This window comes from Burkholderia pseudomultivorans (assembly GCF_001718415.1).
Taxonomy (GTDB): Bacteria; Pseudomonadota; Gammaproteobacteria; order Burkholderiales; family Burkholderiaceae; genus Burkholderia; species Burkholderia pseudomultivorans_A.
Window position 1 is genome coordinate 1 of record NZ_CP013379.1, and the last position, 57671, is coordinate 57671.

The window sequence follows — 57671 nt, forward strand, 5'->3', positions numbered from 1 at the left end:
ATGGCAGTCGAATTGACGGTGGGCAGCGTGGTGGGGATCGTGATGTCGAGTACCGTGTTGAGCGCGGTGGTGAACGGCTGGGTGACGTGGAGGCTCAAACGCGGCGACCGCAAGCGCGAGGACGCGGCGAACGCGAAACGCCGCGTGCTTGCGTACCGCGATGCGGCGTACTCGCTCGAGGCATTCGCGAAACAGTGCGATGACTACTGTGATGGCATCGACCAGGCGTTGCCCGAGTACCGCGCGCACGATATGCAGGCGTTCGACCTGTTGGATCCAATCCATCTGCGATTCGAATTGCCTTCGGAATCAGTGGCGTCGGAGTTGAATGCTGAACGTATCGACCAGCTAAGGCATTTTCGCGAGGGGCTGGGCCTAAGCACGGCATGGGTTGCTGGCCAGCACCATTGGACGGGCAAGGACGACGAGTACGAGTTCGAAGTCCAACGCGCGATCTATTTCGGCTCGGAGGCCTGTCGCTTGGCGAACGCCATTCGGGCTGAGGTCGGTATCGAGCCGTATCGGATGACCGCAACGTATCTCGCTGCTTTCGAGGCTCGGTTCGACGAGCTGGCGCTGCGCTATGCGAAAAGGAAGGGTCGTCTCGCTCTGATTCCCGAACTCGAACCGCGAATGACAGGCCGGCATCCTGATCTGCCAGCTGCCGAGTCCGAGGGCGACCTGTGAAGGCTTTGGCTCAACGACGCGACGCCACCCAGGTAGCGAATTCATCGCGGCCACTGCGACGCCTGACGCCCGCCCACTTCGCGCTGTACCGCGCATACCTCGAGGGGCTCGACGAGGCGACGCTGCATGCCCACTACGGCATACCCGGGACCGACGTGCGCGTCACGCGCCGCACGCTGGCGACGTTGCGCGATACGCTGACGATTGCCGCGCGTCGCGCGCGCGACGTCGACGCCGCGCACCTGCTCCGCCTGAAGCCGGGCAGTCTGCCGCGCGACGCGCACGCCGGCGCCGTGGCCGCCCGGGAAGTGCCGACGCTCGAGGTGTTCCGGGCCGAGGTGGATCCCGATGCGTTCTACAGCGAGCGTGAGCTCGTCGCGCTGTACGTCGAAACCTATCCGCCGGCGACGTCGCCGGCGCTCGATCGCAAGGTCGCGCGCAATCGCCGCCTGCGCGATCGCCAGGACGCCGCGCTCTCGCGCATGGAGGCGAGTCTCGTCGAGGCGCCGCAGCCCGAGCACACGCTCGACGGCTGGTTCGACGCGCGCGTTGTCGCGCGGCTCACGGCCGCCGGCGTCACGACCTTCACCGAACTGCTCGCGCTGATGCGGGCGCGGCGTCAGCGCTGGTACCGCGCGGTGCCGCGCCTGGGCAAGATCGGCGCGCAGCGCATCAGCGACTTCATCGCGCAGCACCCGGACACCTTGGGCTACCTGTCGCCGCTTGCCGTGACGCCGCGCCGGCAGCTGGCCGTCGGCCACCCGGCGTTGCAGCCTGTGCCCGGCGCATTCGCCGATGTGGTGCCGCTCGAGGCGCTGCGCGTGCCGGCCGCGCTCGACGGCTCGGCCGGCCTGAACCGCGCGCCGGTGCCCGCGCACCAGGCCGAACTGAACACCGACCTGCAGGCGGTCCACGCCTGGATTTCGATCCGCGGCGCGCGCAGCGAGGCGACCCGTCGCGCGTACCGGCGAGAAGCCGAACGACTGCTGCTGTGGGCGATCGTGGTCAAGCGCAAGCCGCTGTCCTCGCTGAACACGCCGGACTGCGCCGAGTACCTCGACGTGTTCCTGCGGGATCCACAGCCGGCCGAGCGCTGGATCGGGCGCGGCCGCGTGGAGAGGTTCGATCCGGCCTGGCGGCCGTTCGTCGGCCCACTGTCCGAACGCAGCCGCGACACCGCGCGGCGGATCCTCAATGCGATGGGCGCGTGGCTGGTCGGCCAACAGTACCTGCGCGTGAATCCGTTCGCCGGTCTGCCGGCCGCGCCCTCGGTGCCGATCGATGCGACCGGCCGCACGCTCACGCGTGCGCAGTGGCAGTACGTGCTGCAGACCGTGTTGCGCCCGGTGTCCGCGTTTGCCGTCGCCGGCCACCACGGGACGAATAGCGCGACGATGGCTCGCGATGCGTTCCTGCTGTTGTTCGCCTACGCGACCGGGCTGCGCCGCGCCGAACTCGCCGCGGCGACCACCGGCGCGCTGACGCGCAACGCGCTCGATGGCGCGCTCGACGATGCGTGGAGCCTGAAGGTGATGGGGAAGGGCCGCCGCGCGCGCACCGTGCCGATGCCGCTGCGACTGATCGACGCGCTGCGCGCGCAGCTTCGCACGCGTCCGGTTCCGCTGACGCTCGAAACCGCGCCGGCCGACACACCGTTGATCGCGCACCTGGTGACCGGCGAGGCGCTGCATCCGGACGTGGTCGGGCGGCTGTTCAAGGGGATTTTTGCGCGGGCCGCCGACCAACTGGCGCTAGCGTACCCGAATGCGGCCACCGACCTGCGCCGCGCGAGCACGCACTGGCTGCGCCACACCTTCGCGAACCACGGCCTCGACGCCGGCGCCGACATCCGCGACATGCAGGAGCTGCTCGGCCACGCGAGCCTAGGGACCACGACGCTCTACACCAAGGCCGACGCGGTACGCCAGTTCCAGTCGGTCGAGGCGTTGTTCAATGCGGCGCTCGATGGCGCGGATCCGCCTGCGGCCTTGGGCGTACCGGCTGCATCGCCGCCTGCCCGGGCGGAAGCAGCCACCGCTGCCCAGCTGGTCGACGTGCACGTGACGCTGCGGGTAGAGCCGAAGCGGCCGGGCGGGCGCGGTCGCGCCCGCGTGCTCGAGCGCGTCGAGCGTGAGGTGCTGGCCGGCCTCGCGCGTACGCCGACCCGCAACGGTATGACCGTGCTGCAGGTGCCGTTCGAGAACGAAGACGCTTTCGATCGGCGCGTCGACGACCTGTTGGTTGCGATCGCGCTCACGGCCGAGCAACATCGTTGCCGATCCGAAAGCGAGGCGTGGGCGGAGGTCTCTGGCGAGCGCTGGCGCTGGTAACGACGGCCAGCGGGCACGGCGTGTTCTCCCGCCGGGTCGCATCGGGGCTGGGGCGGGGGCAGTCAACCGCCTCCGCGTAAGCGCGATTTGGAGCGGGCCGCGTAGGAGTTCAGGCCATCCGGAGGCCGGGCGGCTTTCAGGTGAAATTGGTGTCGGTGGACGCGCATGCCGGCGTCCTGAAGCTATACAACGGAACAGGCCGACACGCGACCTGTCCCGATACTGGCCGGCGGGCGACCCGGACAGATGCATCGCGAGGTGTCCCATGCCAGATGATTGGCGAGGCTGGGCGGTTTCCGCCCTCGGGCTCGTGCTGTTGCTCGCGCAATTGCGCGGCAGCAGCCCCCTGTGAACGGCGCGGCCTGGCGGCCGCGGCTATCAACCCTGTGGCCGACCGGCCCCGTCTCGGATAAGGTCACGCTGCAGGCTGTTCTGACTCTGCCTGCCCTCACGAGGGGGCGGGCCTTTTTGACGTTGGGGCGAGCGCGTCCCACGGATCGCCACCATTTAGACCCACGACTGCTGCCATGACCGCCGCCCTTTATCAATTCACCGCCACCGCCGCGCAGATATGCCCGCCGATGCCCGCCGTCGGGCCAGGTGGATGGGTCGAGTTCCTCGATCACTGGCAGACGTTGATTGGCGCGACCGCCGGCGGCTTGCTCGGTGTGGCTGGCGCCTGGATAGTCGCCGTCGCGATCTGTCGAAACCTCTGGCCAATTGTTCGAAAGCGTGGCTCGATCGACTACTGGCGCCCGCACAGTTGCAATCGCTGTTAGCCAATCTCGGTGCCGAGCTGAAAAGGCGGCAAGGCGAAGTCGACCAGTCGAACGCGGCACTCGATGCCCTGCTGATGGCCGGCTCGGCCGAAATTGAGTCGCAGATGGCGACGAGTCTCTCGGCGCTCAACAGTGAGGCCGTGGCGAAGAATTGGCAAGCCGTACTCGATGCGACGCACTTGGACACGGCCGACGCGCTCACGCGGGCGACCACTATGCTGGAGTCGGTCTGCACGGCGATCCTGATCGAGCGTGGCATTCCGCTTCCCGCCGACAAGTCGCTCTCGCCGTTGCTCAAAGAGTGCATCAAGCGTCTGGAGTTCCCGAAGCTGCCAGACCTGCAGGATGACCTGCGGAAATTGCTAGGTGGCGTGATGTCCATCTGCGGCGGGGCGGCCGCGCTGCGCACACACTTTGGCACCGCGCACGGCGCGAACAGCCATTTCGCGCCGCTCGACGCAGCGTTCGCTGTGTTGGCGAAAAATGCTTGCGCGGCCGCCGCGATTTTCTTGATCGATCGCCACAAGCATAGCGACGGGTCGCTGCCTGCAGAACTCAAGGCATGAGCAAATCTGTCCTCGTCCAGGTGCGTGCTCGGCTCGTCGAAGATCGGCGCATGTCCGACCTTAGTGACGATGACGAAGCCGACCTGGCACAACTGCTGGATGTAATCGACGACGCATTGATTGCTTTCCGCGACAACACCACGTCGGTGGTCGACGAGTATGGCAAGACCCCGATGGCGCGCCCCACCGTGACCCTGGCGTACACGGTTTTTCATCTTGAGGACAACAAAGTTCGGGAATGGGTCAGCTCGAGTTGGCGACAGCTAACGGACGCCGGGATTTTGATGTGACGGATCGAGCGACTGCAGTCCACAAGGTCGGCGCGCGCCGACCCGGAACGGCGGAAATGCGACTCGAGTGCCGGATGTGGATCGTCTGTATTGGATTGAAACGCTGGTGCCATGCTTCAAACGGGCATTGACACGACGAAATGACGTGTTACGCTATCGCAGCACGACATTTTGTCGGGTTGGGCCGGGGAGGGCAATGATGCAGAAGGTCGAAGACGGCGTGCTGTATGTGTACCGGTGCCGGGAATGCGGCCATCGCGGCAAGGTTTACTACGCTGACGACAGCCATGACGGCGAACGCGTTGCGTGTGTCCAATGCGGCGCGGCAACCAGTCTCGAGTGGGACGGGGGCGTCACGCTAGAGGTGGCCCGGCCGGCCGTGCCGACGTCGGCTGATATTCGCTCCCTGCGGCTTGGCGGACGGCGTACGCAAGGACAGATGGCGCGTCTGCTGCACGTAACCGAGCGGCAGTACCAGCGCTGGGAAGCGGGCGACAGCGCCATGCCGCCCGCGTATTGGCAACTACTGCAGCGCATCGCCGGCCAGCGACATCCCGCCGACTTTGCGATCGCGCCCGTGCCGACCCGCGGATGGGATACCCATCGTGACAAGCAGCGCGACACCATCGAGCGGGGCGACGTGGTCGAGCTGCAACCGCTTGACGGACCGCTACTGCGCGCGATCGTGTGCCTGGATCGCGTGCATGACGGCTTGGTCGACGAGGACGGTTACGGGGCGCTCGTCACCGAGTTCGTTGGTGCGGCGGATGCCGGGCAGGTATATCAGGGCTTCTTCATCGGCGAGCGCGTCACCTTCGCGCGCGCCAACGTGATCCATCTCGAGCAACGGGTGCCGTCACCCGCCGTCGCGACCAATCGATTAACAGAAGGGGGCATTCGCCATGAATAAAATCACCAAAACCTACCATGAGCTGTCGCCGTCCGAGCTTGCCGACGCGCGGCGGCTTTTCCCTGGGGTAAGCGCCGATGACCCGTACCTCTACGCGATTGTGGCCGGCAAGCTCCACCACCGGGTAAGCGCCGATGCGCCGATCGCTGTTCGTATCGAAGATGATCGTGGCCCGCACTATTTGCGGCGGGACCAGGTCGTTGCACTCTCGCCGCGAAGCAAAGGCGGACAGAAGGGAGTCGATGTTCATCTTCGGTCCGGCGACGGTCAGCCGCCCCATACGCTTTGGATCCATGCTGACCCGGACTATCTTGCCAAGCAGATCGGCTGGTAGCCCCGTCGCGAAGTTGAAGGGAGCCCTGGGATGCGCAAGGAATACGAATTGCAGACCGATGTCCTCGCGACGATCGTAGCGACGACGCTAGTAACCCCGAAGCACGACGAGTTGCTGACGGCGTTCGCCGCGCGCACGGACTTCCGCGGCGCGCGGCACGTAAAGACGCGCGACGAGTTCGGTGCGCAGCCCGCGCGCGTGATCGACGCGAACGGCCGCGAGATCGCCGCGGACTACGGCGCCTGGATCGACGTGCAGCTGGCCGCCCACGGCGGCTCGGCGCGCGCGGTGTGGTCGGCGTATAGGGAAGCCGGCTACCTTCTGGTCGAGGTCGAGCCCTTGCTGCACTACTTCATGTACGACCGGGGCGGCGATCAGGAAAACTTCGTGCAGATAGAGGTCTGGGAAGAGCGCGAATTCGTCGAGCGCGAAGTGTTCCCCCGCGATCTGTCCTGGGGACTGCCAGACGAGCACGACCTGCGCAGCGGTCAGTGCAGTGTGCCAGTCGAGAGTTTCGAGCGGCGTCTGGTCGGTGCGCCACGCTATCGGCTGCGGGCAGTCACCGACATGCAGCGTTTCCTGGCGCTGGCCGAGGAGGTGTATCGCGTGCGCCGGCAGCGTGACGGCGATCGCCTGATGGTCGAGACGAACGTGCAGACAGGCGAAACGCGTGAAGTCCGCGTCCGTGACCTCGGGCCCGGCTACCATGAGCCTCAGTGGCGCGGCCGTCGTTTCTTCGACGACTGGGCTGCGTCGAGCGCGGGCCGGGCCGGCGAGCGCATCTGCCGGCGTTGGGTGTTCAAGACCGAGGACTACGACGACCGGCGCAGCGGTCGCCACCTTGAATACGTCCCTGCCTGGACGCATACACGCAAGATCGCTGAACTGAGGAACACCTCGAAGCTGGACGCATACAGTCTGTACGGGCGGCTGAATCAGTTCGACGCGCGCATCGGCCACGCTTTCGCATGGTATTTCTACGGTCTGCACGGGAACCTGGTCCTTAGCGGGCAGATTGAGCGGGTGCTCGAGGCAGCCGAGGCTGGATTAATCGTACTGCCCGAGCACGACTACCAGGTGCTGCGCCGCTGGGGCGACGATCAGTACGGGTTTTAGATGTTGATAGGAGCGCAAAATGCGAATACTCATGACGTTGCTTGGCGTGATTGCCATCTTACCGGTGGTGTGACGTTCGGTATAGACGTGGCGGGCGAGGCCCATTAGGCGAGTACCTTGGCCGCAATCGCGTGCGGCATGGGCCTTATCGTGGTGCTTCTCGCCGTCGTCGATGAGTGTTGCTCAGTTATCGCTGCCCGGCGAAGGGCTTTCAGCGGAGCCAGGCCGGAATTCTCGCGGCGATCCAGTCAAACGTGGTGGGTGGCAAGGAGATAGACCGCGTCCCATCGTAGGTATCTGAGGCATCGAAATAGAACAATCTGCCGTTGTGGATCTCAATCGGGTCGTGTCCGGGGCGGCCACCCCAAAATACAAAAAAGTATCGCGTGGCAAGCGCCGATCCTTGCGCGTCCGCCACGACGATCTTGACTCGCTCGTTCTGATCCGCGAACGAGTCGCTGCTGCGGCCACTGCCACATACGTTGACGATATAGGTCTTCCCGCCCACTTGCTTGATCCCGCCATTCAGCTTGTCGTTGTAGTTGTAGCGCTGGCAATCGGTGTCATCTGTCGTGACGCCGCGAAAGCCGACGACGTAGAAGCAGCCGAGAAATGCCAGCGTGACGATTGCGAGCACCACGCGTTTTGTCGAGCTGAAGCGGTCGACGTTCCGAAGCAGCCTGACGACGTATAGTGCGAACAGGATCGACGTGACTCCGAGGATCAGGATCTTCACATTCGAGAGCGAAAAAATGACGAGTCCATTGCTGACCGACGCGGGCAGGAAAGCAAAGGCGATCGCGGCAACCAGGAAGAGGGCGACTATGCCCAACGCCGTTCGGAGAACGAGAGAGAGCGCCTTCATTTTTGTTCGGCTGGGCTGGGTCTGCATACGGTGTCGAATTTCAGGGTAATCGGCTTGTCGAGCTGGATGAGCCGCGGCTTGGTGTAGACCATGAAGTCGCCGCCGCGATTGTGCGCGGACCGCCAGTCCCGGTACGTCTTGTTGTGCACCGGCCAGTAGACATCCTTCGCGAGAAATTTGCGGAAAAGGCTGGTTCGTTTGTCGATCGGCTTGTTGACTTCGTTGCCGTCGGGCAGGTAATGCCACTCCTCGATGGTCGAGTTGCCCACGTTCAAGTTGCTGCCTTTGAAGAAGTCATTGATCGCAGCGAAGTAGGACAGAACCATCCCATTCTTGTTCCAGTGTCCGAGGTACTGACTCTTCGTCGGCGAATCGTCGTTAAACGAATAGCTGTCCTTGACATAGACATAGAGGTGGGTGATTTGCGCGACCGGCTCGAGGCAGAACTCCTTGTTCTTCCCCTCGTATCTGTAGTATCGGTCACCGGTCACGGTCGCCTTCGCGATGGCGGCATAGAAATTGAAGTTCGCCAATGCGCCCGTCAGATCCGTCATCGCGGTACCGTCGAGGGTGTCCACGGACGATACACGTTGATACTGGAACTGCCAGTCGATGTGAAATTGGCGGAGATCGCTGAGAAAGGGGGCGGTGTCGATCACGATTCCGGCGCCGTTCAGCTGCCGACCCGAGAAACTTTTCTCGATCACCGGCGTCAGGACTTTCATGGCCGCCCGGGCGGCGTTCGGCGTATACACAGCTTGCCGGACGAGTTGATTGAACCGCGCTGCGGCCCCACTAAACTTCAACACCCAGTCCAGGGAGATGGTGGTAGCGTCGAACGGCTGTACGGAATCAAAATCGTCGTTATAGGCGTGGTTGGGACTCGCAAACCATTCCCGCGCGAGTTTGGCCGACATCGGCCAGCCCATCTTATCCATCGCCTTGGGAACGTCCTGAAGGTCGAACTCTGGCAGCTTCTCCGCGTGTTCTGCGTCCTGCGGCGTTTTGCTCGGCTCGGGCTTCGCTTGAGGCTTTGCAGGCGTCGGGGTAGGAGCGGGGGCAGCTTTGGGTCCGACCGCTGCCGGTTCCTTGGAGGGCGGTGGTTCGTTAGGTGCGCGCCTGGCGAACGAAATTTTTTGCTGCGTGTCGATCGGCACGCACCCGACCACGCCGGAATAGCATTTCCAGTTCTTTCCCGAGTATAAAAGCCGGGACTCCATTTGATAGTACGGGAGCTTTTTGACGTCTGGCATGTCGGCATGAGCGAGCGAATCGTACGAAGAATCTATCATGCTGAGGTGCTGGTGGCTCACCGTCGGCGCCGGATTCTGCAATCCCCGCGCCTGGCGGGATTCGGATGTGACCGCTGAACGGCGAGTGGTACCGCATGATAGTGGCACGAAATGCGTGGAATACGTATAATACGTATTCATCTCGCAGGAGGTTGTCATGCAGACCATCACCGCCACCGAATTAGCCCGCCATACACGGCAGATCCTCGACCAAGTCGCGCAGCGACGCGAAACGGTCGTGGTCGAACGAAATCAGACCGTCATCGCGCGCCTGGTGCCCGCTGAGCCCGCCATGTGCGCGGCCCAAGCACTCGAGGGTTTGCCAGTGAGCCTGGGCCCCGAGGATGCGGCCCGCTGGCTGCGCGACAGTCGCGCCGGCTTCGAAGACGGAGTGCGTGACCCGTGGGCATGATCATCGACAGTTGCGTGTGGGTCGGCCTCGCCGGCGGCACGGTCGAATCTCGCGCCGTGATCGATACCGCCGGCGACGCGCCGGTATTTATTTCGACGATCTCCCTGGGCGAACTGGCGTTCGGCGTCCAGGCGTGCGCAGACGCCGCGGAGCGCGCGCGACGTGCCGCGCATCTGCGCCAGCTCGAGCGGAGGCCGGTGCTCGACGTCACGCGCCATACCGCGGCGGCTTTCGGCGTGCTGGCTGCTGCGGTGAAGCAGGCCGGGCGCTCGCCGCGGCCACGTTACAACGATCTCTGGATAGCGGCGCAGGCGATCGAGCACGGCTACGCGTTGATGACGCTGAACGTCGCGGATTTCGCGGATCTCCCTGGTCTTTCCGTGCGCGTGCCGCAAACGTCGACATCGACTTAAGTTCTATGGAGGCGCGCATCCTGCCCGGTCAATCCCGAATCGATGCTCGTCTCGCCGAATGCCAGGATGACGATCTCATTCAGAACTTGTGACCTCCTGAGACGTTCCCCGGCGTCGATTCGAAACAACGATGGCATCGAAGTCATTGCCTGACCGTTCCCTATGTCGCCACGGCGCTCGATTCGGGCCGCATGGACTGATCATGCGGACTGGTTGAGGATTTCGACCTCGAAACCTTCCGGCCAGCCCTGATTCATGACGCGCATTGCGTCCTCGGCAATCAACTCTGGCACGACGTCGTTGTAGTCCTCGTCAAGTGGCGTGATCATCACGATCGCGCAAGGGTGTCCTTTCGCCGCAGCGATCTGCCCTGCCAATCGTCTCAGCTCTGCGGTCCATTCGTGAACCAATTGGTCGATGTTCTGCTTTTCTTTACTCACGTCATATCCTTTTTTCGTACTTCCGTGGACCGATGATAGCGTGGAACGACGACGCATCTTGAAGGGCCTCGTAGTTCGAGAAATTTATATAATTCCCGGTCAAATTCCGTACTTCTCCACCAATCCCGTGATGCGTGCTTGGGCCGAACCTACATCACCCACGCCTGCATTTCGCGGCGAATAGTTTCAAACATCGCTTTCGCTTATTCAGCAAAGACTTGCGTTAGCGGGACGCACCTCGGCGCGTCCGCAAATTGGCGCGATCGCGTAGGTCACCCGGTACCGGCCGCGGGTCCGAGAGCGGCGCTGGCCGCACTCGGGGTCGATCATATTCTGAGCCATTTTTCTCATGCGACTCGGTCGTTCGGAACCGAATGCACCAATCGCGGCCGTGCCTGGGGCGGGCGCGGCTTGACAGTAGTAGGTTCCAACGCGGCGAGCACCATACGTCGAAGTTGTGCCGCCTTTGCCTGCGAGCATCGCAGGTATCGACGAATGTCCGCAACGGTCGGGCGGACCTCGCCGGCGGCGATAGCATTTGCCAACGTCAACGCCTCAGACTCGATAACTGTCGTGAGGGATTCGACCGTCGGCGCAGGATCCAGCTCGGCCCCGCTGCTCGGGTTATCCACGGAACTGGCATGACTCGCTTCTTCGCTCGTAGCGGCCAAGCAGACGCGTTCGGTACTGCCTTCGCCGGCGACGTGGTTCGCCGCTACCGGAAAGGTACGGGCGTCATCGCCTTCGTCGAATGCGATGGCACGGCGCGGCAGCACCTGCAGCCAACCAAGGCACGCGACACATTCGAGCAGCAAACCGAACAGCAGCGCTATTGCAAGATCAACGCCGTCCCGGGAAAGAGCAAAGACCTGTGCGACCCGAGATGTGACTGGATCAATTCGGGCCTTGTCTTGGCGTGCGAGTAAGAGTTGCCGCTCGGCAGCTGCGCGGTCTGCTGCCTGTTCGCGTCGGTGTGCCAGATCGGCCTCGACGCCAAGGGCGGACAGTTGTGCCGCGAGCCCTTCGCGCCGGGCGCGTAACTCAGCACACCGGGTGCGGCAAGTTTCGGCGCGTGCGTTGGCGAGGAGCTGAGTCACGCGCGCCTGATCTCGCGCGATGACATCCCTCGGCCGTCCCGATATGGACTGCGTCGATTCGCTGGGGGAAGTCGACTCGATGGCGCCTGCGCGTTGCGCGCCGGCGTGTTGCTGGGCCGCCAAAAAGAAGGTTGCATGTCCATATCCCGTACCGACGAGGCACACCAGCCACAGAACCATTGCGGGCAATTTTATGTGTAGCGGCTCGCCGCGCGTCAAGGCCGGAAGTAGGTGAGCGGCGAGCAATACCACGAGCGCGACGGCGGCCCATGCGGCACGCTCTGCAGACGTGCCACCGCGCTCGATGCCGGCGACGATCGAAATCCACGCGGACGTGCCAGTTGCTCCGAGCGCGAGGGTCAGTGCAATCAGGTATGCAAGGTAAGAGTGCGGCGCGATACGCCGGTAGGAAGCGTGGCTTTGCATGTGCGGCCTCATTAGCTAGAGTCGGCCCGCGCCCCGTCGCCAAACGGGGTGAGCGGGCGCAGAGCGGGGTTGGCGAACCGGCAGCTAATGACACCGGCAGACCCGAAGGTCTCCCCGCCCAGGCCCGCCCATAGACATCAGCGTGCAAAGGCATTCCGCACAAAAAGCCACTGGACGCGGCTGTGCGCATTAACTGTTCGGGTCGCCAAACCCGGCGCCTGTTGTTTCAGGCGCAACGTCAGTATACAGACCACGTTGTACGTTTACAAGCGTTTGCCTCTGCTAGCGGTATGGGCCGTTGTGCTGCGAGTCGACACATTGGCGAAATTACCGCCAATAGAGATCACGCAAGGCACCGTATCCGCGGTAGACGACTGGGTTGTCGTTTGCGTAGTACAAGAATAAAGTACTACATATTGTTTCTTGAGCAGTTCCCGATACGGAGATTGGGATGACGACGACGTTGTTGCTGGTTTCATTCGCACTCCCACCGAGTTTCCCACCTGAATGGGTGCCGAAGCCGCTCGCCCAGTTCGTTGCAGGCTGCGTGCCGGGTTTGACGAAGCGTCAACTGCTCGCTCGTACCGCGAGGCTCGGCTGGAAACCGACATGGGAGCCCGTTCCAAAGCTGAAGCGTGACGACATCGAGGCATATGGCTTCGGGTTGACCGTAGACGGCGTGGGCGTTCCGTTGATCGCGCGCATGCGCAGGGCGACAAAGGACGTGATGCCGACGAAGGTACCGGAACGAGACCCGCGTCAAATGAGCTTGTTCTGAGGAGCGGCCGCGATGAACCAGCTGCGCATCGAAGCGCGTTCGTTGGATGCGCTTGAAGCAATCATTCGGCAGGCGCCAACGGGGCTCATCGCTATTGACGGGTGTCCGCTGGCGGGCAAATCGACAGCCCGGGTTCAACTTTGCGAGAGGCTCGGCGCGATCGGATTGGAACTCGATAACTTCGTGGTGCGCGATCAGCGGGAGTACGTCAAGGCATTGCGAACGGATGACGTGTCGCGCGCGCTTCAGGATGCGCTGTCCCGCACCGGGAGGGTCTTGCTAGACGGGGTCTGTATGCGCGAGATTCTCGCTCTTCTTGGGTTTGCAGCGCGTCTGCATGTCTATGTGCAGCCGATTTCCCCGTACGGCATTCCAAGCAACCTCGAGACGCTTGATGCGGAGGATGGCAAACCCTTGGATCCCACAGTCGCCACTTTCTTTAACGAACTCGACCATGAGGTATTCAGATATCACGCGGCGTATCGGCCTTTCAAGCAGGCAGACGTTATTTACTATCGCACGGCAGAATAAGCAGGACTGCGATGTAATTCAATTTAATACCATTAACCTTTTTTGAGATTCGCGAAAAATTCCGTTCTGTACAATCGGGCTTGAGGGCAAAGCGGGCTTACCGCTTCGCAAGCTTGCGTAATAGAAAAGAAAGGTGTGCGGATGGATGCGCTTGAACTGATGCGAATCATTCGAGGCGGCCTGATTCAGCAGGACCGCCTCCTTAAGCTGGACACGTCGTTGGGAAACGATGTCTTGCTTCCCCACCAGATGGTTGGCGAATCGCGGCTTGGCCGGGACTTCGAATTTGTCGTCGATGTCGTTACCATGACACCGAGCGTCGAGCTAAAGACTCTCATCGCACAGCCCGCGACTCTCTGGGTCCAGCAGCGCAACGGATCCTACGCGCCTCACAATGGCTACGTGCATACGGCGAGGCGTCTTGGTGCAGATGGGGGGCTAACTTTCCACCAGATCTCCATCGCCTCATGGATGCATTTTCTGCGGTTTCGCCGCGATCAAAAGATCTGGCAAGACAAATCGGTTGACGCGATCGTCACGGACGTTTTCAACACGCATCCGCAGGCCCGCGGTTTCTTCGAGTTTGACCTGTCACGCCCCCTGCCATCCCTGTCTTTTTGTCGCCAGGACGAGACGGATTGGAACTTCGTCCACCGGCTTCTCGAATCGGAAGGGCTCTACGGCTACTGGAAACACGACGCCGATGGCAAGGCGCATCGCTTCGTCATCACCGACCGCTTGACCGCGCTCGACGAGGCGCTGCCTGTCACGTTCTCCCGGGCAGGGACGACCGTCGCTTCAGATGCTCTGACTCAATGGAGCGGCACGCGCACACTGCAGAGCACATCGCTGACTACTCGCACGTTCGACTACAAGAACCCGTCGGGTGCCTTCAATGCGAAGGGGACCTCGCTACCGACGATGCCGAACCAGGGCGACCTCCCGGATCAGGCCGAGGTCTACGAGTACACCGGCGCCTATACGTTCATGGCGCAGGAGCGGGGCGATGCACTCTCGAAAACACGTCTTGAGGAATGGGAATCGCGATCGAAGCGGTTTTTCGGCATCGGTGGCTGGCGCGCAGCTGACGCAGGCAAACGTTTCACATTGGATGGGCATCCCGATCACGACGGCGATTCGACTGAGCAGCGCGAGTTCGCTGCGATCGCCGTACGCTGGATCGTCCGGAACAACCTGCCGATTCCGCCGTCGTCGACTCGAATGCCCCATAGCCTCGATCAACTGATCGCAGGATCCGGAATCGCCGACGTAGGCGGCGTCGCGCATGCGTCGCCAGATCTCGACGGTTCCGCGGGCGCTTACCAGGTCGAGATCGAAGCGCAACGGACCACGGTTCCTTTTCGGAGTCCATTCGAACACTTAAAGCCCGCGACGCACCTCGAAACTGCGATTGTGGTTGGCCCGCAAAACGAAGAGGTCTACACCGACGAGTTGAACCGCATCAAAGTGCGATTCATTTGGGATCGCGTCAACGAAGGCAACGAGAGAGCATCGTGTTGGGTGCGCGTCGCGCAGTCCGATACCGGAAGCGGATACGGTGCCGTTCATCCGCCGCGTGTCGGCGAGGAAGTCTTAATCGATTATGTCGGCGGCGACTGTGACCGTCCGATCGCGATCGCGCGCGTGTACAACGGCGCGACGAAACCCCAATGGCACACGAACGGCCTCTTGTCCGGCTATCGTTCGAAGGAGTTCGCCGGGGCGGGGTATAACCAGATGGTCATGGACGACTCGACCGGCCAAAACCGCCTGCAGTTGTTCAGCAGTCAGGGTAACTCCGCGCTCCATCTCGGCTACCTGATCCAGCAGACCGGCAATGCACGAGGCGCCTACCTCGGGACCGGCTTCGATTTGCGCACCGACAGCTACGGCGCCGTCCGCGCGAATCGCGGGCTATACGTCACGACATATACGAAAGCGGTCGACAGCGAGCCGCTCGACGCGCGCGAGACACAACAGCAACTGGTGCGTGCCGAGAGCCTGATCGAGTCACTGTCGGACGCGAGCACGAGACACAATGCGGAGGATTTGCAGGCCGGATATGACGCGCTGAAGCAGCTGACCGACGCGACGCAGGAGTCGGCTACCGGCGCGGCGTCCGGTGGGCGAACCGGTGGCGGTGGAACGGGCACGGCCAACGCCTTCAAAGAGCCGGTGATGCTCTTTGGAAGCCCAACGGGCATCGCGCTCTCCGCGAACGAATCCGCCCATATGTCTGCATCGCAACACGTCAATATCGTCAGTGGTCAGAGCACGCATTTCGCGGTCGGAAAATCGCTGATCGCCAGTGTCGCCAACAAACTGAGCATCTTCGTCCAGGGCGCGGGCATGAAGCTGTTTGCCGGTCGCGGCAAGGTCGAAGTGCAGGCGCACTCGGACAACATCGAGCTCACCGCACAAAAAGCCGTCAAGGTGGTTTCAGCGACCGCCAAGGTCGAAGTCGCCGCGGATCGGGAAATCTTCCTCACGTCCGGTGGCGCCTACATCCGGATCGCAAACGGTGACATCCAGATTCACGCGCCCGGCAAGATCGACATCAAGGGCACGACGCACAGTTTCGACGGACCGACTGCGCAAGGCTATGTGCTCCCTGGGCTACCTCATGCGGGCGATGCCCCGCGATATCACGAACAGTTTCACCTGGTCGACGACGACGGCGAGACGGTGTTGCCTCACACGCGCTACGAGATCGAAAGCGAATCGGGCAAGAAGTGGAGCGGCTACAGCGACGCCAACGGTTTTACTCAGCACATCTATACCGATCAGCCCGAGTCTTTGTCGCTGACGGTCTACAAGGAGGTCGATGATGACAGCGACGAAGAAGAAGCGTAAGACCGTGAAGCGTCACGTGAGGCACGCGTCGACGACCGGGACCGATCAAAATTCGCTGGTGAAGGCCGTCATCCAGAACGACGCCGGCGAATGGGTGCGCCCTGCGACAGGTGACAAGTTCTACATCGACGAGACCACCAAGTTCCCGTCGATCACGTTCGAGTTTAAGTCGGACGATCCACCGCCCTATCAGTGGAAGTGGACCATCGTGTGGGACGCCCAAGTGAGCCCGTTACGCGAGACGGGCAAGCGCGGGAGGAAGGTCAGGTCGTTTTCGGATACAGGATCTTTTACCAGTAATGACAAGGTTTGGGAGGCGAACCTAAACGACAAGGTCCTTGGCGGAAAGCTGTCCGTCGAGGTCAAGGCCGGTTCAACCGAGTTCCGCCGAACAGTGCTTATTCTCGGGAAGAATCCATCGAAAGATGATGTGCTTGCCTTTCTCAAACCCATTCCGAAAACGATCGGATTCGACTTGATTCTCGAGCAGGAGAGTCACTTCAAAAACTTCATGAATGCTGACAGCGAACCCGTGGTCGCAGGCGACAAGGGTTTCGGTATGACTCAGATGACGCATCCGTCACCGACATATGAACAGGTCTGGAATTGGAAGGAGAACATCAAGGCTGGCGTTTCGTTGTGGCAGCAGAAGCAAACGGATGCTATCAGTCATTTTGAGGGGCTTCCCTACACGGAGGAACAACTTCGTCGCGAGACGTATTCCCGATGGAACGGCGGCAGCTACTATAAGGTAAATAAGGCTGCGGGGACGATCGAGCGTAACGATGTGATGTGTGACACGCAAACGGGTAATATAGGTTGGGACATGACTGACCCTTCGAACGCGGGGAAGACAGAAGCCGAGCTTCGCAAGCGCGACAAGGATGAGTACAAGAAAATGAAGGCGGGCCAGACCAAAGAGCATCCATGGAAATATTCCGGAATCTGCTATGTCGATCATATCTTCGGTAATTAAGTTTTGTGTCATTGCTGCCGCCGTCGTCGGCGCAGCGAACGCGTTCGCCGACGAAAAAGCGCCTACGTCGGTCCGGCTGTCGAATGGACGTCAATTCCAACAGGCCGAAAATGGGAAGAGATTGATTGAAGTCGATGCCGACCATCACCGCACAATCACTGTGACGTTGCCTCCCTCGTTTCGTCGGGCAATTGCGTCAGCATCGGGCATTGGATTTCCCTCGGCGACATCCAAGGTTGTCGACGGAAAGGAATTCGTTCTGGTGGTGGTGAGCCAATCGTCGAGCAATCAACCGATGGGCTTTTGCGGGGCGGGGGAGGAGAGCACGCTGTATGTGCTGCAGGTCAACGGTAACGCTGCAACCCCGATCTATTCGATGCCGGTACAAAGCTGTTTGCACAGCGTGTCGCTTTATAGCGACGGAGACTACCGATCGCCGTGGCTCGCGATCGAATGGATTGAAAACCCGCTCGGACTCAAAATCACCTGGACCAATATCGACGATGCAGGTAATGCAACGCGGGAGTATCGGTACAACGGAAGAACTTTCATCCGCAGCAAATAGCGCGCCGGAAAATCTGCAATGCTTTGGGGGGCGGCCGTCGCCGCTGCCCAATTTAGCGCGGCAGTGGCGACGACCCTACTCATGATCATCAACGTTCCATCATTGACCCGCGGGTCTTTGCGGTCTAGCCTGCTAGTTTTCTCGCTCACGGAAGTCCGCTCATAGATATGGCAACTTATCTCGAACTTAAGGCACAGGCAGAAGCACTGGCACAGAAAGCTGAAGAAGCGCGGCTTGCTGAACTTGACAGCATCATCACTGTGATTCGCGAACAGATCGCCCAATACGGCATCACGCCCGACCAACTCTTCGGTCGCCGGCGTGCAGTAGCGCCGAGCGCGCGTGCCCCGATCGCGCCGAAGTATCGTGATCCGAAGTCCGGTGCCACCTGGAGTGGACGTGGGAAGGCACCGCAATGGATTGCGGACGCGAAAAACCGCAATCGATTCCTGATTCGTGACGCGGAATAGGTTTTCTCGTTTTGAGGTGCTGTCGACGGATCGAAAATGCTCAGCTTTGAATCGCCAAGCGACGTCGAGCGTCTTCCAGGTTCGCGCGAGCAACTTCATGCAACACGCGGCGAATCAGCAAAACTCCCTTGCCGTCGTCGGTAACGCGCCGAGCAACTCGGTCCGATCGACGAGCTTGCTCGCGATCAGGTGCCGCACCTTACCTTCGGCCTGCCATACGCCGTAGACGGCGAGCAGCGCGGCGCCGAGCGCCTCCTTCCGAAACTTCTCCAGCAGGCCGGGCCACAGGATCACGTTCACCTGGCCCGTCTCGTCCTCCAGCGTCATGAACAACACGCCGTTGGCCGTGCCCGGCCGTTGGCGCACCGTGACCAACCCGCATGCGCGCGCGAGCTGCCCGCTACGCAGCGTCGCCAGCTGCTCGGCTGGCTGCAGCCGATCGAGCGCCAGGCGTTCGCGCAGCAGCGCCAGCGGATGCCGGCCGAGCGTGAAACCCATCGCGTTGTAGTCGGTCACGATCTCCTTGCCTTCGGAAGCCTGCGGCAACGCCGGTACCGTGTCGTCGCGCTCGGTGCCGCGCAGCAGATCCCGATCGGGCACGGCGGCGGCCGCCAGCCAGAGCGCGGCACGCCGGTTGCCGCCGGCAAGCGAGCGCAGCGCGTTCGCGCGCGCGAGCACCTGCAGGTCGTGCCGATCGAGCTGCGCCCGTCGGGCGAGATCCGCGACGTCCACGAACGGTCGCACCGCGCGCGCGAGCTCGATGCGGCCGGCCACGTCTTCGCGCATGCCGCGCAGCAGCGAGAAACCGAGCCGCACGGGCGCCGACGTCGTTGGGCCTTCGATTGCCGAATCCCACGTGCTCACGTTCACGTCGACGGGCAGCACCTGGACGCCGCGACGTCGTGCGTCCTGCAGCAGCTGAGACGGTGTGTAGAACCCCATCGGCTGGCTGTTCAGCAGTGCGGCGAGGAACACCGCGGGTTCGTGCCGGCGCAGCCACGCGCTCGAGTAGACAAGCAGGGCGAAGCTGGCCGCGTGGCTCTCCGGGAAGCCGTAGTCGCCGAAGCCCTTGATCTGCGCGAAGATCGCCTCGGCGAATTCGTGATCGTAGCCGCGCGCGAGCATGCCGCTGACCAGCCTTTCGTGATACGGCTCCAGGCCGCCCTTGCGCTTCCAGGCGGCCATCGCACGCCGCAACTGGTCCGCTTCGCCCGCCGAGAAGCCGGCCGCGAGCATCGCGACCTGCATCACCTGCTCCTGGAAGATCGGCACGCCGAGCGTGCGCTTCAGCGCCTTCTCGACATCGGGCGACGGGTATGTGACGGGCTCGAGACCCTGACGACGGCGCAGGAACGGATGCACCATGCCGCCCTGGACCGGGCCCGGCCGGACGATCGCGACTTCGATCACCAGGTCGTAGAAACATTGCGGCCGCAGGCGCGGTAGCATCGACATCTGCGCGCGCGATTCGACCTGAAACACGCCCATGCTGTCGCCGTTGCAGAGCATGTCGTAGGTGGCTTTGTCCTCAGCGGGGATGTCCTGCAGCTCGAACGTCTCGCCGCGCTTCTCCGAGATCATGTCTAGCGCGCGCCGCACCATCGATAGCATGCCGAGCGCGAGCACGTCGATCTTGAGGATGCCGAGCGCCTCGATATCATCCTTGTCCCACTGGATGATCGTGCGATCATCCATCGCGGCGTTCTCGACCGGCACGAGCCGCGTGAGTTTGCCGCGGCTGATCACGAAGCCACCCGAATGCTGCGAGAGGTGACGCGGATAGCCCAGCAGCTGCGCGGCGAACCCCGCCCACTGCTGATTGAGCGGCGCCTCGGGATCGAGGCCGGCCTCGGCGAAGCGCTGCAGCAGGTCCGCGCGCGAATCGAACCAGTGGTGTTGCTTCGCCACGCGGTCGACAATCGCCGGATCCACGCCGAGCGCCTTGCCGGCTTCCCGCAGCGCGCTGCGCGGTCGGTACGTGGTGACGGCAGCCGTCAGCGCAGCGCGATCGCGGCCGTACTTCCGGTAGATGTACTGCATGACCTCTTCGCGGCGCTGATGCTCGAAGTCAACGTCAATATCCGGTGGCTCATTGCGCTCTTTGCTAATGAACCGCTCGAACAGCATCGACTGGCGCGACGGGTCCACCTCGGTCACGCCGAGGCAATAGCAGACCGACGAGTTTGCGGCCGAGCCGCGTCCCTGGCACAAGATGCCGCGCTCGCGCGCGAACTGCACGATGTCGTAGACAGTCAGGAAATACGCCTCGTAGTTCAGGTCGGCGATCAGCTGCAGCTCATGCTCGATCTGAGCCTGCACGTCGACCGGGATGCCGGCCGGAAAGCGCCGGCGCGCGCCGATATAGGTTTGCTCGCGCAGATAGGTCGCGGCGTCGTAGCCGGCCGGCACCACTTCGTCGGGATACTCGTACTTCAGGTCGTCGAGCGAGAACGTACAGCGCCGTGCGACCCGCACGGTTTCCTCGAGCGCGCCGGCCGGGTAGAGGTTCGCGAGCCGCAAGCGCGACCGCAGGTGCCGCTCGGCGTTCGGCGCGAGCTCGTAGCCGCACTCGGACACCGGCCGGCCGGCCCGGATCCCGGTGAGCACGTCCTGCAGGGGCTTGCGCGACCGGACGTGCATCAACGGCCAGCTAGTGGCCACTACCGGTACGCCGTGGCGCGCGGCGACGCGCTCGACCACGCCGCGGTGGATGTCGTCCATCGCGCGCGCGTGCAGGGTGAGCGCCACCCAGGCACGATCGCCGAACACGCGCGCGATCCACTCGACCTGCGCGTCGAGCCGTTTCTCATTGGCCGGGAAGTCGGGCGACAGGATCGCGATGCAGTCGGGCAGGCCGCGCAGGTGGGTGTAGGGCGCTTCCGGATGCTCGAGGTCGAGCGGTGCGAGCCGGTACGTGCCCTTCTTGCCGCGCATGCGCCCGAGCGACACCAGTTCGCAGAGATTGCCGTAACCGTCGCGGTTCATTGCGAGCGCGGAGAACCCGATCGCCGGCGATCCGTCCGCGGCCGTCAGCCGGAAGTGCGAGCCGATGATCAACGGCATGTTTGCCGCCTTTGCCTCGACGTGCGCACGCACAACGCCAGCGAGTGAACACTCGTCGGTGATTGCGATCGCGCTGTAGCCAAGCTGCGCCGCGCGCGCGACGTACTCCTCGGCGCGCGACGCACCGTGCAGGAAAGAGAAGTCGGACGCGACCTGCAGTTCAGCATAGGCTGGCAGGGCGCCGAAACTGCCGGCATCCATGGGAGATCAGCCGAACAGGCCGTGCAGGAAGAAACGCGGCTCGCTGTCGTCGCTCGCCGTCGGCCGTTCCTTGAAGATCCAGTAGCAGATGCCGTTGTCGTCCTCGGCGACGAAGTAGTCGCGCGTGACGGTCTGCCCGTCCTGCCAGCCGCCTTCGATGCGCTCGCCTGGTGACACCATGCGCAGCGGCGTGCCGTAGAACGGCCGATGATGACGCATGAGCAGCGGCACGGGTTTGGCGAGCAGCCACGCCGGTCGCGGCAAATCTGCCGGCAGCGGCGCAGCCTTCGGCGCGTCGCGCATCGGCACCCAACGGGCAGCCGGCTCCGGACGGTAGTCGGCTATGGGAGCGGGTACGAGCACATTTTCAGCGCCAAGCCGCGCGGTGAGCAGTTCGAGCAGCCGCGCATGATCCTGCGGGGTTCCGCCCGGCTCCGGGAACAGCGAGTCGCTCGGCGCGGCCGCTTCCTGCACGCTGCGCGCGACGAGTCGTACGGCGATCACGGGACCGGCGAGCTCGACGTGCCCGAGCCGCTCCTTGACGAGCCGCGTCAGGTGTTCCTCGAACCGCGTCGGTGCGCCGAGCGCGATCTCGATCTCGGTCGGCGCGATCGCGTCCCGACCGCGCTCATGCTCGAGCAGCAGTGCGAATGCGGCGACGTCCAGCTGCTTCGCGGTGAGCCAGCCGGTCAGCTGCAAGATCAGTCGACGCGCAACGAACAGCAGCGCCTCGGCGTGCTCGACACGGTCCATCAGTTCGACCCGCGTGTCGAATGACGGCGGCATTTCAAGCCAGTCGTACGCGGCCGGCGCAGTGCCGGCGACCTGGTCGAGCCAGTCGAGCAGCTGCGTGCCGCAGCGCTTTTTCAGCCCGGCGCGCGGCAGGCGCTGGAGGTCCGCGAGCGTTTCGCAGCCGAGTTCGTCGAACCACGTCGCATATCGCCGCGCCTCGGGGGCCACGACGAGCGGCGCGCGCGCGAGCGCGCGACGCAACGATCGCGCAGACAGCGCGAGGCCGCCGCGCAGGCCGCGAGCGAGCATCCATGCGGCCGGGCCGGTCGACGCAACAGACACCGCCGCGGTAACCCCGAACGACGCGACGACGTCGCGCACGCGCCGGCGCAGCGCGCGGATGCCGTGAAAGAGGCGCAGGCTGGCCGTCACGTCGAGCAGCACCACTGCTTCGTCGGCGTCGACGACGCTCGGCGTGAACTGCAGCATCGCGTAAGCGACGCCAAGCACCAGCTCGCGCTCGCGAGCGCAGTCGCGCTCGCGGATCCGCGCGTCCGGTGCGAGCGACAGCACGCCCCCGCGTCGCATGCCGGCGACCACGCCCAGCGCGCGCGCGGCGCGATCGAGCGCCACAACGCGGCCGCTCTCGAGCACGACCAGGCCGCACGCATCATCAGGTGACGGCGCCGGCGATCGCGGCCGGAACGTTTCGAGGTTGAGGTGCGGCAGATGCACGCCGATCCACACTGGCATGGCGGTTCAACAAAATGGGGGAGGGGGATAAGGGAACAAACAGCGGCGTGTCACGCGCGGGGCCCCGGCGCTTCACGAACGTGACATCGACGCCGTCGCGCTTCGGCGCCAGCGCGAGCCGCAGCGGCGCCGGCGACGCATCGCGCGCGGCAGCCGCCGGCCGGAACACAAAAAAGAGGGCGGATCCACTCTGCGCGGCCAGATTCAGGCGTCTAAGCGCGTCCGTGCGGACATGCGCCTGCCAGAGCAATACCGCAGCGCAGGTTCCGGCGCGCAGCGCCTGCTCGGCGGCCCACAGTGCGTCGGCCGTGCGTGGTGTCGGCAGCGTCATGAAGCCGGAGGGATCAACGTCCCAATACGCGAGCGCGAGTGGCTGCAGCGCGTGCGGCGGCTGGATCAGCATGACCGGCTTGCCGGCCGCGCGCGCGAGCACGGGCGCGAGCAGCCGCAGCTCGCCGATGCCGGGCTGCTGCGCGAGCAGTTCGACCAGCGCGCCAGCCGGCCAGCCGCCGCCGGGCAATTCGGCGTTCAACGCCGGATGGCCGGTGTCGATGCCGCGCATGACCGCGCGCGGCAGTTGCGACGCTTTCCACAGACTGGGATGAATCGCTTCCGGATGAGCGAGGGCGGGGTGCATGGGGTCGGCTTCTAAAACACTGTATGTTTATACAGTATGCCACAGCTTTGCCTGCCATCAAGCCCCTAGCGTCTACGCGGCCAGCTGCTGCTCGTAGTAGGGCCGTTCGTGGTCAGTCGAACATTCAAGTCATCCCTCAGGTCCGATCGCCCGCGTCTTTCGGTAGTCGGGCCTCCAGTTGTGCCTTTCGCTCTGCGAGCTTGCGACCAAGTCCGGCAAGGTCGACTCCCGATGAGCGTAATTCGGGAAAGAGTTCCGTTTCCTCTTCCTTGATGTGATGCCGGACGTTTTCCATCAACACCCTGAAAGTGGCGTCAAACCCCTCCATGCCGGGCTTGAGTGATTCGAATTTCTCGATGAGAGTCTTCACGAGGAAGTGCTCCACGTAGGCTTCATCGACACCCTTTTGGGGGTCGCCGGAAAGCACATCGTGCGCAGCCGGGTAAAAAAATTGTTCCTCAATCATCGCGTGGACGGTCAATTCTTCGCAGGCTCGTCTAACGAGTGCGTGCTTAGCATCGAGGTCTTCCTCGGCGGTTCTTTCAAAAATAGTGAACAGCTTTTCGACCGCGCGATGGTCAGACTCGAGTAGGGCGATAGCGTCGGTAGCCGAAGGTATGTCAGCTTCGTTGCCGTCATGCTTGTTGCGCTGCGTCCGGATCGTCTTCGTCATGGCTTGCCCCTCTAAAGGTGGTTGAAGGCCCCCATTCGAGCAAAACTTGCACCCGCTTCAGAAAGCACTCGGTCAGCAGCGTGGGGCAACGTCGAGGAGTGGCCATACTATCGGATGGTCCCGCGCGAGCAGTAGAGACGGCAGCGACCGGCGACCTCCCGCCCAGCAGTTCGTCGATGCGGTTGCCCGGATCGTCCGTCACGTTGATCAGCCGTTCGTAGATGATCCTCGCGCGCGCTTCGGCCGGGATGTTCGAGCGCAGGTCCGCGGTGGGTTCGCCAATCGTGTCGGGGGCCGGGCATAGGCGCCGCCGAGCGTCACCTCGCACGCGGCGCGTTCGACTGCCACGGCCCAGTGTATCGAGGGAAGTATGGTGACCGTGTTTCGGCCAACCTGTTTCTCAATTACGCGGCGAGCTGGTGCTCGTAGTAGGGCCGTTCGTGGTCGGCCAGGATCTCGCGCAGATGCGCGCGCCGGCTCGGATCCGGCGCGAGCCACGCGTCGACATTCGATGACTTGATCGGCACGATGCATCGGTCGTGGCCGGCCGCGGCGACTTCGGGCGGCGGATCGTCGGTGATCGCCGCAAACGACCAGAGGTCGCCTGCGCCGGGGATCACGGTGCGCGTCCACAAGCACGCAAGCTGCATGTGCTCAGGCGGTGTGGGATCGAAGCGCAGCACCACATCCTTGCCGTCGCGCTTTACGTGCTCGAAAAAGGCGTCGGCGAGCACGATGCCGTGCGTGAAGCCGAATACCCTGCGCCAGGCCGTCGAAAGGCTGCTGATTCTCGCGTTATATGCCCCCGGCTTTTCCTTCTCGTCCGCTTCGGTCCATCCCGGGATGCGGCATCGATATCGCATCGGGACGATCAAGCGCTTGCCTTCGAGTTCGATCAGCACTGGCGCGTACCAACCTGGGAAGATTCGCGAGTCGCCTTCCTGCAGATCGCGCCGGCGGAGATCGTCGAGCCCGCGCATTGCCGCGTCGATTTTGTTGGTCGAGATTCGGACTTCCTCGCTGGCCGCTTTTGTGACCTTCGCGGCAAGCTTCTTCTCGGCGGCCGCGAGACGCGCACGCTGCTTGAAAAGCTCGACTTCGAGCTCGCCGGCTCGACGAGCCTGGTATGTGGCGATCGCGGATGAGATCTGCTCGTCCCCGGCCGCCGCGAGTGCGGCATCAACAGCCTTCGGGATCTTGACGTCGTCGCCTGCCGCTCGCGCGAAGTACAGACGCCGGAAGGTCTCGATGTCCATGTCGGCACCGTAGCGCCGCACATACTCTCGGTAGTTGGCTTCAACCTTGGCGGAATAGCACATCGGAATCCCCATCAGAGGCATCACAAGTAGGGTACATCTGTTACAGCAGAAACGGGATCCACACCTTCCCGGCAATTCCCGCGCAAGCCATGCGCCGCGTATTCAGGGCTATCGCCGAAGTCGAGTCGCGAAGCAATGAGCAATCAAAGGCTTCGTTCCCCCGGACACTTGATTTATATCCCCAATGGGGATATAAACGACAGGGCCGAATTATGCCGGGCTCTAGCAAGGGGGGCGTGACTATTGCGCCGCTTACAGACCTGGATCCTACCGGGGCGAGGCAGGCCAAAGCCCCCCAATCTAAGCATGGAAAATCATGACCGCGACCGCAAACATGACGACAGAGGTGCAGGCCCGCGAGGCGGGACTTACCCGTGAGGTAATCGCATCAGCATTCGGACAAGACCTTAACCTGCTGATTTCCCCAGATGCAGACCTCGACAGGGAATTCGTGGCGTTCGACCTCGATGCGCTGGAGACAGTAGTGGTGAAAGGTTGGCTCGGCATATTCGAAGACGCTTAACGAGAGGGACGACACACACATGGTTGCGACGCTCTCCCGTCAGCACTATAAGCGCCTGCGGTTCTACTGGCAGGGTCGAGCCGACGGCGGTGCCGGAAAGACGGACGGGATCGACTTGGATCTCGCGGCCATTGGGCTGGTCGAGAGGTTCGAACGCCTAGGCGTTGGCATCTGCTTCCGCATCACACACGCGGGAGTGCAAGAGCTCGCCGCAGAAAAGGCGCGCGAAGTCGAACGGCGTCGGCCGCACCATACCCTCGCGGGTCGCTTGGCCCAGTGGCGTCGGGACCAAGGTCGGGTGACGTGGGAGAACATCGAACTGTCGGTGGATCGGGGACTTGGCGGCAAGCAGACAATTCGACCGGACGTGTTCTCGTTGGCGGTGACCTACGACGAGAGGCGAATCAACCCATGCGTAGATGAGGTGAAGGTGAGCCGCGCCGACTTTCTCGCCGACGTCGCGCGCCCGGACAAGCGATCAGGTTACGCGAAGGTCGCTGAGGTCGTCTACTACGTTGCTCCTGCGGGCCTGATCGACCCATCCGAAGTGCCAAGCGGGTGCGGGCTGCTGGTCGAGATCGCGTTAGGAAAGTTTGCGGTCGTAAAGCGGCCGAAGAAGCATAACGTTGCCCTCACCACGCACCACTTTATGAACCTCATTCTGAAGCCCGGCGAGTTCACCCCGGCTTGGTAAATCTATTTTCCTTTCGGTGGCCGGAAAGAAAGACGCGCAATGCGGTCCAGATTAATTCGGAAAACGAAGTGACTTTACATAATGGAATAGATCGATTTTTTCTGTGCACTCATCCGTAAGTCGGAGAGGGCATTGGCGGATCGTGCCGGGCCGCGACGGCTCGCGCATCAAAGGGGTACCTTTGATTTCTATGCTCTTTTCCGGTTTGATGCATTTATGCTTGGCAAGGCTCAGCCAGATACGGCAGTGCTTGGTCCGAAAGCGGTACTACGCCCGTAACCTTTTGAATCGGATCGTGCAGCTGCCGTTCGAGGCCGAGGGCGCTCATCCTGTAGTCGATGCTCTCTCGTTACTACGTGTGCTATATCGACGTCGCGCTTATCTCCTGCCCGACGGGGTCAATATCAGGCTTGGGCGCGCGTGGCGCGAGGCGATCGATGGTTACGATCGGCTGCGGGCCATGGTTGCTTTCGAGTGGGCCACCCTCTTTGCGCTCCGTGTCGCCCTGCGCAACGGCTCGGTTTTCATCGACCACAGCTTCTCGTTCAGAAGTCAGTCGCATATGCTGATCTCGGCCGAGCAGTGGAAGGCGAAGCGGAACAAGCACTATGGACACCTCGGCCTGCCCCAAGACCCGAACGAATTTCTCGGACCAATCCTTGAACAGCTCGAACAGCGCCTCGCACTACTCGATGATGCCGTGGTCAATGGTTCGATCCGTGTTGATACTGCTGTCCACCTCGACCCGATGGCTGCGCAGGATCCAGACCCACAAGCCGATCAACTTCGCCGTCAGATCTTCGAAGCTCATCCGCCAGGCCAATTTCCCGAGATCATCCTCGAGATCGATAGTGCTACACGCTTCAGTTGGACCCTGCTTGGACGCGAGCCGCGGTCGCGCACCGAGTTACTGATGGTGTATTCGGCGATCCTGGCTCACGGCACATCGCTGACGGCTGCTGATATTTCTCGGATGGTCCCGGAAGTGTCAACTGAGGCGATTCGTCAAATGATGAAGTGTCTCGCGGACGAACGAATGCTGCGTACAGCGGCCGACGCCGTCCTTGAATTCATGCACGAACACCCGATCGCCGCCCACTGGGGGCGAGCCGATCTAGCATCGTCCGACATGATGTCGCTGGAGACAACCCGGACGATTTGGCGAGCGCGTGCGGATCCACGTCGCCGGACTGCATCCATCGGGATGTACACGCATGTGCTAGATCGTTGGGGCATTTTCTACGACCAGCCAATCATCCTGAATGAGCGACAAGCAGGCGCAGCAATCGAGGGCATCGTCCGGCAAAGCGCCACCAAGGACATAGCTCAACTCGCCGTCGATACCCACGGTTACACCGATTTCGCGATGAGCGTGTCCCGGGCGCTTGGCTTTGATTTATGCCCTCGCCTGTCACACCTTCGTGACCGACGTCTTCACGTGCCTCGCAGTCAGGTTGTGCCGGCGCGGCTCGCAGGGGTCACGGATCGGGACGTCCGACTCGGCCTCATCGTTGACGTGTGGGACGAATTCGTGAGGATCGCCGCATCGATTCGCTCTGGCCAATGCACGGCTGTCGAAGCGATTGCGAGATTCGGATCTGCTGCTCGAGGGCAGGCTGTGTACGATGGCGGCGTTCACATCGGCCGCTTATTCAGAAGCATTTTTTTGATCGACTACTTCACCAATGCCTCTTTCCGGTCGGAGTTGCAACATGCCCTGAATCGGGGAGAAGCGGTGCATACCGTGCAACGCGCAATTCACATCGGTCGCATTCCGGTGGAGCTAGCTCGGCGCCAGGAATCGCTCGCGGCAGTGTCATCGGCGTTGACCCTGCTCTCGAACATCTTGATGGCCTGGAACACCACCCATATGCAACGCGCCCTGGAGAACATCGAAGCTAGCCGGGGGCAGCCGATCGCGACCGAGCAACTCCGGCGAATCGCCCCAACTCATATCGAAGGCATCAACTTGCGCGGCACCTTCAATTTTCCCGTGTCACTGTACGCAAAGCGGATCTTGCCGAGCATCGCGGCCGACAACCCCATTCCGTCAACCAGTCGGAGCGCCTAACGACAGGGTGTCCTGGCGCCGCCGGTCGGGGGAACTCTCATCCTCAATGCGGTCACGTCCGGAGATGCCCTCTGCTTCGTTAGCGAAGGATAGACACTAACCCATTGTTTTGTCGGAATAAATATTTAGGGCCGCAAGGCAAGTCCTTGCCAGGCCTAAAGACATCTAACCGGAAAAGCGCACGGAAATCAAAACCACCCCTGTCTACCATTCGCCAACGAAGCAGAGGGCGTCCCCGAACGCGGTGTCTCGAAGATGAGTGGCCCCTCGACCGGCAGTGCCAGTCGTGATAGCGCCCTAGGTCGACACTGCCGCCTCCGAAGACAATCACCGCTCTTCGCCCAAGGGGTAGACATTAACCCGTTGGTTTGTATCGATATTTATTTGGGGCCACACGGGGGAGCCTTATCAGGACTAAGGACATCCAACCGGAAGAATGCACGGGAGTCAAGGGCACCCCCTCTCCTGTTACGCGGCGTTCACCATTACGTCAATCGGCCGCTAACCCGCGGCACACAAGGCTCTTCCGCCTGAATTCCATCATCGAACCGAAAAAGTCCCAACTTTAGTGCAAATTCGTACCGACTGTTCTACGTTTGACAGTAAAGACGGCAACACGCGCAATTGCGGGACCAGCCTGCGGCGGCTCGGAATGCCGCGAGGTTCGAACGCGTGCTCAGAACACCGCTTTCGCATCCTGTACCAGCATGTCCGCGGCCTTCTCGCCGATCATGATGGTGGCGGCATTGGTCGCACCCGAGATCGGCAGCGGCATCACGGACGCATCGGCGACGCGCAGGCCCTGCACGCCGCGCACGCGCAGACGCGCATCGACCACCGCCATCGGGTCGCTGTCGGGCCCCATGCGCGCGGTGCCGGTCACCGCCGCGCTGGCGCGCAAACGCGAGAATCTCCTCGTCGGTGCGTACGTCCTTGCCGGGGAACATCTCGTCGACGTAGTACGGCGCGAACGGCTTGGCCTGCAATACGGCGCGCGCCATCTTCACCACGGCCACCATCGCGCGCTGGTCCGATTCGTCGGTCAGGTAGTTGGGTCGAACTTCGGGCAGCTCGTCGATGTTCGCGGAGCGCGCCCGGACACAGCCGCGACTGTCGGGGCGCTGCTTGTGGCCGCCCAGCGTCATGCCCGGACAGTGATCGAGCAGGCCTGGCAACCCTTCCTGATAGCTGCCGGGCGTGAACGAAACCTGCAGGTCGGGGCCCGCCAGCGACGGTTCGGAGCGAAAGAAGAAGCGCATCGGCACCGGGCCCAGGCTCAGGATGCTCGGCCGGCCGAGGAAATACCGGGCGATCTCCCGGGCAAGCGGCAGCCCGCGCCCGCGCTCGTTGATGGTCGCGACGTCCTTCACCTTGACGGCCACGCGCAGGTTGAAGTGATCGACGAGATTCGCGCCCACGCCGGGCAGGTCGACCTGCGGCTGCACGCCGATGGCGCGCAGGTGCGCGCTGTCGCCGATGCCGGAGATCTGCAGCAGGCGCGGCGTGTTCAGCGCACCCGCCGCGACGATCACCTCGCGCTCGGGTGCGCCGGTGCCGCCGGACCGATACCGCACGCCCACCGCGCGGCGGCCGTCTGCGCGCGCATGCGCGGCCACGGGCCTTCGTCGAACGCCTTGCGTGCAGCGGCTACCGCGAGCGCCACGCCACGCGTGCCGGCTTCGGCGAAGCTGGTCATGACCTCGTTCGTGCAGGGGTTGATCTGGTCGAAACGCGCATCGGGCCAGTCGAGCCACTGGCCGTCGATGAAGAGGCGGCCCGGGCTGACATTCAGCGCATCGAGCCGGGAAACGAGACTGAGCATGGGTTCAGAGAGGTAAGGGGGTTACTTCGGCACCCCGGTGAAGACGTAGTCGCCCTCCGGGTCCTTGCTGATCAACCCGAACGACGGCGAACAGAAATGCGTACAGGTAAACAGCGTGGCGCTGCCGTCGAGGCGTGACAGCAGCGTGTGCCGCGTGGCGGCCGATTGCGCGTTGTCGTAGTCCAGCACCAGCGCCATGTCCGGCCGGGCGACCTGCACCGGGTGATGCATCGCGTCGCCGCCGATGATGAATTTTTCCGTGCCCGCGTCGACCTCGATCGCGATGTGGCCGATCGAGTGCCCGGGCGTGGAGAACACCGAGATGCCGTCACCCAGGTCGGTGTCGTGGTCGATGAAGTTTGCGAGCCTCGCATCGACGACCGGCTTGATGGACTCATGAAACGAAATGTCCTGCGCCTCGTACATCGTGTCGTTCGGGTCGCCCTGTTGCGCAAACGCGTATTCCGTCTTGCCGAAGTGGTAGGTCGCGTTGGGAAAGGTGGGCAGCCACTGGCCGTCCTGCTTGTACGTGTTCCAGCCGACGTGATCGAAATGCAGGTGCGTGCACAGCACGTCGGTGACCGCGTGACGGTCGATGCCGGCCTGCTCCAGCGTCGCCAGGAATTCCAGCCGCAGATCGGCGAACGCGTCGAAGCCCGCGAGCTGCTTGTCGTTGCCGACACAGGTGTCGACCACCAGCACGCGCGTGCCGGTCGTGACGATGAAGCACTGGCTGACGGCGCGCATGCGGTATTCGTCGTCCACGTAGGGCGGCTTCATCCACGGTATGGACTTCATCAGGTCGGGTGTGGCCTCGGGCAGCAGCGTGCGCAGAATTCCGCTGATGTCCATCTCGACGATCTGCACGACTTCCGCGTGACCGATCCTGGAGTGAATGGTGCGCAGCAACGGCATGGCGCGTCTCCTTGTCATTTTTATATACGATATATTCCATCGAAGGGCAGGCCGACAGGGTTTCTCGACCGCCTGCCGATAGATCGACCATTGCACCACGGCGCACGCCGTTGCCCCGTCTTTTCCATCGCAACGTTTCGCCCTTCGAAACGGGGGGCCACGATGCCGGACGAAAAGCACGTGACACGCATCGCTCGCCTCCCCCGGAACAATGCGCGCGCCGCATTTCGGACAACGACGGGACGGGCTTCTGACAGGAAACCCTGAGTCTCCCGCACGCTCATGCCGCGCGGACACTTTGCGATGATCTTTTCGACGAACGCGGTGAGGCGCCTCTCGCCCCTGGCGATCAATAACGAATCGAAAGCGCCTTCACAGTCGTGCTGAATCTCGACGTCGGCAGGTCGTCGTCAGTCGCAACGCGCTTGTGGCTCGCGCCGTTGCGGTTGATTCGTTCTGCCAGCCGGCTTGGTGTGGCTCTTCTTGCAGCCCAAGTAGTAGGCCAACTCACTTCCCAGCGCACGCTCAAAGATCGCCTTCTCGAGCGCGACGAGCTGATCGTTAATCGCCGCCCGGTCCAGGGTGCTGATGGCTCGAAAATTCGCACTTTGACGATCGTGGATGTGTTCACGAAGGAGGCGTTGGCGATCGAAGTCGGGCAACGCTTGAAAGGCGAACACGTGGTGTCAGCATTGAACCGAATCGCCGCTCGGCGCGGCGCTCCGCGGCATCTGTTTGTCGACAATGGCAGCGAGTTCTCCGGGCGCCTGCTCGACATGTGGGCGTATCACTATCGCGCAAAAATCGACTTCAGCCGACCGGGTAAGCCGACGGACAACCGCCACATCGAGACGTTTAACGGATCATTCCGCGATGAGTGTTTGAACCTACATTGGTTCGAGACGTTGGGCGAAGCCAAAGCGATCGTCGAGGCCTGGCGCCGGGATTACAACGAGAGCCGTCCTCACTCTGCTCTCAAAGAGTTGGCACCAGCTGAATTCGCCCGTCAGCTGGTGCTTTCGGTGGGTCCGTCTGGACCCGAAACGCCGGAAAACCCGCTCTAGATCTGGTCCGGAAATCCCAAGCGGATCAACGAAAAACCAACCACTGTCAGATTTAGTCTAGTCCACCGCAAGTCAGGCGCTTGGATTCCTTCACGACAGAAGCCGCAATGTCGTCAAGCGATGTATTGGTGCTAACATTCGCCTATTGCTCGATGATCCTCGCCTAAGTTGGCTCCGATATTGGATCGGTTGCCACCGTGTGCAACCGTCTCATCGGCAATTTGCAGCTATTTGTTTCACAAGTTCGGCAACAAGGAAGGCACCCATGATTATGAGAAACATAACCAACGCTTATGTCCTTGTATAGACCGCGACAATCGGGGCGTTCAAGCCGTGTTGACTTGAACCTTGTGGCAACGCTTCAAGCGATTATGGATACTGGCAATGTGTCCAAAGCGGCCATCGCGCTCGGTGTGACGCAACCTGCTATCAGCCAGAGTCTCCGCAAGCTGCGAGAGCACTTTGGGGACGAGTTGTTTGTGCGTAGCGGAAATTCACTGAAACCGACTCCGCGCATGCTTGCACTGCAACCGGTCATAGCACGCCTTCTTTGCGATCTTGACATACTCTCTCGTCCCCCCGACGGTTTTGACCCCGCGACTGCCGAGCAGGAATTCATCGTTTGCCTGTCCGAAGTTGCAGAGTTTGCCGTTCTGCCGAGTGTCGCAGCCGAATTCGCACTGCATGCACCGCAATGCCGCATACGCGGGATACGGGTGCATCACTCTCAATTGCTGTCCATGCTCGAGCAAGGGGAAGTGGATCTTGCGGCCGGCAGCTTAGCAGGCGCGGCACCGTCACTGCGTCAGCAACGACTTGCCGAACATCGTGTCGTCTGCATGGTGTCAGCCCAAGGTAGATGGTCCGATACACAGCTTACCCTACAGGACTATATCGACGGGCGGCATGTGAGCGTACGCCGGATAGCCGACACTATAGATCCGATCTCTGAGCGTTTGCTGGCGGCTGGGATTCACCGGAACGCGGTGGCGACCGTCTCCAGCGATTTTGTCGCGGCCCAGACCATCGTCAAGACGGATGCGATCTGCACTGTGGGCGAGCCGGCCGGGCGGCAATTGGCGGCCTTATTCCCAGTCAAATTGCTGCCCGTACCTTTCAACGTTGGAACACTCACGGCCCGCATGATCTGGCACCAGCGGTTCCAACGCGATGCCAGCCACATATGGTTGCGCAAGCTGATAGAGACTGCTTATCGAAATTGGGCGTCGCCGAACGATTAAATCCTACCCCTGCGGTTAAGCGGAAAAGTGCCTGGGCACTCGCTTAGTCCAAGCTCCCAGTCGCCGCTCGTTAGTACGAATCAACCTGCGCCGATGAGTCCTCGTGCACGCGCAACAGCAAAGCACGGGTTCCCTGTTCACCGTTTGCGCAGAACCTTTCGAAGGTCCTGCCAGGATTTCTCAACTCCGTACGGGGACCAGTCAGCACTACCTGCCCCCAACGACGAAGTGGCCGAACGATGCTATGTTGATTTACGACGTCCTCACGTGACCTTGTTCCCTGGTTTCTCTATCGGACGTGTTGAAGTTCACGAGTTTAAACTTCGTTAAAGGTTTCAATCGACGTTCAAAGGGAAGCACCACGCGGTCGAGCTTGATCGGAACGGAAAGCGCTTGTACAACGACGACGAGGCCAAGCTGCGCGCCCTCATCTCTGAGCTCGAGACTCACGGTCGACTCCTGCTCGTCGTCGACTAGCCTTCCACCATCGCCGCGCTTCCAGTGGCTGCCGCCCACGCTGAAGGCATACTCGTCACCATCTGTTGGGAATGGCCATGTGCCGCATCGCTGATCTGCATGCCGGTGAAGCCAAGACCGATGCCTAGGCTGCGACTATTGCAGAAGCCGCTCTCCCGATGCCGCATACGCTGAGCTCGCGCCCGTCACCCGGCGCTCTGGCTCGTCGATCCGTGGCGAGCCCCCATCCAGGCGCGGCAACAAAATGCTCAAGCGCGTCTTGCTCCTCTCCGCCTTTGCGGCGTTTCGAGATCCAGTCTCACGAAACTATAACTCACGCAAGATCCAGCAGGGCAAGCGCCACAACCAGACACTCATCGTGCAGGCGCGGCGACGCGGCGACGTCGTGCTCACCATGCTGCGCGACGCCACCATTTACCAATCCAAGTCAGCGCCTAACGCTTGACGAACAACATAGGGGCACCGCCTGCTCCCACCTCCGCCCCACCAATTAAGCATGCGCCATAACTGATGCTTATTTTTTTCATAAGTCTCGGTGTCTTTCTAACTACCTGACTTGCGAATGTAATAGTCGCAACGACCGATGCGATGGCTGCGTACAAGGCCACCTACCCAGGAGACAGCCCATGAACGTTGCCATCTGCCGACGAGTTCCGACCTTTGAACAGACGTAATCGTCAGGCCATCACCTGATGACCGACGATCAATTGGGCTAATGCAACCATGTTGACGCAAACGAAACTCATCCGTTCCTTCCTTTTCGTTCCCGGTAACAAGCCGACCTGGATCGAGAAGTCCGTCGAATCCGGAGCCGACGCGCTGATCCTCGATCTCGAGGACAGCGTGCCGCCCGCACAGAAAGTCGAGGCGCGCGAAATTGTCCGTTCGAAGCTCGCGTGGCTCGCCGAGCAGAAGCAGCGTGTGTGGGTACGCATCAACCGCAGCGCGCACCTGTACGACTTCGACGACATCCTCGCAATTGTGAGCCCGGCGCTCGAAGGCGTCGTTATTTCGAAGCCGTGCGGGCCGGAAGACATCCACACCGTGTCGTCGATGCTGGCCGAGGCCGAGTACCGCGTCGGCGTCGAAGTCGGTCACACCAAGGTGATTCCGCTGCTGGAAACCGCCCGCTCGCTGCAACTCGCGTATGAAATCGCGCAGCACGACCGGGTGCCGGCGATCGTCGGCGCGACCGCGAAGAACGCCGACGTGGCGCGCGCACTGAAGACCGTCTGGTCGCTCGAAGGCCGCGAAACCCAGTTCCTGAAGTCGCGCATCGTGATGGCCGCGCGCGCCGCCGGCAAGCTGCCGATCGGCGGTGTGTGGCAGCAGGTGCACGACCTCGACGGGCTCAAGGTCTCGTCGGCAAACGACCGCCAGCTCGGCATGAGCGGCGAGCTGGTGCTGCATCCGTCGAACGTCGAGATCGTCAACCGCACCTACAGCCCGACCGAAGAAGAAGTCGCGTTCTACCAGGGCATGATCGACGCGCTCGACCAGGCCCAGGCGGAAGGCCGCGCGTCGTGCATTTATGACGGCGAGCACATCGACATCGCCCACGCGAAAACGGCACGCGAAATCATCGCGCTCGCGCAGTCGTTCAACCGCTGATTCCCCACCCGAATACGTCAGGAGACACAAAATGGCAGGCCTTTACTTCGAAGAATTCAAGCCCGGCATGGTGATCGAGCATGCGATCCGCCGCACGGTGACCGAGACCGACAACGTGCTGTTCTCGGCGATGACCTACAACTGCGCGCCGCTGCACATCGATGCGGAATACAGCAAGAACACGATGTACGGCCAGCGCCTCGTGAACAGCATGTTCCTGCTCGCGCTGGTGGCGGGCATCACCGTGTACGAAACGACGCTCGGCACGACACTGGGCAATCTCGGCTTCGGCGAAATTGCGTTCCCGAAGCCGACGTTCCATGGCGACACGATTCGCGTCGAGACCGAGATCCTCGAAACCCGGCTGTCGAAGAGCCGCAACGACTCCGGCATCGTCAAGTTCAAGCATGTGGCGAAGAACCAGCGCGACGAAATCGTGTGCACCGCGTTGCGCACCGGCCTGATGCTGCTGCGCCCCGCCAACAACGCCTGAATTCACCCCTACCGGAGAAGACGATGAACTATCAACTCAGCGACGACCAGCAGGCGATCGTCGACGCCGCGCAAAAGATCTGCGCGAAGTTTCCGCTCGAATACTGGCGCAACAAGGACAAGAACCACGAATTTCCGCATGAATTCTTCGACGCGGTCGCGAGCGGCGGCTGGCTCGGCATCTGCATGCCGGAAGAGTTTGGCGGCGCCAACCTGGGCGTGACCGAAGCCGCCCTCTTTCTTCGCGCCGCAGCCGAATGCGGCGGCCAGGCGGCGGCGTCCACCATCCACATGAACATCTTCGGCCTGCAGCCGGTCGTGCACTTCGGCTCGGAAGTGCAGAAGAAAGCGTGGCTGCCGCCGTTCACCCGCGGCGAGCACAAAGCGTGTTTCGCGGTGACCGAACCGGACACCGGCCTCGACACTACGAAGCTGAAGGTCGTCGCGAAGAAGCAGCCCGACGGCAACTACCTGATCTCGGGCAAGAAGGTCTTCATCTCGACCGCGCAGGTGGCCGACCACATGCTGATCCTCGCGCGCACCACGCCACTTGACCAGGTCAAGAAGCACAGCGAAGGGCTGAGCCTGTTTTACACGAAGCTCGACCGCAGATATGTCGCAATCCGCGAGATCGACAAGCTCGGCCGCGCGGCGGTCGATACGAACGAACTCTTCATCGACGACCTACCGGTGTCGAAGGACGAGTTGATCGGCGAAGAAGGCAAGGGCCTGAGCTACATCTTTCACGGGATGAACGCCGAACGCGTCTTCGTTGCCGCCGAGCAAGTCGGCATGGGTCGCGCCGTACTCAAGATTGCGACTCAATACGCGAAGGATCGCGTCGTGTTCGGTCGTCAGATCGGTCAGAACCAGGGCGTCCAGCATCCGCTGGCTCGCAACTGGGCCGAGCTGGAAGCGGCCAACCACATGATGCTGGCCGCCGCCGAACTCTACGACAAGGGGCTTTCCTGCGGCTCCGAGGCGAACGCCGCGAAGCTGCTCGCGTCCGAGGCCTGCATGCAGGCATGCCAGACCGCGATCCTTACGCATGGCGGCTTCGGCTACGCGAAGGAGTACCACGTCGAGCGGTTCATGCGGGAGGCGTGGATCGGCTACATCGCGCCCGTCACCCCGCAACTCATCCTGTCGAACATCGCCGAGCGCAAGCTCGGATTGCCCAAATCGTACTGACGAGCCGTGGGCAACCGTCGGTCCGACGATCGATGGTTGCCTACCTTCCAATAGAAAAGCCGGTCGATGACGCGAGCCCGCCGAAGAAAGAGCGGGCATCGGTCACACACAGGTTTTCCGGAGATAACGTATGTCGGTTACCAAACCATTGGCAGGCATCCGCGTCCTCGACCTGACCGTCGCGCTCGCGGGCCCCTATGGCTCCCTGTTGCTCGGTGGCCTGGGCGCTGAGGTCATTCGTGTCGAGCCCCCCTGTGGCGGCGACATCGCACGCAACAATCCCCCGTACATCGGCAAGGACGGCATCCACTTCGGTGTGAAGGGCGACGACGAAGTGTCGTTGACCACGCTCAACCGCGCGCGCAACAAGAAGAGCATCACGCTCGACCTGAAGTCCGAACAGGGTCGTGCGCTGTTCATGGAACTGGTCAAGGAATCCGACGTCGTCATCGAGAACGCGAGCGAAGGCGTCACGGCGCGACTAGGCGTGGACTACGAGCGTGTGCGCAAGGTCAACCCGAAGATCGTCTATGCATCGGTCAAGGCGTTTGGCGAGCCAAGCCCATACCCGAAGCTCAAGGGCATGGACATCATCGTCCAGGCGCTGTCCGGCATCATGGACGTGACCGGGTTCGCCGACGGTCCGCCCACCCGCATCGGGATTCCGATGGCCGACATGATCGCGCCGTTGTTCGCGGTGAACGGCATCCTCGCGGCGCTGATTCATCGAGGCAAGACGGGCGAAGGGCAACAGGTGCAGGTGTCCATGCTCGATTGCCTCGCGTCGTTGGTGGCCGAGGAACATTTCGACATCTTCCACGCGCATGGCTACCCCAAGCGTTCTGGCAACTTCCAGGACCGCCTGGTGCCGTTCGGCGTCTACCGCACGAAAGACGGTCACGTCGCACTCGTCGCGTTCCAGCCCGACTGGTTCCAGAACCTGACGGAAGCGATGGGACAACCCGAGCTGCTGAACGACCCGCGCTATGCCACGCGCGGCCCGCGCATGACACACGCAGCCGGGCTGAACACGCTCATCGAAGCGTGGACGCAGCAGCTCACCAGCGCCGAAGTCATCCACGAGTTGCAAGAGAAGCGCGGCGTTCCCGCCGCGAAAGTGCGCTCGCCCCAGGAGGTGCTGCATGACCCGGCGCTGCGGGAGCGTGGTGCGGTGGTCAGGCTGGAGCACCCTGGCCTCGCCGATGTCGACGCGATGGGCATGGGGCTGCCAATCAAGCTGTCCGGGACGCCCGTGCAGTTCGACCAGCCCGCGCAGGCGCTCGGTGCCGCCAACGACGAAATCTACCGGGGGCTGCTCAATCGCTCCGAAGCCGAGCTGTCGCAGTTGCGCAGGGACGGAGTGATCTGAGATGACTGATACGCGAACCCGCTCCGGTCCGCTCGCGGGCATCAAGGTGGTAGAAATCGCCGGCATCGGCCCCGGGCCGCTGGCCGCGATGTTCTTGGCCGACCTCGGCGCGACCGTCATCCGCGTCGATCGCAAGGCTCCGTCCGGCCTCGGCGCACCGCGCCCGGTGCAATTCGATCTCGGGCTGCGCAACCGCAAGTCGATTCGCGTCGACCTGAAGGATCCGGCAGCCGTCGAGATGCTGCTCGAACTGGTCGATGACGCCGACGCGCTGATCGAAGGGTTTCGCCCGGGCGTGATGGAACGCCTGGGCCTCGGGCCCGATGTGTGTCTCGCACGCAATCCGCGCCTCGTCTACGGCCGCGTGACCGGCTGGGGGCAGGACGGCCCGCTGTCGCACGTGGCCGGGCACGACCTGAACTACATCTCGATCACCGGCGCGCTGCACGCGATGGGCCGCGCCGGACAAGCGCCGACGCCCCCGCTCAACGTGCTCGGCGACTACGCTGGCGGCTCGCTGTACCTCGCGTTCGGGCTGCTCGCGGGCATCCTCGAAGCACGCGGTTCCGGTAAGGGCCAGGTGGTGGACGCCGCGATGGTGGACGGTGTCGTGTCGATCATGACGGTGATGATGGGCCTGCATGCCGCCGGGATGCTAGGCAAGGAACGCGGCACCAACCTGGTCGACACCGGCGCACACTTCTACGAGGTCTACGCGTGCGCCGATGGTAAGTACGTGAGTGTCGGCCCCATCGAAGGCAAGTTCTACCGGCTGCTGCTCGAACAGCTCGACCTGCAGAACCACCCGCTGCTGCAGGCGCAGATGGATCGCGTGCAGTGGCCGCAGGCCAAGCAAGTGTTGGCCGCAAAATTCAGCGAACGCACGCGCGACGAATGGGTGCAGCGGCTCGGTCATCTCGACGTGTGCGTGGCGCCCGTGCTCGACTTCGACGAAGCACCGCGCCACCCGCACGCGCAGGCACGCGGCATGTTCGTCGACGTAGACGGCGTGACGCACCCGGCGCCCGGCCCGCGCTTCTCTCGAACGCCGGCCGCGCGGCCCGAGGCGCCCGCAGTGTTGAGTACCAATAATGCAATCGCCGCGCTGCAAGACTGGTTGTCGGACGCACGCATCGAAGCCTATCACGCACAGCGGACGTTTATCTGACGTTGGCGAACGCACGACGGTCAGGATCGACGTAAGGACATTGTCACAGGTTCGACAAAACAGTATGCAATCTGTTTGACCTCGTCTTGAACGACGATATGAATTTACCGTTTTTCGCGTTATGTCCGTTTGGTGAGCGACAGAATACTTAAAAAATGAATCATTGTTAAGGAGGAGATATGAAGAACGTCACGAATGAAATGCCGCCTGTCGGCAGGTTGAACAACGTACTAGCAGCACAGGCCTCCCTTCAAACCAGGATCGACGGCCTTCGCTCGTGGTACGTCCTGATCATATTGATGCTTGCGTACTCGCTTGCATACATCGATCGCCAAATCCTGAACCTGCTGGTCGACCCGATCCGGCATTCGCTCGTTATTTCCGACACACAGCTTAGTCTTGTACAAGGAATCGCCTTCATTTCTGCGTATCTGCTCGCATCACCACTTTTCGGTCGACTCGTCGATATCACCAACCGGCGCAACATCCTGCTGATTGGAGTTTGTCTGTGGTCCATCTTCACGGCGTTATGCGGTACAGCCACGACGTTTGAAGGGTTGTTCCTCGCGCGCTTCGGCGTCGGGGCAAGCGAGGCATGCATGTTCCCGATCGCACTGTCGGTGATCGCAGACTGCTTTTCAGCAAAGCGGATGCCGCGTGCGATGAGCGTCTTCGTACTTGGACCATTACTCGGCGGCGGACTTTCGCTCGTTGCCGGCGGCCTTGTGATCTCGTTCGCCAGGGATGTCCGTCAGCAGTTTCCGATGCTGGCCGGATTCGAGACCTGGCAGCTTGCATTCATCGCGATTGGACTTCCGGGGCTGCTCTTCGCACTTCTTGTGCTGTTGACCGTACGTGAACCCATCCGTCGCAACATCGGCGGCAACAGGCCGGAAGAACGCCAATTCTCGGTTCGAGAATCAGCCTCGTTTCTTTGGGAGCGTCGTGGGTTCTACGTTCGGCTTTTCATTGGTGTCGGCATGCTGGCAATCGTCGTGCTTGGTATGCCGACATGGCTGCCGACGTATCTGATCCGTACGCACGGGATGCCCGCGGCCGTCGTCGGCTTCCGTTTCGGTTCGGTCGTGGTCACCTTTGGCATCGCCGGTGCATTGCTTGGACCACTAGTCGTTCGATGGCTCGAGCGGCGTGGTTACGAGGATGCCACACTACGGACTGCCGCAATCGCGATGGTTCCCATGTTGCTCTGCTGTGCGAGCATTCCGTTTGCGACCAGCGCAACATGTGTACTGGCAGCGGCGGCCGGCACGGTCTTTTTCTTTTCACTGCCTACCGGCTGCCTAGCGGCAGCCCTGCAATACGTTGCACCCAGCCGCATGCGCGGCACGGTCGGAGCACTCTACACGTTCTTCGCGCAGCTGATCGGCTTCGGGCTCGGCCCAACGTTGATTGCTATGGTCACGGACCGGGTGTATGGCAACCCGAAGATGGTAGGAAATTCGATCGGGATTATTTGCACGATTGCATCAGCACTGGCCGCTTGGCTTCTGCTTACCGCTCTCCCGCAATTTCGTCGATTGCTTGCCGAGGCACGCGCAGAGCGAGCTGACTGATCCTGCCAAGCCAAGGCCGCTGGCGGACACCAACATTTTTCGGTGCTCGCCAGGCCAGCTTGAACACATAGGGTCTTTGATTAGGGTCGACGAAACGGGACAAGAACGACTGGCCGAGCCAGCCGACGCCGCAAAGCAACTTACCGCCCGTATCGAACAATACCAGCTCGTCCGAAGCTTCAACAGCGCCATTGACCATCTACGGGCGAACCCGCTTCGCTCACGCTCTCGAAACCTGCACCCCAAGAGAAAGTGTCGAAAAGAACTGCAACAATGCGTCGCGACGACACTTGAATTTCAGGACAATCCGCCCGTGCTGGTTAGCTCCGACAATGTGAAACAGCGAGAGATCGGCCGCCTACACCAGATTCATATGCCCTGCCCCCGCACCCTCGTGCCGTTCACCTCCTCGACAAATTTGAGTATCGAAGTAAAGTCTGCGTCGCCAAGGCCTGCTTCTAACGCTGCGTGCCAGACGTCACGCGCACGCTCCAAAGCCGGCATCACACCTCCATCAGGCGCGCCTCCGCAAGGCCGAGCGCCATATCATTCCCGATCACGGTAAGCGCAGCGCCAAAGTCGAATTTCCCCGACACGGCCCGACTCATGATTCTCGAGCACGTGAAACGCTGGCCGGATCCCGAATCGATCAATCGCATCATCATGTCCACATCGAGCCCGGCTTTCTCCCCCATCGCAAGCCCTTCGGCACAGACCACCATGTTCGCCGCCATCACGACGTTGTTTACGATCTTCATGATCTGCGCCATGCCGGCGCGATCGCCCCTCGGAAACACTTCCTTGCCAATCATATCAAGCAGCGGCGACACTTTCGCAACCGTCGCCGGCATGGCTGATATCAACATGGCCAGCGTGCCGGCCGGCGCCGCGGCCGGGCCGCCGGAAACCGACGCATCAGCGATATCCATCCCGCGCTGCGCAAGGCCCGCGCCAATTCCTTCAATCGTGTCCTGGCCGATCGTCGACATCTCAACATAATCCCGGATCCCGGAACCGTGTACGACGCCGTGTGGACCGAGGCCGACCTCGTGCGAAGACAATGCTCGCCACGTCGGCGACCACTCGCAGCGAGCCATACGCGACGGCCCGCCATCGACGAACGGCGCTAGTGCATCTGCGGACGGATCGTACACATGTAGCCGACATGCGTGTCCCAGCAAACGCTCGGCCATGGGTGTCCCAATCTTCCCTAGCCCCAGGAAACCAATATCTTGGAGTGCCGTCATGACTACCTCAAACAAGGTGTGAATTCCAGATGAGACCGCATGCACCGCAACGGCGCTTCATCTCATCGTAGTGCGTCACGAATCCAGGCTGCGGTCTGCAGTCCCCCCTCTTGCGCCTTCGCTCAGATCAATCCAATCCCGAAAAAGCCGTGAATTAGGCCGTCGAAACGACATAGCGTGGTTTGCACGCCCGCCTCCGACAGACGGTGTGCATACGCGTCACCTTCGTCGCGCAGCCGATCGAACTCGGCGGTGACGACCAGTGCCGGTGGCAGTGCCGCCAGCGACGCGGCGCGCAGCGGGCACGCATACGGGTTGGATGAGCCATCCGCGTTCGCAAGGTAGTCGTCCCAGAAACGAACCATCGCCGCGCGCGTCCCGAATACGCAATGCGCCCACCGCGGCCAGGTTGCCGCCGGCACTGTCGCCCGTCACGACGATGCGCGATGGGTCGATCGACAGTGCATCGGCGTTCCGTTCGATCCATCGCACGGTGTCGAGACACTCGGCGACCGCAGCAGGAAACTGATGCTCAGGCGCCAGCCGGTAATCGATTGAGATCACGGCACTGCTGCCACCGGCGCACAGGTCGCGGCAACCGTGATCGTGCGTGTGCGATCACGAAGCCACCACCATGGAAAAACACCGTAACGCTATGACTCTGAGCGTCACGCGGCTGATATACGAGCGCAGCCAGCACGCGACCGGGCAGCGGGATGGCGATATCGACTGACTCCCCACCGCCGTGCGCCACTCAAGCGGCGGATACGCGTGTCACGGTTCGCCGCTATAGAGCCAATCCGTGATCGCCGTAAAGGCGCCACGTGATGATCGGCTCATAGGCGCCCGCAGCGGCCGGTCGCAGGCGCGGTTCGAACTTTCCAAGTCGGTACGCTCTGTTCTTTTTGAGCGGAGCGTCCATGGCCAATCGGAGGTCCGGAGTGTTTGAGTACCGCGAAGTCCTTGTCCGCATGCAGCAAGGCGATTCCGACCGCGACATCGCACGCGGCGGCTTGATGGGACGCAAGAAGTTGACGAGCGTGCGCCGCGAAGCCAAGGCGCGCGGCTGGCTGGACCCGACACCGCCGCTGCCGGATGACACCGAGATTGCGGGCGCCATCGGTCGCACACCGCAACTGCCCTACACCTGTGTGTCGGCGGTTGAGCCGTTTCGCGAGCAAATCCGCGCCTGGTATCCCGCGGGCGTCCAAGACACCACGATCCAAGCCGCACTTCAGCGTAACCACGGCTACACGGACAGCTATTCGGCAGTCCGGCGTGCCCTGCAGCACTTGGCCGCCGAGCGCGGTGTGGCGACCACGACGATTCTCGACTTAGAGACGGTTTCAAAAAGACGCGTAGCTACTGTTAACTTTTCTCTTGACCTGTTAACCTAAGCTCTTGACCTGTTAACCTGAGCCGTCGTGACAACGGGATCAGGAAGATGGGCAAGCCGATCATTGACGACGAGTTGTGGAAACTCATCGAGCCACTTCTACCGCCTGCCAAGCCCCGTCGGTTCAAGTACCCGGGCCGCAAGCCCGTGCCGAATCGCGCAGCGCTGACGGGCATTCTGTTCGTGCTGAAGACCGGCATTCGCTGGCGCGATCTTCCTGCGGAAATGGGATGTGGCTCGGGCGTGAGTTGCTGGCGACGGCTGCGGGACTGGCAAGAGGCTGGCGTTTGGGATGCATTGCACGCGTTGCTGCTGACCAAACTACGCGCGGCAAACCAGATCGACTTCTCACGTGTGGTCGTCGACTCCTCGTCGATTCGAGCGGTTGGGGCGGGCGAAAAACTGGCCCGAACCCCACCGATCGAGCGCGACTCGGTTCCAAACACCACCTCGCCACCGACGCCAACGGCACGCCGATCGCGGCAATCTTGACCGGAGCCAACCGCAATGACGTCACGCAACTGATCCCCCTGATCGAGGCGATCGCGCCGATCAAAGGCGTTCGCGGTCGGCCACTGAGCCGGCCCAAACGCGTCTATGCGGATCGAGGCTACGATCACGACAAGTACCGGCGCATCCTGCACGAGCGAGGCATTCCCACCAGCATTGCCCGACGCGGACAACCACACGGCAGCGGGCTTGGGAAGGTTCGATGGGTCGTTGAGCGCACGCATGCCTGGATGCACCACTTTCGACGTCTCCGTATCCGATTCGAACGGCGTGCCGACATTCATGAAGCGTTCCTCAAACTCGGTTGCTCCATGATCTGCTGGAACACTTTGCAGCGGGCTCAGCAGTCTTTATGAAACCGTCTCTTAGCCCCGGCCGACGCCGCGCAGATCGACTTCGGGGCGGGTCCCGTGCTGACGGTCGTGGGCATAGCGGTCCGGACGTGGATCTTCGTGATGACGTTGTGCTGGTCGCGTCACCAGTACGCCGAGATCGTCCTCGACCAGACCGTCGAGACGTGGCTCGCCTGCCATCGGCGTGCCTTCGAATGGTTCGGCGGCTGTCCAGGCCGGGTCATCATCGATAACGCGAAGTGCGCGATCATCCGGGCGTACCGATACGAACCGGCGGTGCAACACTCGCACGCCGCGCTCGCCGAAGGATATGGATTCCGGATCGACGCCTGTCCGCCCTACGATCTCCAGCAGAAAGGCATCGTCGAGTCGGGCGTCAAATACGTCAAGAAGTCCTTCGTGCCGCTGCGCTAGTTCCGGGTCTGGCTGACGCCAACCGGCAACTGCGCGAGTGGTGCATGCAGCAGGCCGACACGCGCATCCACGGCACCGTTCACGAACGGCCGCTGACGCGCTTCGGCGTCGAGCGCCAGTTGCTCGCGGCGTTGCCGGACGTGCCGGCGGTACTGTCGGTCTGGAAGGAAGTGGCAGTCCATCGCGACGGCCACGTCGTCTACAAGCACGCGCTGTACTCGGCACCGTTTACGCTCGTCGGCAAGTTGCTCTGGCTGAAGGCGACCGATACGGTCATCCAGCTGTTCCATCGGCAAGAGCTCGTCGCGACCCCGCCGGGGCAGCGCGCCGGCAGCCGCCACACGGTGCGAGATCATCAACTGCCCAAAGCGCAGGCCTGGCTCGAGCACGATCCGCAGTGGTGTCTCGCGCGCGCAAAGGATATCGGGCCGTCGTGCCACGGCCTGATCCTCGCGCTGTTCAACGACAAGGTGCTCGTCAACCTGCGCGGCGCGCAGGGTCTCATCCGGTTGCGGCAGAATGTCGGCGATCTGCGTCTGGAGGCGGCCTGTGAGCGGGCTCGCGGTCAGCAGCCCGAAGTACAGCACCATCAAGGGCATCCTCGACTAGGGCTTGGACAGCGAACCCGTGCCGCGTCCCGCGTCGGCCCCGACTGTCGCTTACCAGAACGGCGGCCGTTTCGGCCGTGCTCTCCAATCCCTGCTGATCCATTGACACCATGAATCCGAGTACTGAACTGAATTCCATCATTAAACAGCTCCGCCTGTCCGGCGTCCCCGACACGCTCGAGCGGCGCAACCGTCAGGCAATCGATGGGCAGCTCGCTTACACCGAGTTCCTCGCGATGCTGCTGCATGACGAAGTCGCGCGTCGCAAACACAAGAAGCATTTTCATCGGTGCGACGCGTCTGTGTTGTTTTTTCAGGGTACTGCATGGCTTGTCTCCAATGTTTTCATCCCGCCCCGTCTCCTATCGAAAATCCACACGCTTATCGCCAGCAATCGCGAGCGACAAGCTAACCCGTGCTTTGAAAGTCCATGCAACAGGCAGCGCCATTTCGGTACAGTAGAATTTCAAAGCATGGGAGAAGCCGCTCCCTGTCAATCTCGAAATGACTATGCCAACCGACCGATCCTTGCCGCGACATGCTGGTCTGAGGTCCCTCAGCGGGCCGTAGAGAATCGACCTCGCATGGCCCCGTGCTACGCGACACGGTCAGACGGAAAGCGCCGTCGTCGTCGCGCCGCTTGCCCGCGGCTTGTCAATTCTTTCCGCCTTTACGCCAGACAAAAGCGCGCTCGGGAATCAGGAAATAGCCGACGTGACCGGGAATCCCGCGCCTACCGTGCTGCGCCTGCTGCGTTCGTTGGTGGCGCTCGGCTACTTGCATCGGGACGAGAAAAGCAAACTGTATTCGTTGGCGTTGGCGTCGCTGGCACTGGGCTATGCAGCCATCGCGGATCCCGAAATGCTGCGGATCGCCAGCGTCGAAATGCGCGTGTTCGCCGAAGCGACGGATACGTACGTCCTGCTTGGCACACGCGACCGGCTCAACGTGGTTCTGCTGGAAGCGCACGTCAATCGTCGTGCGTTGCTGGAGTTATGGCTCTCGCCCGGCATGCACGTTCCGATCGCCTATTCGATGATGGGATGGGCCCTGCTGGCGGCGCTTCCTGAGGACGAGCGGCATTATCTACTGACCCAGGTCGAACTCCACGCCGGCGATGCCTGGCCGGCCATCATTCGCCGCCGAATGTGTGAAAAGATCGTGCAGGTACACGAATTCGGTTTCTGCATGCTGGATGGCGAGTGGGAGCCGGAGCTAACGTGTGTTGCAGCCCCCGTCACGCCGCCGGGTCACCCGCCTCTCGTGCAGTGCTGCGACGGACGCACGGCGCGCGTTGCACAGGCCAGTGTCGAGCGCGAACTCGGATCGAGGCTTGTCGCGTGTGCGCATGTCCTGCAGGAGCGACTGCCGACACGTCGCTGATCACCCGCTCGCCTATCCCAGATACCACCATGGCCAACGATACGGAAATCACGATGACGCTCGAACGCGGGTTACAGGTGCTCAGCGTATTCCATGCCGAACGCATACCGCTAACAAACGGCGAACTGCTGCGGCGAACCGAACTGCCGCGATCGGTCGTGTCTCGCCTGACCTACCCTTATCCAGCTCGGGTTCATCCGCCGCGTGGCAAGCAGCTCCCGGTTCGAACTGGCTGCGGGCATATTCGGTATCGGTAACTCCTACCTGGCAACCAATCCCGTCACGCGACTGGCCGAACCAGTGATGCAGCACCTCTCCGACCATCTCGGTGTCCCGGTTGCACTCGCCGTGCCACATCGTCTCGACATGCTGTGCGTGGCCCATTGTTACGACGCGCGCAACTAGACACTTCAGCTGGGTGTCGGGTCGTTGCTGCCCATGGGCACGACGGCGATCGGGAAAGCCTGGCTCTGGGGCCTGCCGGAAAACGCTCGCTACGATTACATCACACGATTGCTGAATGCCGCCGGTGATCAAACACCGGCGCTCGAGGCCGGCTTCGATGCCGCTTTCAACGAGCTCGATTCGATCGGCGTCTGCACATCGATCGGCGAATGTCAAAAAGACGTGTACGGGATCGTGTTGCCGATCCGGGTAGGTTGCGTCGACATACCGATGGCACTGAGCTGCGGCGCAGTAGATCCCAAGCTGGACGCCAGCGCTATCAGGCATCACATAGTGCCCGTGATCAAGCTAACGGCAATCGACCTAGGCACTGTCCTTCGCGACATTCGGTACACGCCATGAACGTTCAGACGAATGCGAAACCGTACGGTCTTGCACCACCGATTGATCGTCCACTCCTGGCTTCAAGGTGAGCCGCCCGAGCGCCCTTCCTCGTAGTCGACCTTGACAAATTCGCCGCCCGCAACTTGACCTGGCCGACCACCTCCGCGTGTGTCGTTTGCGCGCACGATTGCGCCCGCGGCGCGGCGGTCATCTTCGCTGACGTGCGCACCGGCACTGCTTTGTACTGCCACCGAGAATCCCAGCGTGAGCGGTTTCCCGACCACGCCAGGAACGGTCGCTGCGCGCCGCTCGTCAATGGTCGCTTCCAGAGGAACTCATTTCGTTACTATCATAGGAAAGATAGGATTACCAAGCTGTCAATCGTGCCAACATCGACCACTTAAGCATACCGCCTAGCACGTCGTGCCAGAATAAAAAATCGGCACCGAGATTGGCCGACCAGGCCTTCCTCTTGCCCGTCCCCGCAAGAACAACTGTCCTTAAAATAGTCGACCTTCCAGCATCCTAGTTTATGGATCGTGCCGCTATGTGCCCCTCGCGAATTGCGGGTTGAATATCACGAGCCGACAGTGCGTCACCGACCAAGTGGAGTTGGCCCACTCGCCCTCGCAATGCTGCCCAGATTTCGTTTTGCGACTCCCGGTAGCCCACGATCACCACAGTGTCGGCCGGGACGCTTTCCGTCTGGCTTCCGAAAAGCGGTCTGATTTCGACACTTCCCTTCTCGATGGAAACTAGGGCCGATTGCGTGGCGATGCGCAACCGGCCCGCGTTGTACATTCGGCGCAACGCGGCTTGCGTGCGCCCAGTGGTCTCGACGGCCGGAGCGAACATCAGGTGGCGCGTCACATAGGTCACCTCAGCCCCGCGATTGATCAGCGCTTCGCAGCAACCGATAGCTTCGTAGTGCCCGACGTCGTCGAAGACCAGCGCCGTGCGACCCACGTTCTGCGGCGGGGCCATCGCGAGATCCAGTGACGTGAGCACCGTCGCGTCCCGCGAAATCCGCAACTCGGCAGCCGGGTCGGCGGTCTGCCGGAACTCGCGAACGTCCGCCGGCTGCGAACCCGTCGCCACGATCACGGCATCCGGCTGCTCCGCCAGCACGTCGTCCGCATCCATATACGTCGACAGCCGCACGTCTGCACCTAGGCGGTAGATCTCGTTCTCCAGCCAGATCGCGATATCTCCGATCGGATGGAGTTTTGGCAAGTGTTTGGCGCAGTTGAGCAGACCGCCCAGATCGGACATCGCCTCGACCAATGTCACCCGGTGCCCGGCAAGCAGCGCTGTGCGAGTGGCTTCCATGCCCGCCACCCCGCCGCCTACCACCAGCACCTTGCGTGGAGTCCCGGCTTTCACGATCGTCTCGTCCGACAGCGTCCGCTCGTACCCTACTGCAGGGTTCACCGCACACCCCATCCGGCCGGCGAACGCGCCGCCCAGGCACCCCTGGTTGCAGCCGATACACGGGCGCACCTCGGTACCGCGCCCCTCACGACTCTTCACCACCAACATTGGATCGGCAATCATGCCGCGTACAATGTTGACCATGTCCGCCTGCCCCGACTTCAACGCCTGCTCGGCGTCGTCCAGCGTTGCATAACGACCCACGATGATGCGCGGAACCGTTACCCCCCGCGAAATGCGCTCAGCATGAGGCAACTGATAGCCCACCGGCGCGTCCATGCCCGCATAGCGGTCCACGTGAAAGTAGTAGTCACCGTGCGTGATGTTCACGAAATCGATCAGGCCCTCGGCCTGCGCCCGCAACGCAATGGCGTTGACGTCTTCATCCGCGAGAATGCGCGGGTCGGAGCTTCCACCGATGCGCACGCCGAGCGCGAAATCCGGCGACGTGGCCGCGCGAATCGCGTGCAGAGTCTCGAGGAACGCTCGAATGCGGTTGTCAAAGCTGCCGCCGTATGCATCGGTACGCTGGTTCAGCACCGGCGAGAAGAATTGAGAGAACAGGTAGCCCGCTCCGGCCAGCACTTCTACACCGTCCAGGCCCGCGACCTGCATGCGGGCGGCCGCCTTGGCGTACGCATCGATCACTTCTTCGATCTGGTCGGTAGTCATCGGAATAGGCGGAGCGACCGAGTAGCGCCCCGTCAGCGCCGACACTGCCCATGGCAAGCCGCCGTCCGCGGCCGGATCGGTATAACCGCCGTGCCAAAGCTGCGTAAACAACTTCATGCCCGTCGGGGCGATCGCATCGACCAGTTTTCGCATCGGCACGATCGATCCATCGTCGCTCGCAGTCAGTGAAAACGTCGATGACGAATGAACCGATGTGCTTTCGATGATCGACAACCCCGCGCCGCCTTTTGCGCGCGCCAGGTGATACGCAATCAGGTCGTCGTTGACGTATCGGTCGGCCAGGCGCGTCGCATGCGCAGTGCGCACGATACGGTTCGGAATCTCAACGGCACCGATCCGAAGCGGTGAGAAAACATGTTTGTACATAATCAGGCTATCGAGCGTTTGGACGTGATGCCACCGTCGACTGTGACGATGGTGCCGCTGGTGTAACCTGAGCGGGGTGACGCCAGATAAACGAAAAGATCGGCGATTTCCTCGACCGTCGCAGCACGCCCCAGCGGGTAACCTGCGATCAGTTCGTCCGAGCGCCCTTCGTCACCGAGCAGGCGCGCCGCGTGGTTTTTCAGAACCTTGGCGATTCGCTCGGTAGCGACAGGCCCCGGATTAACGCCTAACACACGGATACCATCGTCCAGGCTACGGCCGCCCAGCGCGCACGTAAACGCCATCAATGCGGCATTGCCGGTCGAACCAGCGATGTAGTTGAAGTCGAAGTTCTGGCCGCCATTGCCGATGTTGTTGAGAATCACACCGCCGCCGCGCACCTTCATCCCTGTGTAAATCGCACGCGTGAGGTTGATGTAGCCGAAGACCTTCAGTTCCCAGCCATTGCGCCACGCATCTTCATCGACATCCCACAGCGTGCCGCCCGGAATCGCACCGGCGTTGTTCACCAGGACATCGATTGCGCCCGCGAACGCGACGATCTTCTCGATCGCGCCAGGCGCCGTCATGTCCAGCGCGAGCACTTCCACGCGCGCGTCATGCATGGCGCGCAGGTCAGCCGCCAGCTTTTCCAGTTTGTCTGCAGAGCGAGCAGTCAATACGAGGTGGCAACCCTCTGCGGCGAACGCCTTCGCGAGACCCTCGCCGATGCCCTGTGATGCACCGGTGACCAGCACTCTCCGGTTTACAAGTTTCATGTCCATTGTGAGTTTCGTACCATCCCTATCCGAAATTTGTCATTCCAGTTGCGATCCCGACCGCAACTAACCGCTGAGATGCCTTCGCACAGCCTAATCGAACATTGAACGCCAGATACCACGCGCGGATCGATGCACCAAGGCGACTGTTCCGTACTTTGACATTAAAACCATGGCAATCTTGTGCTCGGTACGTTTATCCTCTGCCTCGCATCAGGCCGCCGTTGTCGACGTTGACCGACTGACAGGCAGTGCTTCTCCAAAATTCAGACATCATGAACAGTACCGTACGCTATCTATTTATGCTCCGATCTCGGAAGCGGCAGTTGTTGCGACAGCAATCTTGTGCGCCATCAGCAATGATGGTTTCCTTGGGCTCTTGTGGGTATCGGCAACGATATATCGAACCTCGATCACGGGTAAAAACGGCAGCTTCGCGGCTTTGTACGCGGCCTGACACAGCTAAATCATCGTATCGACCAGCTTTGGATCGGCCGCCACACGCGTTCGATCTCGCAATCGTCGGCGTCCGATGTATTCAATCTCGCTAGAGCGTAGATGCTTCTGCCACCACCGCGGCTTTGCAGTCTGCATGGAGATCTCGTCGATATTTTGTGATCTATTCAAGTGACCAGGCCATGTCATCCCATTTCGGAACGGATGCGCCGTAAAGTAGTGCTCGATTGTCTCCGGATTTCTTGTACTCCTTCAACTTATGGTCGAGCGCGCGAACAGCATCGTCAATTGAGCAAAGAACTCTTTCCCGTACTTTGAAAACCGGCACCGGGATGATCTTTCCCGTCGGGCGACGCAACTCCTCCGAACTTAAAAATGCGGCCATATATAGGCCATCTCCAAGGGGGCGCGCACCAGCAGGCAACGCTTTGTCAGCTTGCTGCGGCGTCTCGCGCTCGTCTATCAGGTGCCCGCACGCGCCCGGAGAGCGTCATCCTGGCGCAAATTCATTCACACGCATGCAACCTTGCCCTTCGACACTCCCAGTTCATTTCTCATCGTCGCAAAACGAGGCACATGTTCGGCACGCCTTCAACTTGTCTCGCAATGCACGGCGACAGCCCGGAAAAGCAGGTTCAGAGACAAAAGCAAACCGATTCACCCAGAAGCCTGACGTCCGCACGGAACTGTCGCAACCGATATCCTCGCCGCGACAGAATATAGGACGCAACCATCCGTGCAGCCGCGGCAGGGGCAATCCGCCAGCTGGGACATTAATGCTGCCTGCTCAATGATTCTGTACTTACGGGAGGGTGGTTCGCGAAAGCCAGGCGCGAAATTCCACAGGTTTGTTCCGTCGTACGGAACAACTACGCGTCGTGCATTGACGCACTCATGGTTGGCGCACAGGGTGGTGCATCGAACACTACGAAGGAGATGTCATATCTGAAGAAAACAGGAGGCGTCTGGGTATGCGTCGTACTCAAGGCTCCCGTTCGATCCCCCGTCGAATGGGGTCTTGCACATCACGCTCAACCGTCCCGAGCGGCTCAATGCGCTCGATGGGCGCGGACACGATGAACTTACTCGCGTATGTTAAGACCATCAACTTCAACATTGCGGATTGAGGGGCCAGCCGCAACGTCACATTCGGCCCGGGAAAATAAAATATGGAATCATTTGATTACGTCATAGTGGGGGCAGGCAGCGCAGGTTGCGTCTTGGCACTGCGGTTGGCTGAGGCAGGCTACAGCGTGTGCGTCCTCGAAGCCGGCCCCGCGGATCGCAACATCATGATCCACGTGCCCGCGGGTTTCATCTACGCCGTGTCGAATCCGAATCTGACATGGGGTTTCCATAGCGCCCCGGTGCCGGGCATCAACGGCCGATCCGTGCCATTGGTGCAGGGCAAGGTACTCGGCGGATCCAGTTCGATCAACGGCATGGTCTACAACCGCTGCCAACCGCAAGACTATGACGCGTGGGCCGAGCTGGGAAATCCCGGCTGGGGCTTCAAGGATGTTTTGCCCTACTTCCGTCGATCCGAGCGTCGCCTTGGAGCAGGAGACAATGACTTTCGTGGAAGAAGCGGACCGGTAACCGTCTCGAATCCCGACTATCCCAATCCGCTCTCTGCCCGCTTCATTGCAGCCGCCGAAGCGCAAGGAATTCCGTTTACGGACGACTACAATGGCGCGTCCCAAGACGGTGTCGGCGACTTCCAGTTCACAATCGACCCTAGCCGTGGTCCAGGCCGACGTATCAGCACCGCGGTGGCGTTCCTCAATCAAGCAAAGCGCACCAAGCGTGTGACGATTCGTACCGGTTGTCTTGCAGAAGAGATCCTGTTCAAAGGACGAACGGCCGAAGGCGTACGTTACCTTCGTGGCCGTGGGCACAATCAACGTACATCGGTCATGGCCCGACGTGAAGTTATCGTCTCTGCCGGTGCAATCAACACACCGCGTCTGCTCCAGATTTCCGGTATCGGTGACGGTGTACATCTGCAGGAGATCGGCCGTGAGGTACTGATCCATTCGCCAGGCGTCGGCGCCAACCTGACAGATCACTACCAAGTCCGACTATCCGCGCATCTCCAGGGCACACGCACATTGAACGAACGCGCATCTGGCCTACCGCTACTATCCGAGATATTCAAGTGGTTGATCGGCCGTCCGAGCCTGCTGTCATTGGGGCCAGTGCCATTGCGCTTGTTCTGCCGCACCGATCCGAGAATGGCCGTGCCAGACCTGCAGATGTCGTTTACCCCTGGAAGCTTCAAACAAGGCGAAACCGGAAAACTGGATGCCTATCCAGGCATGACTATCGGCGGATACCAGCAAAGGCCCGAGAGCCGCGGCTATGTTCGCGCCATCTCGACCTGCATACACGACCCGCCGGAAATCCAGCCGAACTACTTGGCGACGGATACCGACCGCGCTGCCATCATCCATGTCATCCGGCTCGCAAGACAACTAATGCGCTCACCCGCCTTCAAGCCACTTTTTGTCGACGAAAGCTTCCCGGGCGGCTCGGTGGGCAACTCGGACGATGAAATTCTCGACTTTGCACGTAGGTCCGGAGGAACAGCATTCCATCACATGGGTACGGCTCGCATGGGTCCCGTGAGTGACCCCATGTCAGTGGTAGATGCTCGCCTGCGGCTGCGCGGTGCAAACCATCTGCGAGTTGCGGATTGCTCAATCATGCCGACCGCTATGTCAGGCAACACCAATGCCCCGGCGATCATGATTGGTGAAAAAGCCGCTGACATGATCATCGAGGATGCGCGTTATACCTGAGTGCGGTGGAAAACGAAAAAAGCAAATCCAGCTTTGACGCGTTCGCATATCCGCAGCTCAAATTATTGGCCACGCTGAAGCGAGTCGGCATCGACCGTCATGCACCCAACGACGAGTTGTGCATGCACCACCATTTCGATCATGCGGGCTGGAAAACATACAAGCAGAACAGCCGGTGGCTACCCACGGTCCCAAACGCGAAATGACCTTTTGGTAAAGAGGAGTACCCGGCCGGGAAAGCGCCCTCGCATTGGTAGTGAGACGGATTGAACGGCTTTCGCGTACCCACTATGCTGTCGGATGAACTGCCGCGCCGACGATGCCGTTTGGAGACCCCACACATTAATTTCAAAGCACGGAATTAGTGTGTGTTAACCCTTGATGTTGACCAGCGACGCCGGAATAATCGATAACGTAGTGGCTCCTTGTGGAATGAGCTGCGGGAGCTGTAATCACGTGGCTTGTGTTGCGCGGATCTTCTTCGTCGTCGCTTGGCGAGAATGCCTTGGACGATCAACAGTCGATGGCACTTTGCAGCCACTGATTTTCAACCACGCCTACTCTCGCCGAAGCCATGGCGGTCGCGATAACCGGCCTCAAGTCGCTTTGCCCAACGCGCGCCCTGTTTCTGCATGGAGTTGACCCTGTAATCCCGGACACGGCATCACACTAAGGTTGCTGAATCCATCGAGCGCCGGAACTCGCGAGGCGAGCGGTATTTCAGCGCGCTATGGGGATGCTTCTCGTTGTAATGCTCGAACGCGATGGCCAAGTTGCGTGCGGCAGTCGCTGCGTCCGGCTTCGGCATGAAGGCGACGTAGTCGCGTTTCATCGTCTTCACGAAGCTCTCTGCCATCCCATTACTTTGTGGGCTGCACACCGGTGTGGTCAATGGCTTCAGGCCGATGGCCACTGCGAACCGGCGCGTGTCGTCGGCCGTGTAGCCCGAACCGTTGTCGCTCAGCCACTCGATTTCGGACGGGGTATGCAGTTCGTTGCCAAACCGATTTTCCACTGCAGCCAGCATCACGTCGCGCACGATGTCGCCGCTGTGACCTGCTGTCGTGGCTGCCCAGCTCATCGCCTCTCGGTCGCAGCAATCCAGCGCAAACGTCACCCGCAGCGGCTCGCCGTTGTCGCAGCGGAACTCGAAGCCGTCCGAGCACCATCGCTGATTGCTGCGCGCGACGGCCACCTTGCCATCGTGCCGACGTTGCGGCCGAGGCGGGGCTGGACGCCGTTGCATCAGCAGACCGTGAGTGCGCATGATGCGATAGATGCGCTTCGCATTGAACGGCACCTGTCCGGCAGCAATGCGTTCATTGCGCAGCGAGCCCCACACCCGGCGATAGCCATAGCTGGGCAAATCGCCGACGACTCGGCGGATTTCCTCGACCACGCTCGCATCGTCCGTCTGCCGCGATTGACGGCCATCGCGCCACGTCGCCGGACGCGACAGTCGTGCCGATACGTTCGAGCGCGACACGCCGAGAACTTCACAAACCAGTTTCACTGGTCGTCCTCCGGCAGCGAGGGCGAGTGCGCTATCCATTTTTTTGCCCGGCCGTACTCGACTGCTTCGCGGAGAATCTCGTTCTCCATGGTCTTCTTGCCGAGCATCCGTTGCAGCTCGCGAATCTGCTTGAGCGCGTCGGCCAGCTCTGAGGCCGGAACCACTTCCTCGCCAGCCTTGACCGCTGACAGGCTCCCATCCTGGTACAGCTTGCGCCAGTGGAACAGCTGGTTCGGGTTCACGCCGTGCTGCCGCGCGACCATCGAAACCGACTTCCCTGGTTCGAAACTCTCGCGAACCATCGCCAGCTTTTGCTCCGCCGTCCAGCGCCGCCGGCGCTCCGGGCCCGTCAACACTTCCATCACTTCCTGCCTGGTGTTAGTCAAAAACACAGTCTTATGCCTACCCGTTATTGTAAGTGGGTGACTGTGTCCGGCGTTTCAGGGGGCTGCTCCAGAGCCTTTCCAGGACTAAGGACATCCAACCGGAAGAATGCACGGGAGTCAAGGGCACCCCATCAAACCGACGTGATCGATTTGCCACGCGAGCCGCTTTCGCCGCGGCCCGGATACACCACCACGCTCTAGGGGCTGCGCTGCGTCCCGCAGCTTGCCCCGGCGCTTGCCACCCCATGTCCACCTGAGCCGCTACGCGCCTCAGATAGCGCGCTCGCCGCGCGCGGCGTTCCGCCTCATCGACATGCCGCTGCTCCCGACGTCCCTGTCCCCTGAGCTCGTCGTCCTATTTCCGCGACCGTAGCGCCGGCCTTTGCCGCGTCAAGGCGCGCGGGGCCGTGTCGTGCGCTGCGCTCCCTCCCGCCCCACCCCGCGCGTGATTCCTTGACCCGGCGCCGGCCGGCGCTCGTCCGTTCGCGGGACGACGAACTAAGGGGACCGGCGGCAGCTGCGAAGCGCAGCACGCCGACTCGACAGAACCCAATACGTCGGGACTCTGAATCTTGGGTCCCGGTCAGCTAACACCGCGTTACGCGGTACGTCATAGAGGAAAGAGCATGTACAAGCTGGTTATCGAGTGTGGGCCTGCGCCGGCCGACGAACAGTGTGTTCAGCTGGGAAATGAGAACTATAAAGAGCGCAGCCGCGCGGAATGCCGCGCCTACATCAAAGTGATCACACGGGCTCTGGGCGAACCGCCTGAGGGGGCACGCTTCATCGTCCGGCGATGTACGCATGGTTTCGGCGAATACTTCGA

Annotated in this window: 49 protein-coding genes and 10 pseudogenes (1 of these 59 running past the window's edge); 38 read left to right on the top strand and 21 right to left on the bottom strand. The window is 61.8% G+C overall.

Translation table 11 applies throughout. The features are described from left to right. The 8 genes from WS57_RS37880 to WS57_RS34770 all read left to right on the top strand — a co-directional run bounded on the left by WS57_RS37880 (position 1) and on the right by WS57_RS34770 (position 7012). Positions 1-687, top strand: a complete 687-nt coding sequence (locus WS57_RS37880) for a hypothetical protein (protein WP_059516503.1) — start codon at positions 1-3, stop codon at positions 685-687. After that, positions 684-3017 (top strand): site-specific integrase, encoded by a 2334-nt coding sequence (locus WS57_RS34745; RefSeq protein ID WP_257786282.1) that lies wholly within the window; start codon positions 684-686, stop codon positions 3015-3017. The genes WS57_RS37880 and WS57_RS34745 overlap by 4 nt, the downstream gene beginning before the upstream one ends. A gap of 527 nt (positions 3018-3544) precedes the next feature. Next, on the top strand, positions 3545-3796 hold the full coding sequence (locus WS57_RS37790; protein WP_081056786.1) for a hypothetical protein: 252 nt from the start codon (positions 3545-3547) through the stop codon (positions 3794-3796). After that, on the top strand, positions 3781-4362 hold the full coding sequence (locus WS57_RS34750; protein WP_059516499.1) for an abortive infection family protein: 582 nt from the start codon (positions 3781-3783) through the stop codon (positions 4360-4362). The genes WS57_RS37790 and WS57_RS34750 overlap by 16 nt, the downstream gene beginning before the upstream one ends. Beyond that, positions 4359-4652, top strand: a complete 294-nt coding sequence (locus WS57_RS34755) for a hypothetical protein (RefSeq protein ID WP_059516497.1) — start codon at positions 4359-4361, stop codon at positions 4650-4652. Before WS57_RS34750 ends, WS57_RS34755 begins: the two co-directional genes overlap by 4 nt. Before the next feature lie 199 nt (positions 4653-4851). Continuing rightward, a complete protein-coding gene (locus WS57_RS34760) occupies positions 4852-5562 on the top strand; it encodes a hypothetical protein (protein ID WP_081056795.1) in 711 nt (236 codons plus the stop codon). Beyond that, on the top strand, positions 5555-5896 hold the full coding sequence (locus tag WS57_RS34765) for a hypothetical protein (protein WP_059516495.1): 342 nt from the start codon (positions 5555-5557) through the stop codon (positions 5894-5896). The genes WS57_RS34760 and WS57_RS34765 overlap by 8 nt, the downstream gene beginning before the upstream one ends. A 30-nt stretch (positions 5897-5926) precedes the next feature. Continuing rightward, positions 5927-7012: a hypothetical protein gene (locus WS57_RS34770; RefSeq protein WP_059516493.1), complete on the top strand. Its 1086-nt coding sequence runs from the start codon at positions 5927-5929 to the stop codon at positions 7010-7012. 211 nt (positions 7013-7223) lie between these two features. Here the strand turns inward: WS57_RS34770 and WS57_RS34775 are convergent, their stop codons facing one another. Together WS57_RS34775 and WS57_RS34780 are read right to left on the bottom strand one after the other, a co-directional pair. Then, positions 7224-7904, bottom strand: coding sequence for a hypothetical protein (locus WS57_RS34775; protein WP_059516491.1), 681 nt, complete (start codon positions 7902-7904; stop codon positions 7224-7226). Next, positions 7874-9190 carry a DUF6402 family protein gene (locus WS57_RS34780; RefSeq protein ID WP_230945554.1) on the bottom strand — a complete coding sequence of 439 codons (1317 nt, stop codon included), beginning with the start codon at positions 9188-9190 and terminating at the stop codon, positions 7874-7876. The genes WS57_RS34775 and WS57_RS34780 overlap by 31 nt, the downstream gene beginning before the upstream one ends. Positions 9191-9326: 136 nt before the next feature. Here WS57_RS34780 and WS57_RS34785 point away from each other — a divergent pair, with 136 nt between their 5' ends. Further along, the gene (locus tag WS57_RS34785; RefSeq protein WP_059516489.1) at positions 9327-9581 is read left to right on the top strand and encodes a type II toxin-antitoxin system Phd/YefM family antitoxin; all 255 of its coding nucleotides are present in this window, start codon (positions 9327-9329) and stop codon (positions 9579-9581) included. Further along, entirely contained in the window at positions 9572-9994 is a 423-nt protein-coding gene (locus WS57_RS34790) for a type II toxin-antitoxin system VapC family toxin (RefSeq protein WP_059516487.1), read from the top strand. Before WS57_RS34785 ends, WS57_RS34790 begins: the two co-directional genes overlap by 10 nt. Before the next feature lie 200 nt (positions 9995-10194). Here the strand turns inward: WS57_RS34790 and WS57_RS34795 are convergent, their stop codons facing one another. Together WS57_RS34795 and WS57_RS36640 are read right to left on the bottom strand one after the other, a co-directional pair. Further along, positions 10195-10434 carry a hypothetical protein gene (locus tag WS57_RS34795; RefSeq protein WP_081056785.1) on the bottom strand — a complete coding sequence of 80 codons (240 nt, stop codon included), beginning with the start codon at positions 10432-10434 and terminating at the stop codon, positions 10195-10197. Between the two features lie 347 nt (positions 10435-10781). Beyond that, a complete protein-coding gene (locus WS57_RS36640; RefSeq protein ID WP_081056784.1) occupies positions 10782-11957 on the bottom strand; it encodes a hypothetical protein in 1176 nt (391 codons plus the stop codon). Between the two features lie 451 nt (positions 11958-12408). On the opposite strand from WS57_RS36640, the gene WS57_RS34805 reads away from it, so the two are divergent. The 6 genes from WS57_RS34805 (at position 12409) to WS57_RS36645 (ending at position 18130) form a co-directional block, all read left to right on the top strand. Then, entirely contained in the window at positions 12409-12735 is a 327-nt protein-coding gene (locus WS57_RS34805) for a hypothetical protein (protein ID WP_059516482.1), read from the top strand. A 12-nt stretch (positions 12736-12747) separates the two neighbouring features. Continuing rightward, the gene (locus tag WS57_RS34810; protein ID WP_059516480.1) at positions 12748-13266 is read left to right on the top strand and encodes a hypothetical protein; all 519 of its coding nucleotides are present in this window, start codon (positions 12748-12750) and stop codon (positions 13264-13266) included. A gap of 141 nt (positions 13267-13407) precedes the next feature. Beyond that, positions 13408-16119: a type VI secretion system Vgr family protein gene (locus WS57_RS34815; RefSeq protein ID WP_059516478.1), complete on the top strand. Its 2712-nt coding sequence runs from the start codon at positions 13408-13410 to the stop codon at positions 16117-16119. After that, on the top strand, positions 16094-17095 hold the full coding sequence (locus WS57_RS34820; RefSeq protein WP_059516476.1) for a hypothetical protein: 1002 nt from the start codon (positions 16094-16096) through the stop codon (positions 17093-17095). Before WS57_RS34815 ends, WS57_RS34820 begins: the two co-directional genes overlap by 26 nt. Beyond that, positions 17070-17660: a hypothetical protein gene (locus WS57_RS37460; RefSeq protein ID WP_155741188.1), complete on the top strand. Its 591-nt coding sequence runs from the start codon at positions 17070-17072 to the stop codon at positions 17658-17660. Before WS57_RS34820 ends, WS57_RS37460 begins: the two co-directional genes overlap by 26 nt. 167 nt (positions 17661-17827) lie before the next feature. Next, the gene (locus tag WS57_RS36645) at positions 17828-18130 is read left to right on the top strand and encodes an H-NS family nucleoid-associated regulatory protein (RefSeq protein ID WP_081056783.1); all 303 of its coding nucleotides are present in this window, start codon (positions 17828-17830) and stop codon (positions 18128-18130) included. A gap of 114 nt (positions 18131-18244) precedes the next feature. Here WS57_RS36645 and WS57_RS34830 read toward each other — a convergent pair whose 3' ends face one another. From WS57_RS34830 to WS57_RS34850, 6 genes and pseudogenes are all read right to left on the bottom strand, one after another. Further along, on the bottom strand, positions 18245-21394 hold the full coding sequence (locus WS57_RS34830; protein WP_059516472.1) for an error-prone DNA polymerase: 3150 nt from the start codon (positions 21392-21394) through the stop codon (positions 18245-18247). A 6-nt stretch (positions 21395-21400) separates the two neighbouring features. Next, on the bottom strand, positions 21401-22879 hold the full coding sequence (locus WS57_RS34835) for a Y-family DNA polymerase (RefSeq protein WP_059516470.1): 1479 nt from the start codon (positions 22877-22879) through the stop codon (positions 21401-21403). Continuing rightward, positions 22800-23516, bottom strand: a complete 717-nt coding sequence (gene imuA, locus WS57_RS34840; RefSeq protein ID WP_059516468.1) for a translesion DNA synthesis-associated protein ImuA — start codon at positions 23514-23516, stop codon at positions 22800-22802. The genes WS57_RS34835 and imuA overlap by 80 nt, the downstream gene beginning before the upstream one ends. A 136-nt stretch (positions 23517-23652) precedes the next feature. Then, positions 23653-24189, bottom strand: coding sequence for a hemerythrin domain-containing protein (locus WS57_RS34845; protein ID WP_059516466.1), 537 nt, complete (start codon positions 24187-24189; stop codon positions 23653-23655). Between the two features lie 178 nt (positions 24190-24367). Beyond that, positions 24368-24478 (bottom strand): annotated as a pseudogene (locus WS57_RS36650) (manganese catalase family protein); the annotation flags it as partial. A gap of 115 nt (positions 24479-24593) precedes the next feature. Next, a complete protein-coding gene (locus WS57_RS34850; RefSeq protein WP_059516586.1) occupies positions 24594-25508 on the bottom strand; it encodes an SOS response-associated peptidase family protein in 915 nt (304 codons plus the stop codon). 316 nt (positions 25509-25824) lie between these two features. On the opposite strand from WS57_RS34850, the gene WS57_RS34855 reads away from it, so the two are divergent. The 3 genes and pseudogenes from WS57_RS34855 to WS57_RS34865 form a co-directional block, all read left to right on the top strand. Further along, a complete protein-coding gene (locus tag WS57_RS34855; protein WP_059516464.1) occupies positions 25825-26031 on the top strand; it encodes a hypothetical protein in 207 nt (68 codons plus the stop codon). 19 nt (positions 26032-26050) lie between these two features. Next, a complete protein-coding gene (locus tag WS57_RS34860) occupies positions 26051-26725 on the top strand; it encodes a hypothetical protein (protein WP_059516463.1) in 675 nt (224 codons plus the stop codon). Positions 26726-26948: 223 nt separating this feature from the next. Further along, positions 26949-28796 (top strand): annotated as a pseudogene (locus WS57_RS34865) (Tn3 family transposase); the annotation flags it as partial. Positions 28797-29472: 676 nt separating this feature from the next. Here WS57_RS34865 and WS57_RS37795 read toward each other — a convergent pair. The 4 genes and pseudogenes from WS57_RS37795 to WS57_RS38150 form a co-directional block, all read right to left on the bottom strand. Beyond that, positions 29473-30412 (bottom strand): annotated as a pseudogene (locus WS57_RS37795) (GMC family oxidoreductase). Continuing rightward, complete coding sequence (locus WS57_RS34875; protein WP_059516459.1) at positions 30325-30618, bottom strand: aldehyde dehydrogenase family protein; 294 nt, start codon at positions 30616-30618, stop codon at positions 30325-30327. Before WS57_RS34875 ends, WS57_RS37795 begins: the two are co-directional and overlap by 88 nt. 21 nt (positions 30619-30639) lie before the next feature. Then, on the bottom strand, positions 30640-31533 hold the full coding sequence (locus WS57_RS34880) for an MBL fold metallo-hydrolase (RefSeq protein WP_059516457.1): 894 nt from the start codon (positions 31531-31533) through the stop codon (positions 30640-30642). Positions 31534-31781: 248 nt separating this feature from the next. Next, positions 31782-32117 (bottom strand): annotated as a pseudogene (locus WS57_RS38150) (transposase); the annotation flags it as partial. Between WS57_RS38150 and WS57_RS34885 the strand changes: the two are divergent. The 9 genes and pseudogenes from WS57_RS34885 to WS57_RS34925 all read left to right on the top strand — a co-directional run. Further along, a pseudogene (locus tag WS57_RS34885) lies at positions 32049-32597 on the top strand (integrase core domain-containing protein); the annotation flags it as partial. The pseudogenes WS57_RS38150 and WS57_RS34885 overlap by 69 nt on opposite strands. Positions 32598-32890: 293 nt before the next feature. Next, positions 32891-33838 (top strand): LysR family transcriptional regulator, encoded by a 948-nt coding sequence (locus tag WS57_RS34890; RefSeq protein WP_059516455.1) that lies wholly within the window; start codon positions 32891-32893, stop codon positions 33836-33838. Between the two features lie 348 nt (positions 33839-34186). Further along, positions 34187-34760, top strand: a pseudogene (locus WS57_RS34895) (IS110 family transposase); the annotation flags it as partial. Positions 34761-35038: 278 nt separating this feature from the next. After that, on the top strand, positions 35039-35926 hold the full coding sequence (locus WS57_RS34900; RefSeq protein WP_059516453.1) for an HpcH/HpaI aldolase/citrate lyase family protein: 888 nt from the start codon (positions 35039-35041) through the stop codon (positions 35924-35926). A 31-nt stretch (positions 35927-35957) separates the two neighbouring features. Further along, on the top strand, positions 35958-36419 hold the full coding sequence (locus WS57_RS34905; protein ID WP_059516451.1) for a MaoC family dehydratase: 462 nt from the start codon (positions 35958-35960) through the stop codon (positions 36417-36419). A 23-nt stretch (positions 36420-36442) separates the two neighbouring features. Further along, a complete protein-coding gene (locus WS57_RS34910) occupies positions 36443-37609 on the top strand; it encodes an acyl-CoA dehydrogenase family protein (RefSeq protein WP_059516449.1) in 1167 nt (388 codons plus the stop codon). Between the two features lie 130 nt (positions 37610-37739). Next, positions 37740-38978 (top strand): CaiB/BaiF CoA transferase family protein, encoded by a 1239-nt coding sequence (locus WS57_RS34915; RefSeq protein WP_059516447.1) that lies wholly within the window; start codon positions 37740-37742, stop codon positions 38976-38978. A gap of 1 nt (position 38979) precedes the next feature. Continuing rightward, positions 38980-40146 carry a CaiB/BaiF CoA transferase family protein gene (locus WS57_RS34920; protein ID WP_059516445.1) on the top strand — a complete coding sequence of 389 codons (1167 nt, stop codon included), beginning with the start codon at positions 38980-38982 and terminating at the stop codon, positions 40144-40146. Positions 40147-40325: 179 nt separating this feature from the next. Further along, entirely contained in the window at positions 40326-41720 is a 1395-nt protein-coding gene (locus WS57_RS34925; RefSeq protein ID WP_059516440.1) for an MFS transporter, read from the top strand. A 503-nt stretch (positions 41721-42223) separates the two neighbouring features. Here the strand turns inward: WS57_RS34925 and WS57_RS34930 are convergent. Together WS57_RS34930 and WS57_RS38405 are read right to left on the bottom strand one after the other, a co-directional pair. Further along, entirely contained in the window at positions 42224-42967 is a 744-nt protein-coding gene (locus WS57_RS34930; protein ID WP_335645812.1) for an NAD(P)-dependent oxidoreductase, read from the bottom strand. A 122-nt stretch (positions 42968-43089) separates the two neighbouring features. After that, positions 43090-43531 (bottom strand): annotated as a pseudogene (locus WS57_RS38405) (alpha/beta hydrolase fold domain-containing protein). Positions 43532-43908: 377 nt separating this feature from the next. On the opposite strand from WS57_RS38405, the gene WS57_RS34940 reads away from it, so the two are divergent. From WS57_RS34940 to WS57_RS38330, 8 genes and pseudogenes are all read left to right on the top strand, one after another. Continuing rightward, positions 43909-44364: a hypothetical protein gene (locus WS57_RS34940; RefSeq protein ID WP_230945552.1), complete on the top strand. Its 456-nt coding sequence runs from the start codon at positions 43909-43911 to the stop codon at positions 44362-44364. A gap of 47 nt (positions 44365-44411) precedes the next feature. Beyond that, positions 44412-45229, top strand: a protein-coding gene (locus WS57_RS36660; RefSeq protein WP_155741186.1) for an IS5 family transposase whose coding sequence is annotated in 2 segments (ribosomal slippage) — positions 44412-44760 and positions 44760-45229 — 819 coding nt in all. Because the reading frame shifts where the segments join, the coding sequence is not laid out codon by codon here. A gap of 30 nt (positions 45230-45259) precedes the next feature. After that, positions 45260-45640 (top strand): annotated as a pseudogene (locus WS57_RS38410) (DDE-type integrase/transposase/recombinase); the annotation flags it as partial. Between the two features lie 44 nt (positions 45641-45684). Next, positions 45685-46362, top strand: coding sequence for a Mu transposase domain-containing protein (locus tag WS57_RS38415; RefSeq protein ID WP_419468981.1), 678 nt, complete (start codon positions 45685-45687; stop codon positions 46360-46362). After that, a pseudogene (locus WS57_RS36665) lies at positions 46359-46526 on the top strand (ATP-binding protein); the annotation flags it as partial. The gene WS57_RS38415 and the pseudogene WS57_RS36665, both read left to right, overlap by 4 nt. Positions 46527-46899: 373 nt before the next feature. Continuing rightward, positions 46900-47631 carry an IclR family transcriptional regulator gene (locus tag WS57_RS34950; protein WP_230945551.1) on the top strand — a complete coding sequence of 244 codons (732 nt, stop codon included), beginning with the start codon at positions 46900-46902 and terminating at the stop codon, positions 47629-47631. A 29-nt stretch (positions 47632-47660) separates the two neighbouring features. Then, positions 47661-47888: a helix-turn-helix domain-containing protein gene (locus tag WS57_RS38325; RefSeq protein ID WP_330769561.1), complete on the top strand. Its 228-nt coding sequence runs from the start codon at positions 47661-47663 to the stop codon at positions 47886-47888. Positions 47889-48069: 181 nt separating this feature from the next. Beyond that, a complete protein-coding gene (locus WS57_RS38330; protein ID WP_330769245.1) occupies positions 48070-48438 on the top strand; it encodes a hypothetical protein in 369 nt (122 codons plus the stop codon). 71 nt (positions 48439-48509) lie between these two features. On the opposite strand, the pseudogene WS57_RS38335 reads toward WS57_RS38330, so the two are convergent. From WS57_RS38335 to WS57_RS37480, 4 genes and pseudogenes are all read right to left on the bottom strand, one after another. Then, a pseudogene (locus WS57_RS38335) lies at positions 48510-48749 on the bottom strand (hypothetical protein); the annotation flags it as partial. A 196-nt stretch (positions 48750-48945) separates the two neighbouring features. Beyond that, positions 48946-50910 (bottom strand): FAD-dependent oxidoreductase, encoded by a 1965-nt coding sequence (locus WS57_RS34960; protein ID WP_230945550.1) that lies wholly within the window; start codon positions 50908-50910, stop codon positions 48946-48948. A gap of 2 nt (positions 50911-50912) precedes the next feature. Next, on the bottom strand, positions 50913-51695 hold the full coding sequence (locus WS57_RS34965) for an SDR family oxidoreductase (protein ID WP_059516434.1): 783 nt from the start codon (positions 51693-51695) through the stop codon (positions 50913-50915). A 613-nt stretch (positions 51696-52308) separates the two neighbouring features. Beyond that, positions 52309-52530 carry a hypothetical protein gene (locus tag WS57_RS37480; protein WP_155741185.1) on the bottom strand — a complete coding sequence of 74 codons (222 nt, stop codon included), beginning with the start codon at positions 52528-52530 and terminating at the stop codon, positions 52309-52311. 784 nt (positions 52531-53314) lie between these two features. On the opposite strand from WS57_RS37480, the gene WS57_RS34970 reads away from it, so the two are divergent. Further along, entirely contained in the window at positions 53315-54946 is a 1632-nt protein-coding gene (locus WS57_RS34970) for a GMC family oxidoreductase (RefSeq protein ID WP_059603903.1), read from the top strand. A gap of 664 nt (positions 54947-55610) precedes the next feature. Here WS57_RS34970 and WS57_RS34975 read toward each other — a convergent pair. After that, positions 55611-56821 (bottom strand): IS3 family transposase gene (locus WS57_RS34975; protein WP_155774291.1). Its coding sequence is split into 2 segments (ribosomal slippage): positions 55611-56506 and positions 56506-56821, totalling 1212 coding nucleotides; the frame shifts between segments, so codons are not numbered across the junction. A gap of 650 nt (positions 56822-57471) precedes the next feature. Between WS57_RS34975 and WS57_RS37885 the strand changes: the two genes are divergently transcribed. Then, a protein-coding gene (locus WS57_RS37885; RefSeq protein WP_063888056.1) for a hypothetical protein crosses the window boundary here: on the top strand, positions 57472-57671 show its 5' portion. It continues 391 nt past the right edge of the window; only the first 200 of its 591 coding nucleotides appear in the window; its start codon is at positions 57472-57474; its stop codon lies beyond the right edge, outside the window.

What these genes read in the sequence shown, in the direction of transcription:
- WS57_RS37880 (WP_059516503.1), top strand. Translation starts at nt 1, where the DNA reads ATGGCAGTCGAATTGACGGTGGGCAGCGTGGTGGGGATCGTGATGTCG.
- WS57_RS37790 (WP_081056786.1), top strand. Translation starts at nt 3,545, where the DNA reads ATGACCGCCGCCCTTTATCAATTCACCGCCACCGCCGCGCAGATATGC.
- WS57_RS34755 (WP_059516497.1), top strand. Translation starts at nt 4,359, where the DNA reads ATGAGCAAATCTGTCCTCGTCCAGGTGCGTGCTCGGCTCGTCGAAGAT.
- WS57_RS34760 (WP_081056795.1), top strand. Translation starts at nt 4,852, where the DNA reads ATGCAGAAGGTCGAAGACGGCGTGCTGTATGTGTACCGGTGCCGGGAA.
- WS57_RS34765 (WP_059516495.1), top strand. Translation starts at nt 5,555, where the DNA reads ATGAATAAAATCACCAAAACCTACCATGAGCTGTCGCCGTCCGAGCTT.
- WS57_RS34770 (WP_059516493.1), top strand. Translation starts at nt 5,927, where the DNA reads ATGCGCAAGGAATACGAATTGCAGACCGATGTCCTCGCGACGATCGTA.
- WS57_RS34775 (WP_059516491.1), bottom strand. Translation starts at nt 7,904, where the DNA reads ATGCAGACCCAGCCCAGCCGAACAAAAATGAAGGCGCTCTCTCTCGTT.
- WS57_RS34785 (WP_059516489.1), top strand. Translation starts at nt 9,327, where the DNA reads ATGCAGACCATCACCGCCACCGAATTAGCCCGCCATACACGGCAGATC.
- WS57_RS36640 (WP_081056784.1), bottom strand. Translation starts at nt 11,957, where the DNA reads ATGCAAAGCCACGCTTCCTACCGGCGTATCGCGCCGCACTCTTACCTT.
- WS57_RS34805 (WP_059516482.1), top strand. Translation starts at nt 12,409, where the DNA reads ATGACGACGACGTTGTTGCTGGTTTCATTCGCACTCCCACCGAGTTTC.
- WS57_RS34810 (WP_059516480.1), top strand. Translation starts at nt 12,748, where the DNA reads ATGAACCAGCTGCGCATCGAAGCGCGTTCGTTGGATGCGCTTGAAGCA.
- WS57_RS34815 (WP_059516478.1), top strand. Translation starts at nt 13,408, where the DNA reads ATGGATGCGCTTGAACTGATGCGAATCATTCGAGGCGGCCTGATTCAG.
- WS57_RS34820 (WP_059516476.1), top strand. Translation starts at nt 16,094, where the DNA reads ATGACAGCGACGAAGAAGAAGCGTAAGACCGTGAAGCGTCACGTGAGG.
- WS57_RS37460 (WP_155741188.1), top strand. Translation starts at nt 17,070, where the DNA reads ATGTCGATCATATCTTCGGTAATTAAGTTTTGTGTCATTGCTGCCGCC.
- WS57_RS36645 (WP_081056783.1), top strand. Translation starts at nt 17,828, where the DNA reads ATGGCAACTTATCTCGAACTTAAGGCACAGGCAGAAGCACTGGCACAG.
- WS57_RS34830 (WP_059516472.1), bottom strand. Translation starts at nt 21,394, where the DNA reads ATGGATGCCGGCAGTTTCGGCGCCCTGCCAGCCTATGCTGAACTGCAG.
- WS57_RS34835 (WP_059516470.1), bottom strand. Translation starts at nt 22,879, where the DNA reads ATGCCAGTGTGGATCGGCGTGCATCTGCCGCACCTCAACCTCGAAACG.
- imuA (WP_059516468.1), bottom strand. Translation starts at nt 23,516, where the DNA reads ATGCACCCCGCCCTCGCTCATCCGGAAGCGATTCATCCCAGTCTGTGG.
- WS57_RS34845 (WP_059516466.1), bottom strand. Translation starts at nt 24,189, where the DNA reads ATGACGAAGACGATCCGGACGCAGCGCAACAAGCATGACGGCAACGAA.
- WS57_RS34850 (WP_059516586.1), bottom strand. Translation starts at nt 25,508, where the DNA reads ATGTGCTATTCCGCCAAGGTTGAAGCCAACTACCGAGAGTATGTGCGG.
- WS57_RS34855 (WP_059516464.1), top strand. Translation starts at nt 25,825, where the DNA reads ATGACCGCGACCGCAAACATGACGACAGAGGTGCAGGCCCGCGAGGCG.
- WS57_RS34860 (WP_059516463.1), top strand. Translation starts at nt 26,051, where the DNA reads ATGGTTGCGACGCTCTCCCGTCAGCACTATAAGCGCCTGCGGTTCTAC.
- WS57_RS34875 (WP_059516459.1), bottom strand. Translation starts at nt 30,618, where the DNA reads ATGCTCAGTCTCGTTTCCCGGCTCGATGCGCTGAATGTCAGCCCGGGC.
- WS57_RS34880 (WP_059516457.1), bottom strand. Translation starts at nt 31,533, where the DNA reads ATGCCGTTGCTGCGCACCATTCACTCCAGGATCGGTCACGCGGAAGTC.
- WS57_RS34890 (WP_059516455.1), top strand. Translation starts at nt 32,891, where the DNA reads ATGTCCTTGTATAGACCGCGACAATCGGGGCGTTCAAGCCGTGTTGAC.
- WS57_RS34900 (WP_059516453.1), top strand. Translation starts at nt 35,039, where the DNA reads ATGTTGACGCAAACGAAACTCATCCGTTCCTTCCTTTTCGTTCCCGGT.
- WS57_RS34905 (WP_059516451.1), top strand. Translation starts at nt 35,958, where the DNA reads ATGGCAGGCCTTTACTTCGAAGAATTCAAGCCCGGCATGGTGATCGAG.
- WS57_RS34910 (WP_059516449.1), top strand. Translation starts at nt 36,443, where the DNA reads ATGAACTATCAACTCAGCGACGACCAGCAGGCGATCGTCGACGCCGCG.
- WS57_RS34915 (WP_059516447.1), top strand. Translation starts at nt 37,740, where the DNA reads ATGTCGGTTACCAAACCATTGGCAGGCATCCGCGTCCTCGACCTGACC.
- WS57_RS34920 (WP_059516445.1), top strand. Translation starts at nt 38,980, where the DNA reads ATGACTGATACGCGAACCCGCTCCGGTCCGCTCGCGGGCATCAAGGTG.
- WS57_RS34925 (WP_059516440.1), top strand. Translation starts at nt 40,326, where the DNA reads ATGAAGAACGTCACGAATGAAATGCCGCCTGTCGGCAGGTTGAACAAC.
- WS57_RS34930 (WP_335645812.1), bottom strand. Translation starts at nt 42,967, where the DNA reads ATGACGGCACTCCAAGATATTGGTTTCCTGGGGCTAGGGAAGATTGGG.
- WS57_RS38415 (WP_419468981.1), top strand. Translation starts at nt 45,685, where the DNA reads ATGCAGCAGGCCGACACGCGCATCCACGGCACCGTTCACGAACGGCCG.
- WS57_RS38325 (WP_330769561.1), top strand. Translation starts at nt 47,661, where the DNA reads ATGGCCAACGATACGGAAATCACGATGACGCTCGAACGCGGGTTACAG.
- WS57_RS38330 (WP_330769245.1), top strand. Translation starts at nt 48,070, where the DNA reads ATGGGCACGACGGCGATCGGGAAAGCCTGGCTCTGGGGCCTGCCGGAA.
- WS57_RS34960 (WP_230945550.1), bottom strand. Translation starts at nt 50,910, where the DNA reads ATGTACAAACATGTTTTCTCACCGCTTCGGATCGGTGCCGTTGAGATT.
- WS57_RS34965 (WP_059516434.1), bottom strand. Translation starts at nt 51,695, where the DNA reads ATGGACATGAAACTTGTAAACCGGAGAGTGCTGGTCACCGGTGCATCA.
- WS57_RS37480 (WP_155741185.1), bottom strand. Translation starts at nt 52,530, where the DNA reads ATGGCCGCATTTTTAAGTTCGGAGGAGTTGCGTCGCCCGACGGGAAAG.
- WS57_RS34970 (WP_059603903.1), top strand. Translation starts at nt 53,315, where the DNA reads ATGGAATCATTTGATTACGTCATAGTGGGGGCAGGCAGCGCAGGTTGC.